A 57,671-nucleotide genomic window follows, 5' to 3' on the forward strand; every position below is an offset into this window, starting at 1 on the left:
TAATCGTATTTTCTGGATTATCAGGTAAATATGAGGATTGGGGTCCTCTAAGCATTGTAAGTTCTTCTCCCTGTAATGCTGTTTCAAACATTTCGGCACTAGAGGCTGATTTATTTGAATAATAAGCCTGGCTTTCATTAAAGCCAGCATCTGGATCAAAATCTCTTAGAAAATAACCGTTTTCAAAAATGCTCAACTTTATTGGAGCATAGGTATCTCCTTTAGGTAGAATAGAATCTATTTCATAAATAGTATTGCCATCTTCGTCAAAATCACTTGCATAACTAAAATAAGGGATGGTAACTACAACAGAATCAATTGTAGTATCATCACCAAAATCTGGATCGTAAAAATCTGGCGACAGCTGTGCAACAAAACTAGAAGTCGTTCTGCCATATAAGTCATCATAAAGACCTAAGGTACTTATTTCTAAATCATTTGTTTGTACCGGCCCTAATGCTTTGGTATAAGCTATGATATCGTGCTGCTCTGATAAAATATCAAAATTTGTGGCAACATCATCATTAATTACATCAGACTCTAAGGTTGCATAATCATCGTCGCATGCAATAAACGAAATAACGATTAAACCAAATGTTAAGATTTGTAAGGCAATTTTATTTTTTTTCATAAGTAATATTAGCTGTTCAGTACAGTATTGTTGTAAAAATCTGTATATGGATCTGCAAATTCTTCAATAGAATAATAATCTAAAACAGGTTTTGATAGGTCGTTTATATAAGTATCTAATTCTTCTGGTAATTCTTCTGAACCTCTAATGATGGCATCAGAATTATCTATAGCAACTTTCATTAAATTAATATAATTAGGCTCTTCTAAAGGTTTTGTAGTTTCGGCATCTAAGCCATCAAAACTCACTTTGTTAAGCATGTCTTTATCTAACGTACCTTCAAAAGTTTGATTGTATACAGAGGTAACAATTTTACTTTCTGTAAATAAAGGTTCTGTTTTATAAAACTCTTTTAGGTATAAAGGTAAAAGCGATGCTAACCACCCATTAACATGGATAATATCTGGAGCCCAGTTCAGTTTTTTAACCGTTTCTATCACACCTTTAGCGAAGAAAATAGCACGCTCATCATTGTCTGAAAATAATTTTCCGTTTTCATCGGTTAAAGTCGCTTTCCTTTTAAAGTAGTCTTCGTTGTCTATGAAATAAACTTGAATACGTTCTTTAGGGATAGAAGCCACTTTAATGATCAAAGGCATATCTAAATCATTAATGACTAGGTTGATTCCAGAAAGTCGAATAACTTCGTGTAGCTGATGCCGTCGTTCATTAATATTTCCAAAGCGAGGCATAAATATTCTAATCTGGCCTCCTTGTTTGTTTACCATTCTAGGTGCTTCAAAGGACATTGAAGAGATTTCAGTTTCTGGTAAATATGGGACAACTTCTGAGGACACATACAATATTCGTTTATCTTTCATAAATCTGGTGCTTTTGAAATTAGTAGTAAAAAACATGCAAAATTACAAAAATTTGTGCAGATTGCCAGTATTATATTATGTTTGCATGCGTTAAACTTTTGTTACACCATTGAAGAACTTTCAGAATAAAACCGAACTATCAAATTTTATAGGAACATTAAAAGCCAATGGAAATACCATTGGGTTTGTTCCAACAATGGGAGCATTACACAATGGTCACTTGTCGCTTGTCCGTAAAGGGCTGGTTGATAACGATATAGTTGTTGTTAGTGTCTTTGTGAATCCTACCCAATTTGATAATAAAGAAGATTTAAACACCTATCCCAGGACTTTAGAGGCCGATATAGCATTGTTGAAAACTCTAAGTAACGACCAGATTATTATTTATGCACCTACAGAGGATGATATTTACGGCAATCAGGTAGAATCACAACATTTTTCATTTGAAGGCTTAGAGCATGAAATGGAAGGGGCTTTTAGAGATGGGCATTTTGATGGTGTGGGCACTATTGTAAAGCGTTTGTTTGAGATTGTAACGCCTGATAGGGCTTATTTTGGGGAAAAAGATTTTCAGCAATTACAAATTATTAGAAAGTTAGTTGAATTGTATAGTTTGTCTGTAGAAGTGATTGGATGCCCAATTCATAGAGCAGAAGATGGTTTAGCAATGAGTTCTAGAAATGAAAGGTTAACACCAGTGCATCGTAACATAGCGCCATTTATTTATGAAACTTTAACGACTGCCAAACTCAAGTTTGGCACAGAAAGTGCTAAAGATGTTACGGAATGGGTTTATGAGCAATTTAAAAAGCAACCATTATTAAAGTTGGAGTATTTTAATATTGCAGATATAGCGACCTTAAAACCAATAAAACAAACAGCTTCCGATAATTTTCGGGATAATAAGTCATATAGAGCGTTTATAGCTGTATATGCAGGTGATATAAGATTAATAGATAATATCGCTTTAAATTAATTACCTTTGTAGCATGCAAATTCAAGTCGTAAAATCAAAAATTCATCGCGTAAAAGTTACAGGTGCAGACCTTAACTACATTGGAAGTATAACCATAGATGAAGATTTAATGGAAGCCGCTAATATTATTCAAGGTGAAAAAGTTCAGATTGTTAACAATGACAATGGTGAGCGTTTGGAAACGTATTGTATTCCTGGACCTAGAAATAGTGGTGAAATAACGCTTAACGGCGCTGCAGCACGGAAAGTTGCTGTTGGTGACACTCTAATTCTTATCACTTATGCGCTAATGGATATAGAGAAAGCAAAAGTATTTAAGCCAAGTTTAGTATTCCCCGATGAAGCGACCAATCTTCTAAAATAATTCCATTTTAACCTATAATGGAATATGAAGTTGAATAAACCAAAATCCATCCTAAAAATAGTACTGCCTTTACTCTTAGGTGTAGGACTTGTTTGGTATTCTTTGTCTAAAATTTCCATTCCGGTATTAGTACAGTATTTTAAAGATGCTGATTATAGTTGGATAATATTTGGTGTTTTTTTAGGAGTGCTGAGTCATGTTTCTAGAGCCTATCGTTGGTTGTATATGGCAGAGCCCTTAGGTTTTAAGCCTAAATTTGCCAATAGTCTTATGGCGGTTTATGCGGCCTATCTTATAAATTTCACAATCCCTAGAGCAGGAGAAATAGCACGTGCGTCTATTTTAACCAACTATGAAAACATACCTTTTGATAAGGGGTTTGGAACCATTGTTGCAGAACGCATCGCAGACACGCTAATGTTACTTTTAATAATTGCAATTGCATTTATTTTAGAGTTTGAATTTATATATGAGTTTTTTGCTTCAAAATTTAATCCTTCAACATTACTAATCGCGGGATCAGCTTTATTGCTTTTGGCGTTGATTTTATTTCTTTTTATAAAAAAGAGTAATTCTCAGTTCGCTTTAAAGGTAAAGGGATTTGTTTTTGGACTTACAGAAGGCGCGTTGAGTATTTTCAAAATGAAAAATAAATGGGCTTTTATAGGGCATACCTTTTTTATATGGCTCATGTATGTGCTTATGTTTTATGTTACCACCTATGCTTTACCAGAATTACAACATATTTCTATTGCCGCTGTACTCATTGGTTTTATACTGGCTAGTTTTAGTATAGCGGCAACCAATGGTGGTATCGGTTCATATCCAGAAGCTATTGTTATTGCCTTTTCATTATTTGCCATGGCAGAAGATCCAAGCAGAGCTTTTGGTTGGATTATCTGGTCTACCCAAACCTTGGTTATTATTATGTTAGGTGGCTTATCGTTATTATACTTACCTATTTACAACAGAAAGAAAACAACTGTATAGAAATATTTTTTACCTTGCCTTAAATTTTTATTTAGATATGAAGAATCTTTACGTACTTCTGATTGCTTTTTTTAGTGTGTTAAACATGCAGGCTCAAGCGATATATAAAACTATTGACTCTGAAAAGCTTGGCGAAGCTAGAGACTTAAAAATTCAATTACCAAGAAATTATAATCCCGAAGAAAAACGAACTTACCCATTAATCATAGCCTTAGACGGTGATTATTTATTTGAGCCTATTACGGGGAATATTGATTATCAATCTTATTGGGAGGATATTCCAGATTGTATTGTTGTGGGGGTTAATCAGTCAAGTACAAGGGAAGATGATTTTTTCTATCATGAAGACACCCACTTTCCTATAGGAACAGGTGCTGAATTCTATGAGTTTTTAGCGGCAGAGCTATTACCTTATATAGAAAATAACTATAATGCCTCTAATTTCAGAATTATTTTCGGTCATGATTTAAGTGCGAACTTTATTAACTATTATCTTTTTAAAGATGAACCTATTTTTAGAGCTTATGTGGCTTTTAGTCCTGAGTTTGCACCAGAAATGGTTGCTCGTTTAGAGCAGCGATTGGCAATATTAACCCAAGAAACCTTTTATTACTTAGCTACTGCAGATGCTGATATTAAGGCCTTACGAACTTCAGCACTAGAGGCAGATGCAACACTTTCAACAATAACGAACGAAAAATTAATTTATAAGTTTGATGATTTTGAGGATGCTAATCATTACGGACTTGTAGGTAGGGGAATTCCAAGAGCATTAAGTGAGATTTTTGGACTTTACAAACCGATTAATTCTAAAGAATATAACGAAAAAGTACTCACCTTTGAAGGCTCTCCTTATGATTATTTGATAAAAAAATATGATGATATTGAATATTTTTATGGTTTTGAAAAAAACTTAATAGAAAACGATATCAGGGCAATTGCAGCAGCTAGCAACAAAAAAGATGATTTAGATTCTTTAGAAGATTTAGCCAAATTAGTGAAGAAAAAATTCCCTGAGTCCATGTTAAGTTCATACTATTTAGGGATGTACTACGAGAAAATTGGTAATCTAAAAAAAGCTTTATTGCAGTATAAAGCCGGTTTACTTTTACAGCCTTCGCAGTTTGTTGATAAAGAAATTATTCTCGAAAAAATGTACGATACACAAGAAGCTTTAAACGATTAAGTGTATTTCATCGAAAAAAATTGACAGCTTAGCGATAATTTAGTATGTTTGGAGTCCCAAATCTAAATATACTTAATTATGAGAAAAACTATTCTATTAGTTCTTGCTTGTATTACCTACGTTTCATCGTTTTCGCAAGTTACTTATAAAGAAATTTCTTCATCACGTCTCAGTTCAGAGCGTAAATTGAAAATAAAGTTGCCTAAAGATTATGATTCTAACGGCGAAGAAAAATACCCAGTAATTGTTGTTTTTGATGGTGACTACCTATTTGAGCCTGTTGCAGGTCAGGTAGATTTTCAAACTTATTTTGATAATATGCCAAGCTCTATCGTAGTAGGTGTAATGCAAGGTGAAAATCGTTTTTACGATGCGTATTTTGATCCTGTTACTGGTTTGCCTACAGAATCTGGACTTCGATTTCACGATTTTGTTTCCGAGGAATTATTACCGTATATAGATGATAATTATAAAACAAGTCGGTTTAGAATCGCTGTAGCTCATGATCAAATGGGTAATTTTATTAATTCTTATTTGTTTAAAAAAGAACTTGATTTTCAGGCGTATGTCTGTATTAGCCCAGATTTTACAGGGTCGTTAAACAATTTTATATCTAAACGATTGTCACTTTTTAAAGATGATATTTTTTATTACATGGCAACCTCAGAAAAAGATATTCCACAAGTACGTCAACATATTCTAACAACAGATGCTCAACTTAAAGATGTTGATAATCATAATGTCACCTATTATTTTGATGATTTTGAAAACGAAACCCATTACACATTAGTAACAGCAGCAATTTCAAGTTCGTTTGAAAAGATTTTTGATATCTACAATCCTCTAAGAGAAAAGGAGCTTGAAGAAAAAGTATTGCCATACGAAGGAACTTTAGATCGTTATTTAACAGATCGCTACGATCGTATTGAAAAATTATTCGGGATTAAAAAGGAAATTAGTGAAGATGAAATAGAGAAAGTGGCACAAATTGCTGAGCAACGTGAAGATTTAAAGTCACTAACTAAATTAGGCGATTTAGCAAACAAACTTCATCCAGAATCTTTATTGGGAACCTATTATTTAGCACAATCAGCAGAAGGCTTTGGTAAAACTAAGAAAGCAAAAAAGCTCTATGAATCTGCCTTAACTTTAAATGATGTGAGCCATATTAATAGAGAGTATATTTTCTCTAAAATAGATGAATTAACTGTGGTAGATTTAGATGAAGAAATAGAAGATGAAGATGATGGCGAAGAATAGAAAATACAGACTATCTACAGATCATTTATTTGAAGCGTTATATCATAAAACAAAATTGTATCTGTTTTATAATTGGCATTCAAAACTGGCAACACTTAAAATTTTGGCAATTATAAGTTGTTTTAAAGACATCCATTAAAATTGTTTTAATTTTGTCATATTTATAATTAAAGAGATTTCCGTCTTATCGGAAAATAAATATGGCTAAAGTAAAAACAACCTTTTTTTGTCAGAATTGTGGCAGTCAATATGCCAAATGGCAAGGACAATGTACCTCTTGTAAAGAATGGAACACTATTGCCGAAGAAGTCATTCAAAAACCAGAAAAAAGCGATTGGAAAACGCCAACTAAAACGTCTAAACGGGTGTCAAAACCCTTATTGATTAATGATATTGATACGTCTCAAGAAGCGCGTCTCGATATGCGCGATGGGGAGTTTAATCGTGTGCTTGGTGGCGGCATGGTTCATGGCTCACTCACACTTTTAGGAGGAGAACCAGGTATAGGTAAGAGTACACTTTTGCTGCAGGTGGCCTTAAATTTAGCATATAAAACACTTTATGTGTCTGGTGAGGAAAGTCAGAAACAAATTAAAATGCGTGCCGAACGTATTAATCCAAGCAACAGCAATTGCTATATTCTTACCGAAACTAAAACTCAAAATATATTCAAGCAAATAGAAGCTTTAGAGCCAGATATTGTGGTCATAGATTCTATTCAGACTTTACATAGTGATTATATAGAATCTTCAGCTGGCAGTATTTCTCAGATTAAAGAATGCACCACTGAACTTATAAAATTTGCGAAAGAAACCTCTACGCCAGTTTTACTAATTGGTCATATTACCAAAGACGGCACTATTGCTGGGCCAAAAATTTTAGAACACATGGTTGATACGGTTTTGCAATTTGAGGGCGACCGAAACCATGTATTCAGAATTCTTAGAGCTAATAAAAACAGATTTGGGTCAACTAATGAATTGGGTATTTATGAAATGCAAGGTTCAGGTTTACGCGAAGTATCTAACCCTTCTGAAATACTAATTTCAGAAAAGGACGAAGAGCTTTCGGGAAATGCAATTGCTGCGACTTTAGAAGGGTTACGTCCTTTAATGATTGAAGTACAGGCTTTAGTAAGTACGGCGGTTTATGGAACTCCACAGCGCTCTGCTACCGGTTTTAATGCTAAACGTTTAAACATGTTATTGGCGGTTTTAGAAAAACGCGCCGGTTTCCGCTTGGGATCTAAGGATGTATTCTTAAATATCACAGGCGGTATTACCGTTGATGATCCAGCTATAGATTTAGCTGTAGTGGCAGCCATTTTGTCTTCAAACGAAGATGTCGCTTTACAAAGTGATTATTGTTTTGCTGCAGAAGTTGGTTTGTCCGGAGAAATTCGTCCGGTGCAACGTGTAGAACAACGTATTTTAGAAGCTGAAAAATTAGGGTTTAGTACCATTTTTGTTTCAAAATATAATAAAATAGCCTTGAAGAATACGGTTATTAAAATTCAATTGATTTCTAAGATTGAAGATTTGGTTGGTTTTTTGGTGTAATTTTCATTTATACCTTCAAACGATAAAAACAGCACTTAATCGTAAAAAAACAGCACTTAATCGTGTTTATTGCTGTTTTTTTAACTATGTTTGATTCAAATAAATATTGATTTTATCTAATTGTTTAATAATCAATATGCAACGAGAATCACTATGTTTAAAAAAAATAATTGGAAACTATTTTTTGTAATAAATTGTATTTCCTTTGGGGTATTTGCACAGAATTCTACTTCGTCTGAAAATAGGGAAACAATAGTTAAAAATGAATTTATTAATACACAGAGTTATTATGCTGTTGCTAATAATGCTAACCCTATTGGAATCGCAGTATTAGAGTCAGACGATAATTGGGGTTTTACAGCAACTGTTAATAATGGTGCCGTAATTTATTCAAATGAAAAGTATGGTGCTTCTTCTAAGAGTTTGAGTATTGTAGATTATTATACGTATACCGATTTCGTAGAATTTAATGAAGTTAATATTTCTAATAAAACTGATGTGCAATTTTCTTTGGCTTATGCAACCAATAATAAATTGAAATCTGGTGATAAAGTAAATCTAGTTTATTATATAGATGGTGTAGCCACCACGGTTATTTTAGTTCAGGGAGGAAGTGGAGAAGTAGATTTTGGTTCACCGAATAACAATGGAACTTCTTATAATAATCCTTTTATTTTAAATGTGCCAGATGTTGCAACTACTTTTAAATTTAAATTAGAATTGGAAGCTAACTCATCAGGAGGACAAGAAATAATCTATATAGATGATGTGTATTTAACCTCTAGTTTAAGTGAAGATGTAGTAGGTTATGATTATTGTGAAGTTGAAGATGTCGCCGGTTATAATGAGTACTATATTACTAATGTTAATTTTGGAGGAATAAACAACACAACAGGTATAGACGATGCAGAAACTGGAAATGAAACCGATTATGTTAATATTGCGGTAGCAGAGCAAGGGGAACTGGTAAATGGAGAGGTTACCGTTCAGCTTAATGATTATGAGAGTCCAGAGAGTAATAATGGACAGTTAGCTATTTGGGTGGATTTTAATCAAGACGGAGATTTTGATGATCAAGAAGAAGTCTTTATTCATGATTTTATGGGCAGTACTAATGGTGATTTATTAACAATCCCTATAAGTATTACAGTACCAGAAATGGCAACCACAGGTAACACGGTAATTAGATTTGGTTTAATAAATACAACGGTTTATGAAAATTACACATCTTGTAATTTTAATAATATTCCTGGTGAAGTTGAGAATTATACATTTGTTGTTAGTGAGTCAGTAGTATTAACCTATTGTGAACCAGAATCTATAATTAATTATTGGACTTATTATATTTCTAATGTTGATTTTGGGACTATCAATAAGAGTTCAAGCGGATCAACAGGAGGCTACTATAATTATTCTTCAACCGAGTCAACAAATTTGTCTAGCGGAAATGTTGAAAATGGAATGGTAACTGTTGAGCTAAATTCTTGGAATACTTCAGCCGATTTACATGAAATCATTGTATGGGTAGATTTTAATCAAAATGGTAGTTTAGATGATTCTGGAGAGAAATTTGTTTTTCCTTTTCAAAATTATGGTGCAACCAGTGTCAATGTTCCCATAAGTTTTACGGTTCCATCTAGTGCAGAAGCTGGAAATACAAGAATGCGGATTGGGTTGCGTGATATTACTGAAGGAGAGGAATTTACGTCTTGCGATTATGTTTATAATAGTGGGGAAGTAGAAGATTACACAGTCGTAATAGGAGAAGGTAGTCAGAATCCAGAAATCGCTATTTACGGTAATGATAACCCTATCTCCAATGGAGCAACGACAACATTAGCCTCTAATTACACCAATTTTGGAGTTTTTGACATAGGTTCTGGTGCTTTAGAAAGAACTTTTGTAATTATTAATGAAGGTAATTTAGATTTGAACTTAAGCTCTCCTTATATTTCTTTAAGTGGCTCTACAGAATTTACTGTAATTACTCAACCTTCAGAAACGGTAATAGGAGCAGGAGAATCTACTTCTTTTGTTATAGGTTTTGACCCATCAATAGATGAGAATATTTCTGCTATTGTTTCTGTCAATTCAGATGCTTTAGAAGCCCCATTTACCTTTACTATTGAAGGAGAAGGAAGCTATCTTTTTGCAGATACGGATGGCGATGGTGTTTCAGATGTAGTAGATCTCGATGATGATAACGATGGTATTTTAGATGTAGATGAAAGCGGTCGTTGTAATGATAGTGCTTCATCAACTACCACAGATTTATTGTTTTTTTATGAAGATTTTGGTTCTGGTACAAATCGTATAGAGATAGATGGAATTAATTCAGGAGCTACAACTACTTATTGTTTTGAGGATGGTTCTGGTAGTAACTGTTATTCACAATATAATCCTACAAGCGTAAATGATGGTGAATATACCGTGAATTATTCAGCAAATAATGTAGCTGATTGGGCAGACGGTTACTGGTACAGAGGTGAAGATCATACTCCAGATGATACTACTGGACGTATGGCGATATTTAATGTAGATGAAGAGCCGGGTGTATTTTATAGTCAATATATTACCGGAGTAAATCCTAATGTTCCAATTCAATTTGGTTTTTATGCGCTAAACTTAGATCGAAATGATGCTGGTGGTAATAGAGTAAAGCCAAATGTTAAAATAACGATTTATGAACCCAACGGAGGTGTTATTGAGTCAGTAACTTCAGGAGAATTAAACCCAACAAGTCCAGCGGGAGATTGGGTAGAGGTTACGTCAAGTTTTACGTCATCTTATTCGCAGTTTACAGTGGAGTTAAGTAATGTTAGTTATGGCGGTTTAGGTAACGATTTAGCTATCGATGATATTTATGTAAAGCAAATACTTTGCGACTCAGATGCCGATGGTGTTCCTGATACTTTAGATATAGATGATGATAATGATGGGGTGCCTAATGTAGTAGAACTAGGTTTAATAGGCAGAGATATTAATCAAAATGCTACAGTATACGATTCTCAAACTTGGGTCGATGAAAATAAAAATGGCGTTCATGATGATTACGAGGATGGATTAACCTTAATAGACATGGATAACGATGATGTACCAGACTATTTAGATTTAGATAGTGATAATGATGGTGTTTTTGACAGTCTAGAATATGATGGATTTGGAGATGTAGATGTTTCAGGTAATGGCGTTGGTGACGGTACAGATAATGTAAATCCGTTTACATCTGTTGCCAATAGTGATTTAGATGGTGATGGTTTATTAGCTCTAGTAGATAATAATATTGGTCATGGTACTGACGGTTACGTATTACCTGTTGATTCTGATAATGATGGCACTCCAGATTATTTAGATACATATAATGATGTTTTAAATACTAATAATATTTCAAATACTATTTATGCTTCTTTAGATGCTGATGTCGATGGTGTTATTGATGACACAACAGATGCCGATGGAGACGGTATTTCAGATTCTAGAGATGGAGACGACACTGTGTTTGGATCACCTAGAAATTTAAATAATTCCTACAGTTTATATTTTGATGGCCGTAATGATTATGTGGAGGAAGATACAGTGTTAAGTGAAACAGATGCTACTATTATGGCTTTTGTGAAAAAGGATACTGGTTTAAATATTGAAGAAACACATCAACAAGTTGTTGGTCAAAATAAATTCTATATAAGAATAAATGACAATGGAAAAATTAGAGTTAAGATTAATGGTGAAAACTTAACAGGAGATGAGATTGTTGATGATATATGGACACATATTGCGGCAACAACAACTGCTGGTAACACAATACTTTATGTTAATGGAGTAAAAATAGATTCTCTTGATTCTGGAAGAGTTATTAATGATGGCACTAAATTTAGAATTGGAGCACGTGCAAATAACACAAATTATTTTAAAGGAGAAATAGATGAGGTACGTGTTTTTGATCGAGCGTTAAGTGAGCAAGAAATACAGCGTATGGTTTATCAAGAGCTCGATGAAAATGAAAGTTTTAATCAAGGGAAAATTATTCCAAAGGTAATTTCAGACGATATCAATGGTAGTTTAGTTCGTTATTATAAAATGGATGGCTTTCAAGATGATGTTTTAGATAACAAAAAAACAGATCCAGACAATCGAGATACTGCAGGAATACGATTATATAATATTAAGAAAATCAACCCACAAACGGCACCTTTACCTTATATAACAAAGGCAGCTGGTGAGTGGACAGAACAAGCTACTTGGCTAAATGGTTCAGTTTGGGATATTACAACTAAAGCAGACCAAATAGATAATATTGCTATTATACATGTTAAACACAATTTAAATGTAGCAACATCACAAGGAACTCTAGGGCTTCTTGTAGATGCTGAAAAAGAGTTTTCTATTCAAGGCGACAGTGGGTTATTCAACAGTTGGTATTTAAAATTAGATGGTAGTATTGATTTAGAAGGTGAATCTCAATTAATTCAAACAAAAGGCAGTGAATTATACGTTTCTAATACTGCAAAATTAGAACGAGACCAACAAGGAACGGCTAATTTATATGCTTATAATTATTGGTCATCTCCGGTACACTCAAGTAATGCTGCTAGTAATGCTCCTGTAGATTTAACAGCGAGTTTTAGCGTTCAAGAGGTTTTATATGATGGTACTGATTCTGATAACCCTGCTAATATTGCATTTGTTTCGGGTTATGATGGCGGAATATCACCTATGCAAATTGCTAAGCGTTGGATGTATAAATATGAAAATTTACCTGCAAATACATACTCAGATTGGCAACAAATAACACCGAGTCAAGAACTAAGTGTCGGTCTGGGTTATACCATGAAAGGTACAAGTGCTAATTCGCAAACAAGTAATCAAAATTATGTGTTTAGCGGAAAACCCAATAATGGAGAAATTGAACGTGATTTATTTTCAGGAAATGAATATTTAATAGGAAACCCATATCCTTCTGCAATTGACGGTTATCAATTTATTTTAGATAATGAAAACGTCATTACAGGTACGCTTTATTTTTGGGAACATTACGATGGGGATTCTCATTACTCAAGCGAATATGAAGGTGGATATGGTTTATATAATCTTTCTGGCTCTACACCACCTTTAGTTGGAAATGACACAGCCTCAAGAACACCAAAACAATATATACCTATCGCACAGGGGTTCTTTGTAGAAGCTCAAAATGGAGGAACGGTAACATTTAATAATGGGCAACGTGGCTTTGTGAAAGAAGACGTGGGAATTAACTCCATGTTTTTGAGGTTTGATTCTGAAATTGTTGAGGCACAAGCATTAGAAGATACACGTCCAAAATTTAGAATTGGCTACAAATCGCCTAATAATTATAAACGTCAATTATTATTAACAGTCGATGAAAACGCGACTTCAGGCATAGATTGGGGTTTTGATGGCGAATTAAATGAAGATAATATTGAAGATATGTTCTGGAAGATAGAAGACGAAAGCTATCTTATTCAAGGTGTAGACGCCATTTTAAACACGACAATTTTACCTTTATCTGTGAAAACTAGCCAAGGTGGAATCATTGAGATTAGTATTGATACATTAGAAAATGTTCCTACCGATAGAGATATTTATTTGAAGGATAATGATAGTTATCACAATTTAAGAGCGGGGAATTATTTAGCAACTGTAGATCCAGGTGTTATTAATAATCGTTTTGAAATTGTTTTTGAAACACCAGAAGCACTTTCTATAAATGAAAATACTTTAGAAAATGACTTGTTAATGTATTATGATGACAATCTTAAGACTTTCGTTATCTCTAATAATGGAAATAGATTCATCAAAAACATAAGAATTTATAGCGTATTAGGTCAGAATATAAACACTTTAAAAGTAGATTCTGATATAAGCAGAATAGTGCAGCCCGTAAACCTACAAACAGGTATTTACCTTTTTGAAGTAGAAACAAGAAACACAAAAACCACTAAAAAAATCTTGATTCCTTAAGTTGTAAATTGTTATCAATATAAATAATTTTTAGTACGGACCTCACAGGTTTTTAAAGCCTCTGAGGTCTTGTTATCTTTACCAATTATTATCTTATAATATTTCCACAAAATTCTGTAATTTCGCACCTCGAAAAGAAAACAGAATAATGAGCACAAAGTTCCCTGAATACAAAGGACTTAACTTGCCAAACGTTGCAGATGAAATCGGTAACTATTGGGAAGCTAATAATATCTTCGATAAAAGTGTAACCACAAGAGAAGGAAAACCTCCTTTTGTGTTTTTTGAAGGACCGCCTTCAGCTAACGGTTTGCCTGGTGTACACCACGTTTTAGCACGTGCGATTAAAGATATTTTTCCACGTTACAAAACCATGAAAGGGTTTCAAGTAAAACGTAAAGCCGGTTGGGACACACACGGTTTACCAGTTGAGCTTGGTGTAGAAAAAGAACTGGGGATTACCAAAGAAGATATTGGTAAAAAAATCACCGTAGAAGAATATAACGAAGCCTGTAAAAAAGCGGTGATGCGTTATACCGATATCTGGAACGACCTCACACAAAAAATGGGCTATTGGGTAGATATGGACGATCCGTACATTACCTACAAATCAAAATACATGGAAAGTGTATGGTGGTTGCTCAAACAGATTTACGAAAAAAACTTAATATATAAAGGCTATACCATTCAGCCGTATTCACCAAAAGCAGGTACAGGTTTAAGTTCGCACGAGTTAAATCAACCGGGAACTTACCAAGATGTTACCGATACAACGATTGTTGCACAGTTTAAAGCCAATGCAGAGTCGCTACCAGAATTTCTTCAAGATGAAGGTGATATTTTCTTTTTAGCTTGGACAACAACACCTTGGACACTTCCAAGTAACACGGCATTAACAGTTGGACCTAAAATAGACTATGTTTTAGTTGAAGCTTACAACCAATACACATTTAAACCTATGAATGTTGTTTTGGCTAAAAATTTAGTCAATAAACAATTTGATGGGAAATTTAAACGCGTAGAAACCAAATCAGAATTAATAGACTACAAAGAAGGCGATAAAAAGATTCCTTATTACGTGGTTAAAGACTTCGTTGGAAAAGATTTAGTAGGCATTACTTACGAGCAATTATTACCATACGCTTTGCCAAACGATAATCCTGAAAATGCGTTTAGAATCATCTCTGGAGATTTCGTAACGGTTGAAGATGGAACAGGAATTGTACATACAGCACCAACCTTTGGAGCAGATGATGCCTTGGTAGCCAAACAAGCTTCACCAGAAATTCCACCACTTCTCGTAAAAGATACCAATGATAATTTAGTGCCATTGGTAGATTTACAAGGGAAGTTTAGACCAGAAATGGGCGAATATGCTGGGAAGTATGTGAAGAACGAATATTATAATGACGGCGAAGCACCAGAGAAATCTGTAGATGTTGAACTCGCTATTCAGTTAAAGACAGCAAACCGAGCGTTTAAAGTTGAAAAGTATAAGCACAGTTATCCAAATTGTTGGAGAACAGATAAGCCAATTTTATACTATCCCTTAGATTCTTGGTTTATTAAAGTGACCGATGTTAAAGGTAGAATGCACGAGTTAAATACCTCTATTAACTGGAAGCCAAAATCAACCGGAGAAGGACGTTTTGGTAATTGGTTAGCAAATGCTAATGACTGGAATTTATCGCGATCTCGTTTTTGGGGAATTCCATTACCGATTTGGAGAACAGAAGATGGAAAAGAACAAATTTGTATCGGTTCTGTTGCAGAATTAAAATCTGAAATCGCTAAATCTGTGGAAGCAGGTGTAATGTCTGAAGATATTTTTGCTGAATTTGAAGTCGGTAACATGTCAGAAGAAAATTATGAGACAATTGACCTACATAAAAATGTAGTCGATAAAATCATATTAGTTTCTGCAAACGGACAACCGATGAAGCGTGAAAGCGATTTAATTGATGTATGGTTCGATTCGGGGTCTATGCCTTATGCACAATGGCATTATCCTTTTGAAAATAAAAATTTAATTGACAATAACGAAGCATTTCCTGCAGATTTCATCGCAGAAGGTGTTGATCAAACACGTGGATGGTTCTATACGCTTCATGCCATTGGAACTATGGTTTTTGATTCCGTAGCCTACAAAAACGTCGTATCTAACGGCTTGGTTTTAGATAAGAATGGCCAAAAAATGTCTAAGCGTTTAGGTAATGCCGTAGATCCTTTTGAAACCTTATCTAAATACGGAGCAGATGCGACGCGTTGGTACATGATTAGTAACGCCAATCCTTGGGATAACTTAAAATTTGATAGCGACGGTATTGCTGAGGTGAGTCGTAAGTTCTTTGGCACACTTTATAATACCTATTCATTCTTCACCTTATATACCAATATTGATGGATTTAATTATAGTGAAGCTGATATTCCTTTAGAGGAACGTCCGGAAATTGACCGTTGGGTACTTTCAGAATTAAATACTTTAATTCAGCGTGTTGATGAATATTATGCGGCTTATGAGCCAACTAGAGCAGCACGAGCTATTTCAGACTTTACACAAGATCATTTAAGTAACTGGTATGTGCGTTTAAGTAGAAGGCGTTTCTGGAAAGGGGATTACCAAACCGATAAAATTTCGGCCTACCAAACCCTTTATACCTGTATGGAAACCATTGCAAAGCTTGGTGCTCCAATTGCACCATTCTTTATGGACCGTTTGTATTTAGATTTAAATGCTGTCACTAAAAAAGAAACCTTTGAAAGTGTGCATTTAGCAGATTTTCCTGCTGCAGATACGAGTATTATAGACGAAGTTTTAGAACGTAAAATGTATAATGCACAAACCATTTGTTCATTAGTATTATCGTTAAGAGCTAAAGAAAAAATTAAAGTACGTCAGCCACTTCAAAAAATAATGATTCCTATTCAGAATCAACAACAAAAAGAAGAGATAGAAGCTGTTTCTGAGTTAATTAAACATGAAGTTAACATTAAGGAAATTGAGCTTTTAGAAGATGCATCAGACATTTTAGTAAAGCAGATAAAACCTAATTTTAAGACTTTAGGACCTAAATTTGGTAAGGATATGAAGCTGATTGCCAATACGGTAAGGGGTTTTGGTGCTGAAGATATTAAGAATGTTGAGCAAAATGGGACTATAGACGTTGAGATTAACGGAAAAAATATTACTTTGGGTCTCGAAGATGTGGAGATTACTTCGCAAGATATTGAAGGATGGTTAGTAGCTAATGAAGGTGCTTTAACAGTGGCTTTAGATGTTACAATCAATGAAGATTTACGTGAAGAAGGTATTGCTAGGGAGTTAGTAAACCGTATTCAAAACCTACGTAAAGATTCCGGATTTGAGCTTACTGACAGAATTGACGTACAAATTTTAAAAGATGAACAAATCGTTAAGGCTATTTCTTCAAATGAAGCGTATATTAAATCTGAAACATTAACAGAAGATTTACAAATTATAGACACTTTAAACAATGGTATAGAAATTGTATTTGATGAGGTCAATACCAAATTGTTTATTAAAAAACATTAAAACTATGGCAACAGAAACCAATCTAAGATATTCAGATAATGATTTAGCGGAATTTAAAGCGTTACTTCAAGATAAAATTGATAAAGCTGAGCACGATTTAGAGCTTATAAAAAGTGCGTATATGAACAACCATAACAATGGTACAGATGATACGTCACCAACATTTAAAGCTTTTGAAGAAGGTAGCGAAACGATGAGTAAGGAAGCAAACTCGGCGTTGGCAATTCGTCAGGAGAAGTTTATTCGCGATTTAAAAAATGCGATTATTCGTATTGAAAATAAAACTTACGGTGTTTGTCGTGTTACAGGTAAATTAATCAATAAAGAGCGTTTAAAATTAGTCCCACATGCTACGTTGAGCATTGAAGCTAAGAACATGCAGTAACATTCCTGCGATTTGTGCTGAACTTGTTTCAGTAAAGCAGGAATCTCATTAAATTGAGAATCTATTTTGATAAAAAACAAAATCATAAAGCCATGGACTATTAATTTCATGGCTTTTTTTGTGCTTTTTAGTTTGAGTATAACAACTCTAGAATCTCAGAATATTATAGAAAAGACAATACAATCAGATGATATTTCATCCATTTCTATTAACGGAAATGATATTTTTAATATTTCCGTTACAACCTCTGCAACAGATGAAATTAAGATTACGTCAACTTTAGATGGTGAGTACCAAAACGATTTTCAGATTGTTCTAAAGGAAGAGAAATCAACATTAAATCTAAGCTTAGAGCTCTTGTCCTTAGAAGAAATACCAGATGATAAACGTAACGCACACAAAGTTATTGCAGCCACTTTACAACTTAAAATCCCTGAACAGCTCAAATTGCATATTATTAGCGATATCGCTTCAGTAGATTTAAATGGTGATTTTAATTCACTGTATATTGAATTATGGCGTGGTAAATGCAATGTTATTGGCAATGCAAATTCATCGACTATAAATACTATAGATGGTGATATTAACGTTATGACCAAAAATGCAACAATTGAAGCCAATTCTAATCATGGTGAAATTAACATTGACGACTTTGCCTATTCAGAGGAATTTTGGAAATTGAAATCCATTAATGGAGCTATTACCGTTGTAAAGCTCAATTAAACACTTATTTTTACTCAAAATCATTACATGTCCTTAAAAAAAGCCTCGATTCTCATTTTAACAATTCTGCTGATTGATCAAATTAGTAAAATTTACATTAAAACCCATTTTCAACTGGGAGAAGATGTAACTGTGTTTTCTTGGTTTAAGATTGCTTTTATAGAGAATGATGGTATGGCTTGGGGAACAAAATTAAGTGATTTTACAAATTTAATTTCAGACCGTTCTGCTAAACTAGCTTTAACCTTATTTAGAATTGTTGCAGTAGCAGCTATAGCTTATTGGCTGCTCGATGTGATTAAAAAGAAGAAATCGAAAATATTAATATTTGCAATCTCAATTATATTTGCTGGTGCATTAGGTAATATTATAGATTCTGTTTTTTATGGGGTTTTATTTAGTGATAGTGTGATGCAAGTCGCTACCTTTTTACCTGAAGGAGGTGGTTATGAGAGTGTGTTTCACGGTAATGTGGTCGATATGCTTTATTTCCCTATTTGGAGTGGTTTAGTTCCAGAAAACTGGCCTTTAATTGGCGGTAAATATTTTTCGTTTTTTGATCCTGTTTTCAATGTAGCTGATATGGCGATAAGTTCTGGTATTGGAATTTTGATTGTTTTTAATAAGAAAGCTTTTGAAGCGTAATTCTTTTTAGTTATCTTGTTTAGCCTTAATTTAACTTGCCCTGTGAAGCAGTTTAGCCTTTTTATATTCGTTTTTTGTACGCACCTTTTATTTTGTCAAAATGAATCTAATATCTGGTATTTTGGTAGGCATGCGGGTGTAGATTTTAATTCGGGTTCCCCTGAGATTTTATTAGACGGTGCACTAGATACCAACGAAGGTTGTGCTACCATATCAGACAGCAACGGTGATCTTCTCTTTTATACAGATGGTGTTACTGTTTATGATAGGTCGCATAACATTATGCCCAATGGAACAAATCTTAATGGGGATTTTTCAAGTACACAGTCGGCCATAGCTATCCCTTTTCCTAATAATGCTTCAAAATATCTAATTTTTACAGTTGATTCAGCTTGGAACAACCCAGAGACAGAAGGTTTGCAATATTCTGAAATAGATATGACGCTTAATAATGGTTTTGGTGATGTTACAGAAATAAAAAATGTTTTATTAGAGCAAATTGTTAATGAAAAAGTGACGGCCGTTTTAAATGCAGATGAAGATGGTTATTGGGTGTTAAGTCACCGACACAGTAGTGATGAATTTATTGCTTATGAAGTTACAGCCTCAGGTGTTAATATGACGCCAGTGGTGAGTGCAGTGGGGACGGAAACGGGAGTTTTTAATTTAGGAGGACAAATTAAGGTGTCTCCAAATGGTGAAAAGGTGGCTGTGGCAAGAGGCGGTGGAGGTGTGCAGATATTCGATTTTGATGATTCTACAGGTGTAATAAGTAATCCTATAACAATCGACGTTTCTGTTAATACGTATGGCATTGAGTTTTCACCAAATAATACAGTACTATATGTGTCATTTTACGGCGGAATTTATCAATATAATTTGATATCCGACAATGAATCGGATATTGTAGCTTCAGAAGTCACCTTAATTGATGCACCTGGTTATGGCTATACATCAATACAACTGGGACCCGACCAAAAAATATATGTTGCACGAACACTTGATTATTATTTAGGTGTTATTAATAATCCTAATATAGTTGGTCTAGGATGCAACTATGATAACGAAGGCTTATACCTAGGAGGCCGGCAGTCAACCTTGGGGCTTCCAGCATTTATGCAGTCTTTTTTTAATGTAGGATTCCAGTTTAGTGATAATTGTGCTGGATATCCAATAGAATTTGTACCTAATATTTCAGAGGCCTATGATTCCCTTATTTGGGATTTTGGCGATGGTAATACCTCTACAGAAGATAACCCGACATATACCTATGCTAACGCGGGTAATTATGAGGTGTCCTTGTCAGTGACTTTAAATTCTGAGAGTTATGAGGATTCAAAAATAATTAGCATTTATGAGTTGCCAACAGTAACACCAATAGTGGTGTTAAGGCAATGTGATGATGATATAGATGGGTTTAGTAGTTTTAACCTTAATGAAGCTAATGCAGAAATTTCGGTTAATTATTTAGAGGAAACCATTACTTATTATGAGTCGGAATTAGATGCTGAAAATGCTAATAATCCGATAGCAAATGTAATGTCGTACACTAATCAAACGGTTAGTACAGATAGGGTTTGGGCACGCGTAGAAAACAGTAATGGTTGTTTTGATGTTGCCCCAATTGATTTAGTGGTGTCTACCACACAACTTCCTGAAACATTTATGAAGGATTTCTACCAATGCGATGATGGTGAAGATATTGTAGATGGTGTGTCTACCTTCGATTTTAGTTCGGTAACGCCAGAAATTGAAGCTTTATTTCCTGTGGGACAACAATTAGAGATCAATTATTACAGTACCCTTTCAGAGGCTTTATCAGAAACAAATGCGATTGAAAATATTAGTCAATATCAGAATATAGGATCTCCTAATCATCAAGATATTTATGTCAGAGTTGCCAATGGGTTAAATAACGATTGTTTGGCACTTGGGCATCATATTACACTACATGTAAATCCTGTGCCTTTAATAACAGGCCCTGTAATTTTAGAACAGTGTGATGAAGGTAATGATGGTGAAGAGTACTTTGATACTTCTGGTATTGAAGCCGAGCTTTTAGAGGGGCAAACAGCACCTATAGTTATTAGCTATAGTGATGAATTTGGAAATACATATCCAAGTCCATTACCAAATCCAATGGTAAGTAATGTGCCTATTTTAAATATTTTTGCGACCCTCTCCATTGAAGATGAAACAAGTCCTTCAGGTAGTTGTAGTGTGCAAACTACTATTAGTTTTGGGATTTCTAGTGGTGTTACTGCACATCCTGTAAGTACTCTTAGTGTCTGTGATACTGATGGTGATGGTTTGTATGCCTTTGACACTTCTACTATTGCAAGCACTGTTTTAAACGGTCAGGAGGATGTAGTCCTTAATTTTTATGAAGCAGATGGTACATTGTTGCCAAATCCACTTCCCAATCCTTACACAATTACATCTAAATCTATTGTAGCAAGGGTTGAAAGTACAGTGAGTTCGTTTTGTTTTGATGAAACTATCATAGAATTTCAAGTTAATGCTGTTCCTGTTGCACATGCCATTTCCAATGATTTTGTTTGTGACGATGTGTCTAATGATGGTGAACATGTATTTACACTTTCTGATTATGATAATCAAATATTAGGAGGACAATCTGATACGAATTTTGAGGTGTTCTATTTTGATAATTTAGAAAATGCTGAGCAGCATATAAATCCTTTACAAAATAACTTTGTTGTAACTGCAGAAAGTGTCACTGTTTATGCAAAAATTCAAAATGTTAATGAAGCGGGTTGTTATGATATAGTGTCATTTCAGCTCGGCGTTAATTACTTTCCTATAGTGCAGCAGCTACAAAACATTAGTGTTTGTGATGATCCTATTAACGATGGATTTACAGAGTTGGATTTAACTAATTTTGATGCTGAAATTTTAGGAGACTTAAACCCTTCTGGTTTTAATGTAAGCTATTATTTAAGTTTAAGTGACGCTATTGAAAGTCATAATCAAATTGCTTATGATTATACAAATACAACAAATCCTCAAACAATTTATGCGCGTTTAGAAAATGCAAATTCACCACAATGTTTCACTACCACTTCAGTAGAAATAACGATTAAAGAACAACCTGTTTTACAGATGGATGAATTTTGGGCATTGTGTGCAGGTCATTCCGTTGAGATTATTGCAGACTTTGGTTATGATTATTACAATTGGTCTACTGGTCAAACCACAAGAGCAATTGTTGTGAGTGAGCCTGGAGACTACACGGTTGTTGTATCAAATGATTATGGTGACTTAAGGTGTAGTACCGAAAAAACAGTTTCTGTAAGCTTATCTGATGTTGCTGTAATTACAGCTGTTGAAACCGTAGATTGGTCCCAAAGCGCTAATGTGATTTCTGTGTTTGTTGAAGGCATTGGTGATTATGAATACTCATTAGATGGTATAAGTTATCAAGATGCACCTATATTTGAAGCGTTACCAATTGGCGATTATGATGTCTATGTTAGAGATAAAAATGGTTGCGGAGTCATAGTAGAAGAGGTGTATTTGCTTAATTATCCTAGATACTTTACGCCTAATGGCGATGGCACAAATGAATTTTGGCAGATTAAAAATGCTATTAATGAACCATTGAATAAGGTTTATATTTATGACCGTTATGGTAAGTTAATTACGGAATTAAAACCTAATGATTCAGGTTGGGACGGTACCTTAAATGGAAACAGATTACCTAGTAGTGATTATTGGTTTGTTTTAGAGCGTCAAAATGGAAAAACCTATACAGGGCACTTTGCTTTAAAGCGTTAAACTTCAATTTAGAACGTTATAATATTATTTGGAGTTACACAATAATCTAGTGTAATATCATTTTCAGAAGCTTCAAAACTTTCTTCATCAACATCAAAAAAAGATAAACCAACTTTTAAAGCTTCAGGTTTGCAATTTGCCAAAAAGCGATCGTAAAAGCCTTTGCCATAACCCACTCTGTTTCCTAGTCTATCATAAGCTAAAAGTGGAATGAAAACCACATCTAATTGTGAGGCTTTAATTTCTATACCGTCTACGGGCTCCGGAATATTATAGCTGTTTTTTTTGATGGCCGTACTATCGGTTAACAGAAAATGCGTCATACTACAATCTTCAAAATTACTTTTAGAAATAACGACATGCTTGTCTTTTCCGGCTAAAATATTGAGGATATAATCGGTATTAATCTCCTTTTGTTCTTCAATGGTTAAAAAAATATGATAAAAGGAATGGTCCCAGATTGAAAGGCTTAACAATTGATTGGCAATGGCGAGACTGTAGTCTTCCACTTCAATTCCTGAAAGCTGTTGTCTTAAAGCTTTGTATTTAGTTCTTAATGCTTTTTTAGTCACGATTTTACTTTTGTAGAGATATGAAAAATAGCATCACCTTGATACGTAATTGGTGATTCGTTGATATTAAAAATATAGCCGTCATTAGGCGCTTTTACAAAGTGGTTAAAACTACCATAAGGGTCTGTAATATTACCGAGGTCATCGCCTTTTTTTACTTCAGTATTAACAGTGACAGTCGCTTTAAACATACCAGAATACTTGGCTCTTATCCATTTGCTTCCTGCAAGATAAATACATGGTTTCTTAGGTTCAGAAACTTTAAATTTCCGGTTTAACATGCCTAAGTGATGGAGTACACGTTTGGTGCCATTTACTGCTGTGTTGGTAATGTTATTGTCGATATGAAAGGATTTTCCACCTTCAAAAAGAAGAATAGGAATACCCGATTTATAGCAGGTTTTTCTAAACGATTTACTCAAGTTTTTAGAATATAAAATAAAAGGCGCTCCAAATGCATTGGCTAATACATCTAGTTTGGGGTCTCCTTTAACAATCCGAATTTGCGCCGCATTAAAACGGTCAGCGCCACCGGTGTGGAAATCGAGTACTAAATCTGCATGAGGCAAAATTTCGGTAACCAATTTAAAAGCAACTCTACTAGCTAAAGAGCCACTTCGTGTTCCTGGAAATACACGGTTGAGGTCACGACCATCAGGAAATTCACGATCCATATGAATAAATCCAAAAACATTAATCACAGGAATACAGATAATTGTGCCTTTTTTAGGTTTATTAATCCCTTTTGAAATAATTTGACGTACAATTTCTACACCATTCACTTCATCGCCATGGATGCCTGCAGTAATTAAAACCGTTGGTCCTGGTTTTTTTGAGCGTTCAATAATTACAGGGACATCAATTGTGTTTTGCGTATGAAGTTTGGCAACGTTAAAACTCACTTGTGCACTTTCTCCTAAGGCAACTTTTGTACCTAATATGTGCATAATGTCTTTTTCAGCCACAGTGGTGTTTTTTGTAATTTTCGGAATAGATGGCTCTTGAGTAGTACTCATTTAGAATTATTTTTTATTGCGCTCAATAAATGTGATAATAGCTTTCGCTATGTTTTTATGGGTTGCTTTTTCAATACCTTCTAATCCTGGCGTTGAGTTGACTTCTAGTAATAATGGCCCGCGTTCAGATTGTAGCATATCGACACCACAAACTGGTAATTTTAATACTTTGGCAGCATTCATTGCTAATTTTAATTCGTCGGGGTCTAGCTTTATAATATTAGCAGAACCACCACGATGCAAGTTAGATCTAAATTCACCTTCCTTACCTTGGCGTTTCATAGCACCTACTACTTGCCCATCCACAACTAAAGCTCTCAAATCAGCACCTTTAGCTTCCTTAATAAACTCTTGAACAATGACTCGGGCTTGTAAACCATTAAAAGCTTCTAAAACCGATTCAGCAGCATTTTTTGTTTCTGCTAAAACAACACCAAGCCCTTGTGTACCTTCTAATAATTTGATGATTACGGGAGTACCACCAACATAGTCAATAACTTCTACAACATCTCTAGAATAATTGGTAAAAACAGTTTTAGGCATGCCAATACCAGCTTTACTTAAGCGTTGTAAACTTCTCAACTTATCACGCGAACGGATTATAGCATCTGATGAAGCAATAGTAAAAATTCCCATTTCTTCAAACTGTCTGACTACGGCACAGCCATAAAAGGTTACCGAAGCCCCAATTCTAGGAATTATAGCATCTACATAATCTAAATACCGATCCCTATAATAAATGGTAGGTTTTTCTTTTTCGATTATAATATCGCATTTTAAAGGGTCAATAATTTCCATTTGATGACCTCTTTTTTCACCTTCTTCTATAAGTCGTTTAGTAGAATAAAGTTCAGGATTTCTCGAAAGAATAACTATGTTCATTTAATTAGGGTTTGTTTAAAGGATTGATTTTCTATATCGACATCGACTAGAAATTTATGTTTTAAAAATTGTCGCCCAATAAGTACCGGAAATTTCATATCGTCTCTTGTGCTTAAAGTTAAGTTGATTTTATACGTTTTTCCAAAGAAAACAACGGTTGTTTTAATTTTGTAACGGTTTTCTCTATGGCCATTACTACTCTTAACATCCGTATAAGTGTAAGTATCAAAAGCGACTTCTTCACTTTTAAAATTAGGATGCCCTTTACTTTCAAAAATGCAGTAGAGTTTATTATCCGCTTCTCTAATGTTAGAGCAATGGATGGCAGAAGTGTAAGCTCCTGTGTCTATTTTAACATCAATGTTGTTTAATTTTAATTCAGGAAAATTGACTTTATCAACACGTCCTAAAATTTTTTTTGTCATAAATTAATTCTATAAAATAAGGGGTGAAAGATATGATAACTTTGAGTACTTGTATCTCTAAACTTATAACTTTTATATATCTTTGATTATATGCCAGAATCGACCTTAGATATACAGATAAAAACCCTGCCCCATGAACCTGGTGTCTATCAATATTTTGATGCGGATGAACGTTTAATCTACGTCGGAAAAGCTAAAGATATAAAAAAACGTGTTAGTAGTTATTTTAATAAGCATCACGATTACGGCAAAACACGTGTTTTAGTAAAAAACATTGTTTCGGTAAAACACATTGTAGTTGAGACTGAAAATGATGCGTTACTACTAGAAAACAATCTTATTAAAAAATACAAGCCAAAGTATAACGTTCTATTGAAAGATGATAAATCGTACCCTTGGATTTGTATTAAAAAAGAACGTTTCCCTAGGGTGTTTCCAACACGACGTGTCATTAAAGATGGCTCGGAATATTTTGGACCTTACACCAGCATGAAAACCGTAAAAACCCTTTTAGGTCTAATTAAAGGGTTATATCAACTGCGAACGTGTAATTACGATTTGTCTGAGTCTAAAATTGAAGCCGGAAAATATAAAGTCTGTTTAGAATATCATTTAGGCAATTGTAAAGGTCCTTGTGAAGGTTATGAAACGGAAGAAGAATATCAAGCTAATATTGTAGCTATTAGAGAAATTCTAAAAGGAAATTTTAAAGATTCATTGCAGCAGTTTAGAATTCAAATGCGGCAACATGCGGAAGCCATGCAGTTTGAGGATGCCCAAAAAATTAAAGAAAAACTTGAAATTTTAGAAAACTACCAAGCCAAATCAACCATTGTAAATCCAAAGATTAATAATGTAGATGTGTTTTCAATAGTTAGTGATGAAACGTATGCTTATATCAATTTCTTACAACTAAGTTATGGTTCTATAATTAGGTCGCACACCTTAGAGCTAAAAAAGAAGTTACAAGAAACGGATTTGCAATTGTTAGAATTGGCAATTACAGAAATTAGACAACGTTTCAATTCAAATTCTAAGGAGATTTACGTCCCTTTTAAAGTGAATTTAGGCGATGAAATAAAAATCACCATACCAAAATTAGGCGATAAAAAAGCGATTCTAGAGTTATCGATACGTAATGCCAAGTATTACCGTATGGATAAATTAAAGCAGATAAAAATTGTGGACCCCGATCGGCATGCTAACCGCATAATGGCGCAGATGAAAGCCGATTTACGTTTGTCTGAAGAGCCAAGGCATATAGAATGTTTTGATAATTCTAATATTCAAGGTACAAATCCGGTAGCAGCTTGTGTGGTTTTTAAAAATGGAAAGCCGAGTAAAAAGGATTACCGTCATTTTAATATAAAAACGGTTGAAGGTCCTGATGATTTTGCGTCCATGGAAGAAGTGGTCTATAGGCGTTACAAGCGTTTAGTTGAAGAAGAGCAGCCATTGCCACAACTTATTATAATTGATGGCGGAAAAGGGCAATTGTCTTCAGCGTTAAAAAGTCTGGATGTCTTAGGATTACGAAATGAAATCGCTATTATTGGTATTGCAAAACGTTTAGAAGAATTATTTTATCCAGATGATCCTATTCCCTTATATTTAGATAAAAAAAGTGAAACCTTAAAAATAATTCAACAACTTAGAAATGAAGCCCATCGTTTTGGAATAGAACATCATCGAAATAGAAGGAGTAAAGGGGCTTTAACGACGGAGTTAGAAAATATTTCGGGTGTTGGTGAGCAAACCATTATAGATTTAATGAAGCAATTTAAAACCGTAAAACGAATTGCAAATGCCAAGTTAGATGAGTTAGAAGCCGTTGTAGGTGTGTCTAGAGCGAATAAAGTTTATAATTATTATCATAAAGAATAACATAGTAAAAACATAAAAACAGCATTCCTGGGTGGTGAAAAACCAAATAAATATAGGATTGTATGAACACAAAAATCCTCATATCGCTATTACTTTTTGTAACGCTCTTTTCACTAAAGGCACAAAATGATACGTCCCAACCAGAACCAAAAGTAGGTTTAGTGTTAAGTGGAGGTGGTGCCAAAGGATTTGCTCATATTGGTGTACTAAAAGTTATTGACAGTCTAGGCATAAAAATAGATTATGTTGCAGGCACAAGTATGGGAGCCATTATAGGATCTTTATATGCCACAGGTTATTCGGGTGAGCAGTTAGAGGAGATGTTTAAAGCTCAAGATTTTGATGAGTTGATTAATGATAATTTCCCCAGACGTTCAAAGTCATTTTATGAACGCGAAAATGCCGAAAAATACGCCGTTACTCTACCTTTTGATAAATTTAAAATCGCTTTACCTTCAGCCTTATCTCGCGGACAGAATGTTTATAATTTACTCTATCAACTGATGCTTCCTGTTAATCATATTAATGATTTTAGCCAGTTGCCCATACCATTTTTCTGTGTTACAACCAATGTTGAAACAGGAGAATCTTTAATTATGGATAAAGGTAGTCTGCCTGAAGCTGTAAGTGCAAGTGGTGCTTTGCCGTCCTTATTTCAACCGGTAATTATAGATGGTAATATCTTAATTGATGGTGGTGTAACTAATAATTTTCCTGTTGAAGAATTGCGTGCTAAGGGTATGGATATTATAATAGGAGTTGATGTTCAAGATGCTTTAAAGGATCGCGAATCGCTTAAATCTGCTCCGGATATTCTTATGCAGATTAATAATTTTCGTACAATTAACGCTATGAAAAGTAAGTCGGAATTAACCGATATTTATATTAAACCAGATATAGAGGATTTTTCTGTTATTTCATTTGATCAAGGAAGTGATATTATTGCTAGTGGCCAATTAGCTGCAGTGTCTCAATTATCAGAATTAATAAACGTAAAAAATCAACAGCCAAATATTACTAAACGTACGAATTGTACAATATTAGATAGCCTTAAAATTAAGGATATTAAAATAAAAGGTAACGAACGCTATACGAGGTCGTATCTTTTGGGTAAATTAAAATTAAAAGGCGAAGAGAGAATAAGTTATTCCCACTTTAGAGAAGGGATAAATAACCTGATTGCGACTAATAATTTTGATACCTTTAGATATCAATTAGAGCCAACCGAAAATGCTTCTGAATACAATTTGATAGGTAATGTAACAGAAACTGAAACGAGTACTTTTTTAAGATTGGGTATCCACTATGATGACCTTTATAAAAGTGCTATTCTAGCAAATATTACCAAAAAAAAATTACTATTTAATAATGATATTGCTTCCTTGGATTTAATTTTAGGTGACCACTCAAGGTATAATTTCGATTATTTTGTTGACAAAGGGTACTATATTAGTGTAGGATTAAAATCAGGCTATAATCAATTTAATAAAAACATTAATCCTTTATTAGCCATAGAGGAAAATTCACCTTTGCTATCTGGTATAAATAGATTAGATGCTGAAGTTTCAGATTTTACTAATCAGGTGTATTTACAGACTATTTTTAGAAAGGATTTTGCATTACGACTTGGCGCTGAACATCGTCGTTTTAAAATTACTTCAGAAACAATTTTAGATGACAGTCAAAGTGACGAAATCACTTTTGATAATACTAATTACTACAGTGTTTTTGGGAATTTAAAATTCGATGATTATGATGATATTCACTTTCCTAAACGCGGCTTTTATTTTAATGGAGACTTACATTTATATTTAGCAGCAACCGGTTTTAATGCTGATTTTAAAGAGTTTTCAATTGCCAAAGCCGACGTGGGTCATGCTTTTAGTTTTACGGATAAATTGGCTTTAAAATCAGAGGCGAGCGCAGGCTTTAAATTAGGGAATAAGTCTATAAATACTTTAGTTTTCTCTGTTGGAGGTTATGGGGCTAACTTTATGGAAAACTTCTATTCATTTTATGGTTATGATTATATTGCCATAACAGGGGATAGTTTTATAAAAACAACCTTCACCTTAGATTACGAATTTCATAAAAATCACCACCTATTAGTGGCAGCAAACTATGCTAATATTGACAATGGTGTTTATGAGTCTGGTGAATTCTTTTCTATACCAGATTACAGTGGTTATGCCTTTGGGTATTCTTTAGAAACGTTTTTGGGGCCATTGGAAGCTAAATATACGTTCTCACCAGATACTGGTGATAGCTATTGGTTTTTTAATTTGGGCTATTGGTTTTAACACCACTTGTTTTGTAATGCTGAACTTGTTTCAGCATCTATATTACCTCTGATACATTGCGCGAATGCAATAAAATTATTTAAAATGGATGAGTAATGAAGGAATCTTAGCGTTGAATATGACAATTTATACTGTTACAGCGAACACCGTCGAGGATGTTAAAATTTAAAGCTTATAACTCACCTTAAACATCACAATCCGTGGTAAAATAAATGTTCTACTATCGCTAATTACAAAAGTATTAAATGAATTTTGCTGTTTAAAACGCGTATCAAAAAGATTAGTAGCATTTACTTCAAATCCCCAAGGACGATCTTCTACTTGGTAAAATAACGAGGCATTGGCGGTATCAAAAGTGGTTTTAGTATCTAGACTTTTATTAGTGTAATTATTATAGGTGTAATCTGCTTTAAAGATAAAATTCTTTAAAAAATCGTATTCTAAGATGACTTCTAATTGGTCATTTTCAAAATTAGAAACGTTATTTAAGGCTTTGTAATTATTAAAGTCTTTGGTGTAATTGATTTCTACGTTAGGATGGTTTTTAAAAGATGTTTCTATGCCAATCGTTGAAGCAATAGATTTTGAAACATTAAGATTAGTTTCGTTATTCAAAATTTGATAGAAATCATTATAACTAAAACGACTACTCAGATTATAACGGATCTTATTAATTTTTTTTGAAACGCGTCCACTTACCATCCAATTATGTTCTGGTTGGTTAAACATTAAGGCTGTATTAAAAGATTCTATTCCATTAAGTTCCGAAACTGTTTTTATACTTTCTATACGTTTATTAAAACTGGTATTGAAGTTGAGGTTTAAATTTTTAAACAAACTAAACTTATAATAACTCAAGGTTGCGGAATGGTACAATTGGTTTTCTAACTGATTGTTTCCTCTGTAAACACTATTAAAATTTGAAAGTATAAAATTATTAGCCAATTGATTAATGCCAGGAAACCGCGCGTTCAGTTTGTATTTAAAGTTTAATTTTTCACTGTTATTAAATTCCACTTTAGTGGTGAATTGCGGTAATAGCAAATTTTTAGAAAACGTTTCAGCATCATCAAATTGTTCAGTCCGCCATAAATACCCATGATAAAAAACAGCAGGTTTAAACGTAGCAATGCCAATTTGAAATTTATACTCTAATCCCAAATAGGTGTCTATAAAACTGTAGCCAAAATCATTACCAAAACCAGCCGAACTAAAATTATTAATACGGCCATCATTAAGCAATTGTACATCTTCATTGTAGAAACCATTAAAAGAGGTGTTGATGCCAACACTTGTATAAAGATGATTAAAATTATTAATTACCCAATAATCTTTTATGATGGCATTAAAATTATGCGACGTTGATTTTTTAATTTGAAGTATATTATACACATCGGCATCTTCCAAAGGAATTAAACCTTGTAAAATCTGTTGATTAGTGAGCCATTCTGTAATCGGTTTATCATTCTGAAAATTATAAGTCGCTTCTAAAGTGGCTGTATGTGCTTTAGACAATTTACGACTGTAAGTAATATTTTGTTTTAGATTAAGTGCTGTAACATCGGTTAATGTCGTAATACTATTATTTTGATCTGGGTTAATTGTATTTACAAAACCATGACTATCATTATTGGTCACTTTTACAAAAGCATTATAAGCAAAATCTTCTTTATAACTTGGTTCGTAGTCAACGGTGAGCTTGCCAATAGTAAAAAAGTTATTGAGGTCATTAGTAACCGTTCTGTCTTCTGTGAAAGGGTCTTCTGTATTTTGGTAAGCATTTAAGGTGTTACTTGCGGTATGCGTTTTAGAGTTAGACGTAATTAAATACCCACTAACATCGGTATGTTTAGAAACTGATTGCCTAATGTTGAGGGCGCCAAACTGGTTGATGTTATCTGTAAAATCTTGGTTATTGAGGTATTTTGCAAAATCACTATTAAAGAGACTAAAGTAACTACTTGCATCATCTAGCAGTTTACCAAAACCACCTTCAAACTCTAAGTAATCTTGAAAACTAAAACTCTTTATTCCTTGGTTGTTAAGGTCGCCTATAAAATTAATATTGGTTTTTGGACTGTAATAAAACAGATTAGGATGTAATAAGTAACGATCCTTTATGCCAGCACCAACCTCAATATCACCAAAGACAAATTTCTTTTTGTCTTCTTTTAATAAAATATTCATAGCCATATCCTCAGAATCTTGCAAGCCTTTTAGCATGGCAACCTCATTATAGTTATCTAAAACCTCAACTTTTTCAACCGCATCTGCAGGTATATTGTTTACGGCGAGTTTACTATTGCCTGTAAAAAACATTTTATTCTCTACTAAGACTTTGGTGACTTTTTTACCATTGACATTCACGTTACCTTCTCTATCGACTTCTACGCCAGGTAATTTTTTTAAAGCATCGCGTAGTTTGCGTTCTTCGCCCGTTACAAATTTTGTGACGTCATAGGTTATGGTGTCTTTTTTAACGGTAATTGGTGGCGTGTATTTTATGTTGACCTCATCTAGTTGGTCTGGGTTTTCTTTGAGGACGAAGTTTTTGGTAATGTCTTGCTCTGTTGTGGTTATCGTAATTGTTTGTGGTTTATAGCCTAAATAACTTACTGTGAGTTCGTAGGTTTGGTTTTTGGATAGACCTAGTTTAAAGCTACCGTTGTTTTCTGTTATGGCGAATTTCATTTCTTGGTCATCTGTTTCAGGTATGGCTAAGATGTTGGCGTAGGGTAAAGGTTTTTGTAGCGAGTCTGTTATTTGGCCTTGAACTTGAACTTGTTGTGCGTTACAATATGATTTTAAGATAAAAATATAAAAGATTACAAAAAAATACTTCAGCATAACAACTTTCTGGTCCATAGGTATAACATTTAGTCCTTCTCATTTCCACTGTCAATCAAACCTTCAATGAAACTATCAAACTCTGTTTCAGTCATTCTTTTTTTATTTTTAGGTAACTCAATGATTACATCTTTATCTGTAAAATTAATTTTTTTTAGTCGCGTAGTAACTTTATCAATTTTGAGTTCAACAATTATACCTGGTAATCCTGCAAAACCATCAGGACCAACAGGAAGACAAATTTCAGGCGCGTACCATGCTGTTACAGGTTTTGTAAAATCACCACGTCTGCCTTTAATCTTTATTGTGGAAGTTGCTTTATAGCAAACTAGAGAATCAATTATCATGATGTCATCAGTTAAAATCCAGTTATAATCATCAAAGGCTTTCTCAATTAAATATTTCCCCTGTTCTTTAACAGCTTTCTTTTGTTTTATTTAGTAGAAAAAAGGACCATTATATCCTGAGTGTGAAATAACAATGGCATCAAATGAATCATCTTTGTTTAATTTTTCATAAACAGCTAAGGAATCATTAAATTTTATTAAAAATTCAATTTCTGATATTGAACTATCAATTGTCTTATTTGGTTCTTTTGAGTTTGTAGAAACACCTATTCCTCCAGTTTTATAATTAGAAACTTTATTGTAATAGGCGTTACCACTAATTTGTGAAAAACTTAGTTGAAAAAGGGTGATTAAAACAATTGTAAAAATTTGTTTATAAATCATTACTTATATTTTCTTCGATTAGTGGTTGATTTTTTTACCAATTCATTAAAATCATCTTCCAGTATTTCTTTTCCCTTATGCGGTAAGTCTATTTTGTTTTTTTTATCTAAAAACTCAATTCTTTTTAAAGTTGTAACAAAATTGCCTTTTTCTAACTGAATAATTAGTCCAGGTAACCCGCCAAAACCATCAGGACCTGCAGATATATTTATATCCGAAGTATACCAAGCGGTTATAGGAATTTCCTCCGTGCCTCCTCTGCCTTCAACCGTAATTGAAGTTATTGCTTTGTAGCACGTTAAGTTGTTAAGCACTAATTTTTCTTTTTTTAAAACCCATTCTAGAGCAGATATGTCTCTTTCAACCAAATAGAGTTCATTGAACAAATCTTTTTCAAAAATCACTTTCCTGTTTTTAAAATCAAAATAAGATGGCCCAACGTAACCAGATAATATTTTAGCCAATTCTATGGATTTATTATTATCAGTTGACATTTGTTCAACTTCTTTATAAAGGGCAGTATCTTCATTAAAAGATAAAACAAACTCTAAGTTTTTTGTGGATTTCTCTAAAGATTTAATTGGGTTCCCTGGTATATTAGATAGCGAGTCTAATTTTTTTTCAAACGCTGTATTAATGTCTTTAATATAGTAGGCCTTTCCATTAGCTTGCCCGAAGCACAGGCCTAAATAAAAAACTGATGTAATTAAGAAGATAATTTTACTCATAATAATGTCTGATTAAAGTAATGTGGACATGGCATGGGATGTCCACATTATTATTATTGTAGCTACCGTCTTTTTCTGTAATAGCAAATTTAACGTCTTGATCATCTGTTTGGGGTATTGCTAAGATATTGGCGTAGGATAATGGGCTTTGCATGCTGTCCATAACTTTCCCATGAATTTTAGTCATTTGAGCATGAAATTGAGAGTGAAATCCTAAAACAAATATTATAAATACTAATTTATTTATTGACTGTTTGATAGTATTAGTTTTTCCCGTAGTATTTTTCTCTATTTTCAACTAAATCCTTCATCAAAATGGCATACTCTTGCTCCGTCATTTTTTTTCCTTTCGTAGGAATATCAATGTCAATTTTCTTTTCTAAAAATTTAATTTTTTGCAGAGTTGTAATTACCTTATCAACCTCTAATTGTATAATTAACCCTGGAAGACCACTAAAACCATCAGGACCGACTTGTAGATTAATATCCGTAGTGTACCACGCAATTACAGGTTTTAATATTTCTCCTCTTCTACCTTGCTGTTTTAATATCGTTGTTGCCTTATAACAGGTAAGACTATCTATCATCATCTTCTCCTTTGTCAAAGTCCAATCATAATCTTCAAAGTCTTTTTCAATTATATATTTCCCTTGTTCTCTCAAGGACTGTCTTGTTTTTAAATTAAAATAATAGGGGCCACTGTATCCTGAAAATGCTGTAGCTAAATTCATTGATGAACTTTGTGAGTCAGAATTCAATTTTTTTAGCTTTCTATATGAAGCCAATGAATCGTTAAACATCAGTTCAAATTCCATTTCATCAATAGTATTATTAACGGATTTAAAAGCCGACTTTGCTTTTGTGTTATTGTCTAATTCCTTTATATTACTAAAATTGTGCTTGGATTGTTTTTTATAGAATGCTTTTCCACTATTTTGACTTAGACAAAACGAAGAAAATAGTAATAGTATTAGTGTGCTAAAAATAAAAATGCTTTTAGAGTTCATAACCCTTGATATATTTAAAAGGGATAAAATATTACATAAAATTTCTAAAATTGGAATATAATTTTTTACCCCTAAGATTTATAATTACTTAAATGTTTATTGATTTAGGCATTTCTCATAAAGGTAAACAAACACATGATACTCTTGCTCATGCGTCCATCCTTGTTCAAAACCATTGATTGTTGCTGTTGAGTCTGCCCATTCAAAACAAGTTAAAAACACATCTTCCGATATATCAGCGTTACTTATTGCATTTACATTGAGAGTACTACCTACAAATAAAACCACAGCCATAAGGCTAAATATTCTTTTCTTCATAATTTAAGATTTTAAACCCATCACTTTTTTAGGATAGGTTGGTTAATAAATAATAGCTAGAATAAGCTAACGAGGGATTTACTAACGAGTAACGAAGAATAAAATAAACCTGCACAGGTTTTTAGTTAACTAATGTCGCTAACTGCAATATAATGCCTCGTTAAAACACACATTTTCAGTTGCTGACAAACCAAAGCTAAGAAAAAAAACGGAAACCAACTTAAAAAAAAAAGCACCTTTAATGTTAAGGAAATGTTAACTGCGGAAAAACCGTAATTGAAACTATAAAATAATTAAAACTTTAACAATTTTGTGTTTGGGTTTTAGCACTAAGTTTTTGTATAAGAATACGTTATTGTGGTATGTAGAATGAAATTAATCGTTAAATATTAGGGATTTCAAAAAATCATTAACCGCATAATCTACAAACCTCGAAATCATATGCTGTTGTAATTTTTGAGAATTCAAATGCAGCCAGTTCCTCAATCAAAATATCAAAAGAACTATAGGTTGTTTCAGTGGTATTTAAAGTTTTCCCGAAGCCAAACGAACTCAAAATAAATGCAAAAAATATAGTGATATGGGATTTCATCTTTGCTCATTTTTCGGAATTCTTATAAATATAGTAAAAATTTATTGATATTTGTAAGAACGAAGTTGTTTCGGGTTTGTCATCTTTAAGAATGATTAATCGAGGCAATGAACGTTGTTAAAAGATAATTTATAGACACTTGAAACTATTCTGGCCAAACATGAAAATCTATCTTCATTTCCTTATTAAAAGGAAACCAGAATGACATTTTTATCATACAGAACTCATTTGTGCAGAACTTGTTTCGGTATTTCAGTATCTATGCCATTCCTGCGCATTCAGGAATCTCCACAAATTTTGTACCTTTAAAAAGAACAATCAGTCAATGTTCAACTGAGGTCAACAGTAAGTAAAACATTGAATTTTTAATCTTGAACCTAAAACTTAAAGAATGCCATTCTATCATAAATTAGGAAAAATTCCACCAAAACGCCACACGCAGTTTAAAAAACCAAATGGCGATTTTTATTACGAGCAATTGTTTGGTACCATTGGTTTCGATGGCATGTCTACCAACAGCTATCACGAGCAACGCCCAACACAAGTCAAGGAAATTAAAAAGCAATACAGCGTTGCGCCTAAAGTGGCGAAGGAAAACAACATGCAATCCTATCGGTTTAGAGGCTTTCAAGTGCCACCAGAAAACGATTATTTAGAGAGTCGTAAAATTGTATTGACTAATAGCGATTGTAATATCATATTAGCAGCACCTAAACAATCAACCAAAGATTATTTCTATAAAAATACCGATGCCGACGAATTAATTTTCATCCATAAAGGCACCGGAAAATTAAGGACTCATCTCGGGAATTTAGATTTTAAATACGGCGATTATTTGTTAGTGCCAAGAGGTGTTATTTATAAGCTCGATTTTGACACGGAAGACAACCGATTATTTATCGTAGAATCGCGACGACCAATTTACACGCCAAAACGTTACCGTAATTATTTTGGACAATTATTAGAACATTCCCCATTTTGTGAGCGCGATTTGCGTCAGCCACAAGAACTAGAAACGTATAATGAGTCGAGTGAGTTTTTAATTAAAATAAAAAAGAACGACGACATTTTTGATATGGTTTACGCCTCGCATCCTTTTGATGTGGTAGGTTATGATGGTTATAATTATCCGTATGCCTTTTCAATTCACGATTTTGAACCTATTACAGGTCGTGTGCATCAGCCGCCTCCAGTACATCAAACTTTTGAAACCGATGCCTTTGTAGTGTGTAGTTTTGTGCCGCGTTTGTACGATTATCATCCAATCGCTGTTCCTGCGCCCTACAATCATAGTAATATAGATAGTGATGAGGTGTTATATTACGTCGATGGCGATTTTATGAGTCGTAATGATATTGCAGCAGGTCATATCTCGTTGCACCCCGCAGGTATTCCGCATGGACCACATCCAGGAACCATGGAAAAAAGTATTGGTAAGACTAAAACCGAAGAATTAGCGGTTATGGTAGATACCTTTAAACCTTTAAAAGTAACTGAAGAGGCTTTAAAAATTGCCGATGAAGATTATTTTAAATCTTGGTTAGAACACTAAATAATAATAAACATTCATAAATGAATCAAAATAAATTACCTGCAGATCCATTATCATTAATTTTAGGAATATTAGCACTAGTTATTGGTATCGCTGGCTGCTGTTGTTATGGGGTTACCGCCATTGTTCCATTGATTTTAGCCATAATTGGATTGGTGTCGGCAAACAGAAGTTTACGTGAATATGGCGAAAACCCAGAAGCTTACAATCCACAAACACGAAGTAATGTCAACACGGCTAAGATTATAAATATTATAGCCATTGTAATTAACGGTTTTGTGTTTTTAATAGCACTTGGTGTACTGGCGTTTTATGGCACATTAATGTCTTCAGCTATTTTAGATGGCCTAGAAAATGGAAATTTTGAAAGTGATGACTATTATTATGAGTCTGAATACGAAACGACTATAGAGCCAGAAAGTTATGAGGATTGGGATGATGACACTTATCGTATTGAGGACGTAGAAGAAGAGGTGTTAAATGAGACGCAAGAGATTGAATTAGATAGCTTGGAAAACGAGTAAATACAGAACGCAAGTCAGAATTTGATTTGAAAAAGTTATTAAATTAAGAAACTTCATTTTTTGGAATTTGAATTTTGAAAAGTGAAGTTTAAATAAATTTTTATTTTATGGCAAAAGAAGTAGAAAATGTAAACTACGGTTTAGAAAAAATATTTGAAGGCGCACAAGATTTTTTACCCCTTTTAGGAACGGATTACGTGGAGTTTTATGTGGGTAATGCCAAACAAGCGGCTCACTTTTATAAGACAGCATTTGGTTTTCAATCCTATGCTTATAAAGGCTTAGAAACAGGATCTAAGGATTCGGTGAGTTATGTGTTAAAACAAGATAAAATTCGCTTGGTGTTAACAACCCCTTTAAATAGTAAATCTGAAATCAATAAGCACATTGTAAAACATGGCGACGGTGTAAAAGTCGTCGCGTTATGGGTAGAAGATGCACGTAAATCTTACGAAGAAACCACCAAACGAGGCGCAAAATCTTATATGGAGCCAACGGTTGAAAAAGATGAGTTTGGTGAAGTGGTAAGCGCCGGAATTTATACCTATGGTGAAACCGTACATATGTTTGTAGAGCGTAAAAACTATTCAGGAACATTTATGCCAGGTTTTGTGGAATGGAACAGTGATTACAATCCAGAACCAACAGGCTTAAAATACATCGATCACATGGTTGGTAATGTAGGTTGGGGCGAAATGAATACTTGGGTAAAATGGTACGAAGATGTGATGGGTTTTGTGAATTTCTTATCCTTTGATGACAAACAAATCCACACCGAATATTCGGCACTTATGAGTAAGGTAATGAGCAATGGAAATGGTCGCATTAAATTTCCAATTAACGAACCCGCTGAAGCCGCTAAAAAATCGCAAATCGAAGAGTATTTAGATTTTTACGAAGGTTCAGGAGTGCAACATATCGCGGTAGCTACAGACGATATCATTTCAACCGTATCACAACTAAAATCTAGAGGTGTTGAGTTTTTGTCTACGCCACCAGAGGAATATTACAGAGCCGTTCCAGGACGATTAGAAGAGCACAGTCACGCGCTAAGAGAAGATATTGAAACGCTTAAAAGCTTAGGTATTATGATAGATGCCGATGAGGAAGGCTATTTACTTCAAATATTCACAAAACCTGTAGAAGACCGACCAACCTTATTCTTTGAAATCATACAACGCATGGGGGCTCGTGGTTTTGGTGCCGGAAACTTTAAAGCCTTGTTTGAGTCTATAGAACGAGAGCAAGAGAAAAGAGGAACACTTTAAAAGTAAAGATGCGTTTAGTTTTTAAGCTAAACGCATCTTTATTTATGTTAAATCTTATTGCTGTTGAACACCAGTTGCGATTTAGTAAAAGGTTGGTAATTTGTTCAAATACTATAACTTTAGTGTTAATTATAGGTGATTTTAGATGTCCTTTTACATTTGGAACAGTAATTGTATTTATGATAATTGTAACAAAATTATGCGTCACATTATTTATATTTACAAACTAGAGATTATAAACCGAGCAAGGTAAAAACGATAGCGCTCTACGAAATGATTAATAGCGAACATATGTGACCGTAAATAACAATAAATACACATGAAACATTTATTTGCAATTATAGTATTCTTTGTAGGATTTCAAGCCTCTAATGTAGAGAAGCAGTCCGCTTTTCAAGATGGGGAGTGGTTTAAATTTGAAATGAGTTATAGTGGCTTTTTTAAAGCAGGAAATGCGACTTTGGCTGTAAATGAAACCAGTTTACGAGGCAAATCCGTTTATCATGTTATTGGCAAAGGTTGGACTACAGGTGCTATAAAATGGTTTTTTAAAGTTAAAGACCGCTACGAAAGTTATTTTGATAAAGTGACAGGAGTACCGTATAAATTTATCAGAAAAATTGATGAAGGTGGTCATACTAAAGACGTCGAAATTAACTTTGATCATGAATCCAGAAAAGCTGAAGTTAAAAACCATAAGAAAAATGAAATAAGCATTGTTTCTACTGAAGAAAATGTGCAAGACATGGTGTCTATGTACTATTATCTACGAAATGAAATTGATATTTCAACCCTAAAAGTAGGTGATGAAATAAAGACGAATATGTTTTTTGACGAAGAAAATTACGGGTTCAAATTAAAATACCTAGGAAAAGAAATCATTAAAACAGAATTTGGTAAGGTGAAAACCGTAAAATTTAGACCATACGTTATGGCTGGTCGTGTGTTTAAAGAAGAAGAAAGTCTAACCCTATGGGTAAGTGAAGATAGAAACAAAATTCCATTAAAGATTCAAGCAGATTTAGCTGTGGGTTCATTACGAGCAGATCTTGTAGCATTTAAAGGTTTAAAGCATCCGTTTGAAATCATTTACAAAGATTAATTTAAAATATGTCAGAGCAAAAAAAATACAATACAATTGTAAAAGCGCTTGAAGAAAAGTACGCCAAAATAGACCAAGATACCGACGACCATTTATATGGTCTTTTGTATAGTAAACCTATAACGTATTGGGATTATATTCAAACCGATGCCTTATTGAACCTTCAAATTCAACGTACCACATTGCCCGATGAAATGGTGTTTATTGCTTATCATCAAATTAATGAACTGCTTTTTAAAATGATTCTCTGGGAAATTTCTCAAGTCGCAGAGAAAGAAGATTTAGACGTAACGTTTTTTGAAACTAAATTGATGCGTATTAGTCGTTATTTTGATATGCTGTCCACGTCTTTCAATATTATGAGAGAAGGTATGGATGTGGAGCAGTATATGAAATTTAGATATACCTTAACGCCAGCCAGTGGTTTTCAAAGTGCACAATATAGACTAATAGAATTCGCTTCTACCGAATTAATTAATCTTATCGATTACAGATTTAGAAAAAATATAGATAGAAATACACCGTTCACACACGCTTTTGAACATTTATATTGGCAAGCCGCAGGAAAAGACCATAAAACAGGAAAAAAATCCACACTTTTAGTTAATTTTGAAAAACGTTACAAAGACGAATTTTTAAGGTTTATGGAAACCTATAATACCAAAAATCTTTGGACACGTTTTAAAGAGCTTCCTGAAAAAGACCAGAAAAATGATGAGCTTATAAAAGCCATGCGTCATTACGATTATACCGTAAATGTCTCTTGGGTAATGTGTCATTACAATGCAGCAAAACACTACATTGATAGCGGTATCGGTGATGGTGAAGCGACAGGAGGAAGCGATTGGAAAAAATACATGCACCCTAAATATCAGAAACGTATTTTCTTCCCAGAATTATGGAGTGCAGAAGAATTAGAAAATTGGGGAAATAATTTATAAGTAGTTAATGCAATTAAAAAATAGCCTAGCAATACTCATTATTGCAATTAGTGTATGGACGTGTAAAGAAGATAATTCTGCTGAAATCGCTAAAGTAAAAGAACAAGCTGAAGTTGTTGAAGAAGAAAAAATTCTAGAGTTTGGTTTCGATATCAATGAATACATCGTGCAACGCGACACCATTAAATCTGGCGATAGTTTTGGTGAGATTATGCAACGTAATAATATAGGTTATCCCAATATTTTTGAAATAGCTGAAGTCACTAAAGACACCTTCGATATTAGAAAACTACAAAAAGGAAAACCTTATACCTTATTATATTCAAAGGCATCCGAAAAAGATAGCTTACCGAGTCCTACGACGTTTATCTATCAGCCTAATCAAGAAGAATATGTAGTTATAGGTTTAAAAGATTCTATACATGCTTATACCAGTAGAAAGCCAATAACTTATGTTGAAAAAACCGCGACAGGTGTTATAGAAAGTAGTATTTCAAAAACGCTTGAAGATAAAGGCTTAAGTCAACGATTAGCCTATAAAATGGCAGATGATATTTATGCGTGGACTATAGATTTTAGACGTTTGCAAAAAGGGGACCGTTTTAAAGTGATTTATACCGATAAATATATTGACGACACGATTTATGCGGGAATTCATAATGTTAAAGCTGCTTATTTTGAGCATAACAAAGATTCGTTATATGCCTTTGAGTTTGAAACCGATTCTATAAAAGGTATTGTGGATTACTTTAATGAAGATGCAAAAAACCTAAGACGTGCCTTTTTAAAAGCACCTGTTCAATTTAGTAGAATTTCGTCGCGTTATAATCTCAAAAGACGAATAGCGTATTACGGAAATAGAATAAGACCACACAAGGGAACCGATTTTGCAGCGCCAATAGGAACACCAATTATGGCAACGGCCAACGGAACCGTAACCGAATCTACCAGAAGAGGTGGTAATGGGAAGTATGTTAAAATTAGACATAACGCTACTTACAGCACCCAGTATTTACACATGAAAGCTCAAAATGTAAAAAAGGGTGAATTTGTAAAACAAGGCGATATTATAGGTTGGATAGGTATGACCGGAAATACAGGTGGCCCACACGTCTGCTACCGTTTTTGGAAAAATGGTCGACAAGTGGATCCTTTTAAAGAAAAACTACCCGAAGCAGAACCTATTTCAGACAGTTTAAAGGTGAAATACTTAGAACATATAAAACCTATCAAACAACGTTTAGATAATATTTTCTTCCTTGAGGCAGAGCCAAAAGAAACTGAAAATACCATAACTGAAGATTTAAATTTAGATATACAATAATGGCACTAAAAGCAACGAACCCAACCACTACAAACGCTTGGAAAAAATTACAAGCACATTTTGAAACCATTAAATCGCAGCATTTAAAAGATTTATTTAGTGCTGATGCTGAAAGGGCGAATGACCTAACGGTAAAATGGGAGGATTTTTATGCCGATTTCTCTAAAAATAGAATCACTACAGAAACCTTAGATTTATTAGTAAACTTAGCTGATGAATTAGAGTTGAAAGATGCGATTTCAAAATATTTTGATGGCGATGTCATTAATGCTACCGAAGGAAGAGCGGTGTTGCATACGGCACTTAGAGCGCCTAAAGATGCAGAAGTTTTTGTTGATGGTGAAAACGTTATTCCAGAAGTGCATCAAGTAAAAAATAAAATTAAAGACTTTACAAATTTGGTCGTCAATGGAGACCATAAAGGTCATACGGGCAAAGCTATTACCGATGTGGTAAACATTGGAATTGGAGGGTCTGATTTGGGACCTGCTATGGTAGTGGATTCACTACAGTTTTACAAAAATCAATTAACCACTCATTTTGTAAGTAATGTAGATGGAGATCACCATAAAGAGATTATTAAAAATTTAGATCCGGAAACCACACTTTTCGTGATTGTGTCTAAAACATTTACAACACAAGAAACCTTATCCAATGCTAATTCCATTAGAGCATGGTTTTTAGAATCACTACCTAAAGAAGCTGTTTCTAAACATTTTGTTGCGGTATCTACTAATATTGAAAGTGTAAAAAACTTTGGGATTGCTGAAGCTAATATTTTCCCAATGAAAGATTGGGTTGGTGGACGTTTTTCATTGTGGAGCGCTGTAGGCTTATCTATTAGTTTAGCTTTAGGCTATGAACATTTTGAAAGCTTATTAGAAGGAGCGCACAAAATGGATGAGCATTTTAAAACTGCTGATTTTAAAGAAAACATACCTGTTATTTCTGCGTTATTAACCGTTTGGTATAATAACTTTTTTCAGTCTGAAAGTGAAGCTATAATCCCATATACCCAATACTTAAACCAGTTTGCGACCTATTTGCAACAAGGTATCATGGAAAGTAATGGTAAAAGTGTAGATAGAGATGGCAATAGAGTAAATTACCAAACTGGAACTTTAATTTGGGGAGAGCCAGGTACCAATTCACAACATGCTTTTTTTCAACTGATTCATCAAGGTACAAAGTTGATTCCAACCGATTTTATTGGTTATGTTGAATCGCTTTACGGAAACAAAGACCATCACAATAAATTGATGTCTAATTACTTTGCACAAACAGAAGCTTTAATGAATGGTAAAACCGAAGCTGAAGTTTTAGCGGAGTTTAAAGGTGGGGCTATGTCTGAAGAAGTCATTTCTAAATTAGTGCCTTTTAAAGTATTTGAAGGTAATAAACCAACCACTTCTTTGTTGATTCAAAAATTAACACCAGAGAGTTTAGGTAAGCTGATCGCTATGTATGAACATAAAATTTTTGTTCAAGGAATCATTTGGAACATTTATAGTTATGACCAATTTGGAGTAGAATTGGGGAAGCAATTAGCAAAATCTATTCTTGCTGAGCTTCAAGATGAAAAAACCAAGCAACATCATGATGCCTCAACTTCTAATTTGTTAGATTTTTACAAGGTTAATTGTTAAAAAATCTTAATTATTCGATATTTTTAAATTAATTTCTATTGATTTAATATTTATCTTTAGGCAGCTTTATTGTTAACACTAAGTTAATGTTTTCATTATTGTATTACGTAATTTTGCGCTATTAAAACAATAACTGAAAATTTTAATAATGAAAAAATTTAATCAATTTTTATTTTTTGCTGTGATGTTACTATGCACTACAGTAACATTTGCTCAAAGCACTATTACGGGTAGAATAATAGATGCTGAAACAAACTCACCACTTCCGGGAGCTAACGTTCTTCAAAGTGGGACAACTAACGGTGTTGATTCAGATTTTGATGGTAATTTTACATTGTCAACTAATGCTGCATCTGGTGAAATTGAAATCTCTTATGTTGGTTTCCAAACTAAGGTAGTTAAGTTTAGTGGTAGTGTAGATTTAGGAGACATTATCTTAAACACAGACAGTTCTTTAGACGAAGTTCTAATTGTTGGTTCTGGAGTGATAGATTTAGCAGGTAGTAGAGAGACTCCTGTGGCTGTTTCTACAATTAGTGGTAGAGACATAAAATTAAAATCTGCAGGTAACGTAGAATTTGGTGAAGCTATGAAAAACACACCATCTGTATATGTTTCTAACCAAGCAGGTGGATTTGGAGATAGCCAAATTTTCTTAAGAGGTTTTGATCAAACAAACACAGCTTACATGTTAAATGGTCAACCAATTAATGGTATGGAAGATGGTAGAATGTACTGGTCTAACTGGTCTGGTATGTCAGATGTTGCTAATGTGGTTCAAGTTCAAAGAGGGCTAGGGTCTTCTAAGTTAGCGATTTCTTCTGTAGGTGGTACTGTAAACATTGTGTCTAAAACGACTGAAAAACAACAAGGTGGTTTTGTAAGATTTTTAGGTGGTAATGATAGTTATGTAAAAAGTACATTAAGCTATGATTCAGGTATAAACGATAAAGGATGGGCTTTTTCAGTATTATTAGATCACTGGCAAGCACATAGAAAATATTCAATTGGTACTGCAGGTCAGGGGCAAAACTATATGTTCTCTGTAGGTTACCAACCAAATGACAAGCATACATTTAACTTATTATTGACAGGTGCTCCACAATGGCACGATCAACATTTTTCTCAAGATCTTGAGTTTTACGAAGCTTATGGAGAAAAAGCGAACAGTAATACTGGTTTTTATGAAGGTGAGCGTTATACGGAGCGTCGTAACTTTTACCATAAGCCAATTGCTAACTTAAACTGGGATTTTAATATCAATGATAAATTAGATTTATCTACCGTTTTATATGCATCATGGGGACGTGGTGGTGGAACCGGAAATGTTGGTAACGGAAGAGTAAGAGTTGGTGGTGATGGCTTAAACGCTGAGGAAATCGATTTTGATCAGATTGAGTTAAATAACATTGCTTCGGCTACAACAATTAATGGTGGTCAGTACGGAACTTATGGAGATTCTTATTTAAGACGTTCTTCTATGAACAACCATAACTGGTACGGTTTATTATCTAACTTAGAATACGATGCTAATGAAAACTGGTCAATGAATTTTGGTGTTGATGCTAGAACTTATAACGGAATTCACTTTAGACAGTTAGAAAACACATTAGGTTTAGACGGTTATAATGATAACTATTTAACAGGTCGTGACAGTGATTATGTAATTACAGAAACTTTTGATGCTGATCCTTGGGCAGCCTTATTTGATTTTGCTGATAATGATCAAAGATATGATTATAACTATGAAGAAGTAATTCAATACTTAGGTGCTTTCGGTCAAGCAGAATACTCTAATGATAATTTTTCAGCATTCGTTCAAGGTGCTGTTTCTACACAGTCTTACCAAAGAGAAGGTTTCTTTGAAGGAAGAGGAAATGGTTTAGGTAAATCTGATAAAGTAAGTAAAGAGGGTTACAATGTAAAAGGTGGTGCTGCTTATAAAATCAATACTGAGCATTCTTTCTTTGCAAATGCAGGTTTTTACTCACGTCAACCTTTCTTAGATAATATCTTTAGCGATATTAGATATGACAATGCACTTGCTGAACCAGACGTAGATAATGAAGAAATTACAGGTCTTGAAGCTGGTTACCGTTTTAAAAATAAAACGTTAAGAGTTAATGTTGATGTTTACAGTACACAATGGGGTAACAGATTCTTATCTATTAATGGTCCTGCTCAAGCTGGTGCCGATGGTAATCTTGGAACTGCTGATGATGAATTTAGTACTTATAGATTAACAGATGTTACACAAAGACACAATGGTGTTGAATTTGATATGGAATACCGTCCTTATGGTGGGTCTTGGTCATTTAGAACATTTGGTTCTGTTGGAAACTGGAAATATGATGGTGAAACACCATATACCTTACAAAATGATGATACTGGAGATTTCATTACTAGCGATGGTAACGTAGATTTAACAAATGTTAAAATTGGTAATGCACCTCAAACTTCTTTCGGTTTTGGTTTTAAAGCTGATATCGCAAAAGGACTTTCTGTAGATATGGATTATAACATTTATTCTGGTTTATATGAGTTTGTTGATCCTGCAGATGTTGCAGATACTGCATTATCTAATGGCGTATATGAGTCAATTAAATTACCAGCTTATACTTTAGCAGATGCTGGTGTAACTTATAGATTCTCTTTAGGAGCTAATCCATTAACATTTAGAGCTAACGTTTACAACTTATTCAATGAAGCTTATATTAACCAAAAGGATGCTTATGGTTACTATTTAGGTATTGGAAGAACGTTTAACGCAAGTTTACGTTATAACTTCTAAAACATTTAGAAGATAAAATTACAGATAAAGGCAGCCAAATGGCTGCCTTTTTTTTATGGAGTAAACTCATAACAGAATTGATGCCTGATTTATCGTAACTAGCCTAGCGGTTAAGTTTTAAATAGCTAGTCTTCAGGGGCGATTTGATTTAGAGTGGATAATTGGTATCTTTTTAAGATAATTATTGCGGTTTTATTAGTTTGTGTTAAAATGTTGTTAACAAAACAACTAGGCTTTGTGCTTAGGTCACTATTGGCGTAGGGTGCTATATTTTTCAAAATGTTATTTAATTGTTAATATTAAATTAATGTTAAAAGTGTTGTATTGTTTAGTTTTACATTGATTAATAAAAAAAACTAATTAACTTAAATTTTATATGAAAAAATTTAATCTTTTTTTATGTATAGTTGTTTTAACAAGTGTAACAACTTTTGCATATGCCCAGAGTACTATCAAGGGTATTATAATTGATAGTGACATGAACTCACCGCTTCCTGGTGCTAATGTTTTGGTAAAAGGAACGACAAATGGAGCTACCACAAATTTTGATGGTGAATTTAGTCTAAAAGCTAAAACCAATTCTGGAGAGGTAGTGGTTTCCTATGTAGGTTACGTTAGTCAAACCATTGCTTTTAATGGTAATACTAATTTAGGAACGATTACTTTAATACCAAGTGACGTAGGCTTACAAGAAGTTCAAGTTTTTGCTTCTATTGCCGTAGACAGAAAAACACCTGTAGCTGTTTCTACGGTTAGAGCTGCTGATATTGATTTAAAATTAGGAACTCAAGAATTTCCTGAAATTTTAAAATCCACACCTGGCGTATATGCTACGAAATCTGGTGGTGGTTTCGGTGATGGTCGAATTAACCTTAGAGGGTTTCAGTCAGAAAACGTTGCTGTTATGATTAATGGTGTGCCTGTTAACGATATGGAAAACGGAAGGGTGTATTGGAGCAACTGGGCAGGTCTTTCGGATGTAACAAGCTCAATGCAAGTGCAACGAGGTTTAGGGGCTTCTAGAGTCGCTGTGCCATCTATTGGTGGAACAATTAATATTTTATCTAAAACCACTGATGTTGAAGAAGGCGGAAAAGTGTCTACGTCGTTAGGTAATGATGGCTATACAAAATTCAGTGCGACTTATTCTACAGGTCTTATGGATAATGGTCTTGCGGTAACAGTATCGGCATCTAAAACAGATGGTGATGGTTATGTAGATGGTACAGAGTTTAATGCCGTGGCTTATTTTCTCAATGTTTCAAAAGAGCTTGGTAATAATCACAAATTATCATTAACAGCTTTTGGAGCGCAACAATTTCATGGACAAAGACAAAACTCGCAATTAATAGAGACGTATAGAAACAGTGATAGTGGTATTAAATACAACTCAGATTGGGGTTATAAAAATGGTCAGGTTACGTATGCAGAAGATAATTTTTATCACAAACCACAAATATCATTAAATCACTATTGGGATATAAGTGACAATATGGAGTTGTCAACTGCTGTTTATGCTGGTTTTGGTACTGGAGGTGGTGGAGGAACCGCTGGTGTTAATAAATTTGGCATCGGAACTAATGGCATGAGTGACTATAGAATTGGAACCTATGGACCAATTGATTTTGATAAAATTGTAGATGAAAACGTTGCTAATGGTGCTAATGGTTAAGAGACCATATTGAGAGCTTCCAATAACAACCACAATTGGTATGGTATTTTATCTTCGTTAACTATAGATTTATCTGATGATTTAGTATTATTAACGGGTATAGATTTAAGAGACTATAAAGGAATTCATTATAACGAAGTAAAAGATTTACTTGGAGGTCAATATTATGCAGATGATGGTAATGTAAATGATCCTGATGCATTAGCTAAAGTAGGCGATAAATACAGTTATTATAATGATGGCCTTGTAGGTTGGGCAGGTCTTTTTGGTCAATTAGAATATTCAAAAGATAAAACATCAGCATTCTTATCACTTGCTGGTTCTAACACCTCTTATAAACGTGTCGATTATTTTACCTATTTAGATAGCGACCCATTACAAGAGTCTGACCGATATAACTTTTTAGGCTATAGTGTTAAAGGTGGTGCAAACTATAATCTTGATGAAAATCATAATGTGTTTGCTAACGTTGGGTATTTTGAAAAAGCACCTGGTTTTGATGCTGTATTCCCTAACTTTAATAATCACGATACTAATGAAGATGCAGAAAACCAGAAAATATTAAGTTTTGAACTTGGTTATGGTTTTAGAAGTGAAAAATTAACAGCTAACGTTAACTTATATAGAACAACTTGGAGAGATAGAACAGAATCAATTGGTTTTCAACAACCAGATGATACCAGAGCATATGCCAATGTATTAGGTGTTAATGCACTTCACCAAGGTATTGAACTCGACTTTATATACAGAGCTTCAGATAAATTTACACTAACAGGCATGGCATCTTTAGGAGATTGGAGATGGGAAAACAATGTAACTGATGTAGATATTATTAATGAAGATCAAGAAGTAGTGAGAACCGTAGATCTTTATATCGAGGATTTACACGTAGGTGATGCTGCACAAACGACTTTAGCTTTAGGGACAACTTATAAATTAACAGATAAAACAAGACTTAGTGTAGATTATAATTATTTTGATAATTTATATGCTGATTTTGACCCAAGTAATAGAGGTGATGAAGACGCTCCAGATGCATGGAAAGCCCCAGCTTACGGTACTTTTGATGCAGTTATAAGTCATGGTTTTAAATTTGGTCCATTCGATGCTACTTTAATCGCGAGATTAAATAATGTTTTTGATGTGACTTATATCGCTGATGCTTTTGATGGTTCTGCTGTTGGAGAACCTGGTGATGCAGGATATATTCCACCATCTACCTATAAAACATCTAAAGTTTACTATGGTTTTGGAAGAACGTTTAGTCTTGGAGCAAAACTTAATTTTTAATAAAATTGAAATATGAAAAAAATAATTTTTTTACTTGCAATAGTAGGTATGGCCTTTATAGGTTGTGATCCACTAGAAGATATTAATAATGAAATTGATGCGCTAGAAAACCCTGTGGTTGGTGTAGAAGAATACACTTTAACCGATGAGGATTACGAAACTTTAGAATTAGAATACGGTAATTTTAACTCTGAAGAAGAAGCAAAAGAAATGTTGCCAGATTTTATTGCAGATATGTTTCCTAATTGGGGTAACGGGTCTTCTGTTACAGTAAATTATAACTTATACATTGGAGATGCTGAAGGCGTAAGTGATTACACCTCTGCAAGTACTTATGAGTTATCTACTGCTAATTACGCTTCTACAGGTAGTGATGTTAATGGTTTTTACCCAGATATAATGGCAACTGATGAAATCCCTACGTTTTTAGAAGAGGAATTTACCGAGCCTGAAGAAGGACAACTGGTTTTAGTAACTTATAATCATTATACAGAAGTGCCAGTTGTTGGAATTTCTGAAATAGAAACTTTTGGTTTTAATGGTTCACTAGATGGTTTTGAAAGCATTAATGTTACAGGTGATGGCCAAGTATGGGAAGCAGGTGCTTATGGTGGTGCAGAATATGCTATTATGAGCGGTTATGACGATGTGTCTTTTGATAATGAAGATTGGTTAATTTCTCCAGAAATTGATTTAGAAGATGAAAGCAGCGTAAGCCTGCAAATTAATCAAGCGATAAACTATGCTGATGATGTGTCGTTATTAAGTGTGCTTATATCTTCAGATTATAGTTCAGGAGATGATGTTACAGAGGCTACTTGGGAAATTGTAGATTTTGAACTTATTCCTTCAGGCGATAGTTGGGATTTTATTTTATCTGAAGATTATGACTTATCAGATTTTGAAGGTGAAACAGTTCATGTAGCACTAAGATATATTTCTACAGTTGATGACGCTTCAACTTGGGAAGTCGATCAGCTTTTAGTTAAGGCAATTGGTATCGCTGGAGATTATGATGTAAAAGGAGATTATTTTACTTATACTGATGGTTCTTGGGAGGCTGCTGAAGGTGTTTATTATTTAAGCTCAGCAGACTACAACGCTATGGGAGAAAGCTCTAATCAACCAGGACAATATGATAACTTTAGTAGTGCTGTTCCTCCTAGTGGTTATGTTCCTGCACTTTTAAGTATAAAACATCCTTATGCTCAAGAAGAAGATGAACTATTTGTTGTGTATAAATACTATTCTAGTGGAGAAACACAAATTAGAGGAGATTTATATACCTTTACTGATGGGGTGTGGGTTCCTTTTCAAACAACCATTGCTACAACATTACAGTTTGGTTTTGAAGATGGTGTTTGGGTGCCAGATAACACCATTAGATATACATTAACGAATCCGGATTATGAATATATTCATGATGCTTTTGTTAGTGACCCAGAGTATACTAATATCGTTGGTACGCTTTCTGAATATCATAACTATGATTACAACTGGACGTCAGGACAAGTAACTACAACTTTATTGTTTTTCTTAGATTATTTAGACCCTAATGCTGAAGAAGGACAGAAATATGCAATTACATATGTAATGTATGATTATGGAAGTAATGAATTAACTGAAACCTTTATCAAAGAAGGTGGCGAATGGATTGTAGATTAAGCAATCGATTAGTTTAATAAAAAAAATGCCTATCAGAAATGATAGGCATTTTTTATATGATTTTAAGTTTTAAAAACAGTTCTTATTTTACTCTTTCCACCGTACACTCTCCATAATACGCTTAATATCTTTCTTCAAATATTCTGAAGCCGGATAAATAGAATCATAATTAGGTTTAGCATAGAAATATAGTGAACCACTCAAAAAGTGATTAATGCTATCGGTAACATAAAATTGTGATTGTGATGCCGCATCGCCTCCAATTTCATAGAGCATGCCGTAAACTCTGTTTTCAGCGTTTAAAAATTCACCTTGTGAGATTTCAGCAGCCTTAAGCGTATGCTTTTGAGTTAGGTTTTGTGTGTCTCTCAATAGGCTATCTAAATTCCCATTTTTAACTTCTTTATAAGTCAAATAAATAGTGGCTTTTAAAGCAGGATATTTAACATCTACACCATTAGTGTTTGCTGAAGATTTTACGCTTGTTATTGGCGCTGCTAATTTATTTTTATCAAAAGAAAACGGTAAAGGAATCTCCGCTTTTTCGTAATCAGCTTTAGGGTATTCTAATCTTAAATAGCCTTTAGGTTTTGGTAGTGGGTCATCACCACAACTTAACATCAATAGGCTTAAAATGGGTAAAACAATTCGTTTCATACTTTTTTCAAGGAGTGTGGGAATCTTTTTAATTATTAGATTTCTATCTGTTTTACAATAAACAATCGCTTATAATAATACAGAAAGGGTTTACAAATCTAATAAAGTTAATTTAATTTGTTTAATACGTTTGCGCTCTAAAGCTTCTACAGTAAAAACGTATTTTTCATAATTTATTTTACTTCCTATTTTTGGAAATCCACCAGAAATCTCTAAAACAAAGCCTGCAAGTGTTTCGGCTTCACCTTTTTTCGCTTCAAAAAGTTCAATATCGTCTTCAATACCGACTATTTTATAGACATCTTTAAGCGGCGTTTTACCTTCAAAACTATAGTTGTAATCATCTAATTTGGTAAAAACCAAATCATCATCGTCATACTCATCACTTATATCACCTACAATTTCTTCAATAATATCTTCAAGTGAAACGAGTCCAGAGGTACCACCATATTCATCAACAACAACAGCTAGATGTACTTTTTTAGTCTGGAATTCTAACATTAAATCATCTAACTTTTTGTTTTCTGGCACAAAGAAAGGCTGACGTAAAATGCTAGTCCAATCAAACGTTTTCTTATTGAGATGCGGTAATAAATCTTTTACATAAAGCACGCCTTTTATAGTGTCAATGCTTTCTTCGTAAACAGGAATACGGGAGTAGCCATTCTCAATAATTTCTTTAATAATAGTTTCGTAGGGAGTATTTACACTTAGAGCAAACAAGTCCATACGTGGTCGCATTACTTGCTTGGTGTCTGTGTTTCCAAAAGAAACGATACCTTTTAGTAGTTTTTGTTCTTCTTGTGTGGTGTCTTCATCATTAGTAAGCTCTAGGGCTTGTGATAATTGATTAACACTTAAATTAGAACGCTGTTTTCCGAATTTATTATGAATTTGAATGGTTACAAAGCGCATCGGTAAACTTAATGGCGAAAAGATAACGTCTAAAACGCGTAAAGGTCTTGCCATAAACGAAGAAAATTCAACACTATTTCTACTGGCATAAATTTTAGGAATGATTTCTCCAAATAGCAAGATTAAAAAGGTTGCCGAAATAACTTCAAGCAAAAAACGTAAGAGGGTATTATTAATCGTACTGAAAAGTGTTTCTCCTATATAGGCAAATAACAAAACAATGGCGATATTAATAAAATTATTAGCAACTAATATGGTGGCTAATAATTTTTTTGGTCGCTCTAAAAGTGAGGCAATGATTTCCATTGCAGGTGTTTTGTTTTCTAGGCCTTTATCTAAGTCTGATTTAGTTAAAGAAAATAAAGCGACTTCAGCTCCGGAAATTAGTGCAGAGGACATTAATAATATAATAAGTATAACGATACTCGTTACAAATGGTGTATTAATTATTAATAAATGTAAAATTAAAACCGTGGGTTCAGGATCCAAGTTAAGATAATATTTTAGGGTTAAAATGGTAAATCATCATCGCTTTCCGGTGTTGCTTTGGGAGCCGTAGACGGTTGCGTTTTTGGAATAGCATTAGAAGGGGTTGATTGTTGTTGCTCACTTTTGGGGGTTAAAAAAGTGAACTCATCACATTGTATTTCTGTAGAATAGCGTTCCATGCCTTTGTCATCGGTCCATTTTCGGGTTTTTATACGCCCTTCTATATAAACTTTATCGCCTTTAGATAAGTATTTTTCACAAATTTCAGCCGCTTTGTTACGGACTACAATATTATGCCATTCGGTATTGGTAATACGTTCATTAGTTTGTTTGCTAGTGTAAGTCTCACTAGTAGCTATAGGAAAACGCCCAACACAGTTTTTATCATCAAAATAATGCATTTTCACTTCATCTCCTAAATTTCCAATTAACATTACTTTATTCAGTGTTCCAGCCATAATAATCTCGTTTTAAGTTGCAAAGTTACAGTTTTTGATAGCACTACTTTAAAAGTAATAAAAAAATGTGATTTTTTTAAGGTTCTAAATCATATATCAATTAAAGTTGAAGGCTTCAATAAAATCACTTATAAGTACAGGGGCTGGATATGTTGCTAAGGAATCAACCGTAATAGCATCTTTAGGAAGCTGCTCTACTTCAACAATCCAAAACTTTGTATAAAGGTGTTGATGCGAAAGTTTGTGTACAATGGGCTTGTCATTATATAGAGCATAATCAAAAGGCATTGTCTTTAAGAATGAGCCGTCTAAATTTAAAAGGTGAAATTCATCAGCGTTTAGGTTCTTTTTAGATTCAATTAAGGGGAACTGATAGAGGTTTTGCCATATTCCTTTATTCGTGCGCTTTTCAAACACTATTTTGTTGTGAGCGTCAATACAGACTAAGAAGTTGAAATACTTTGTAGTGACTTTGGTTTTCTTTAATTTAAGGGGCAGCGTGGCTACTTTATTTTTCTGAAGTGCAACACAGCTTTCTTTTAAAGGACACACTTCGCAATCAGGATTTTTTGGTTTGCATTGTAGCGCACCAAACTCCATAATAGCTTGATTATAGGTTGCAGGCTGTTCTTTATCTATTAAAGACGACGCTAATGTTTTAAATTCTTTGATTCCTTTTGTTGAGTTGATGGCGGTTTCAATACCGAAATAGCGCGATAAAACTCTATAAACATTACCGTCAACTACAGCAGCAACTTCGTTAAAGGCAATGGAAGCAATCGCACTGGCCGTATAATCGCCCACACCTTTTAATTTTAAGAGGTCTTTATAGTTATCTGGAAAATGTCCCTTAAGTTCGGTGGTTATGTGTTTTGCTGTCGTATGAAGATTTCTAGCTCTAGAATAATATCCTAAACCTTGCCACAATTTTAAAACTGAAGTTTCAGAAGCGCTAGCAAGATCAAAAACGGTAGGGTAATTGGCAACAAATTCTTCATAATATGGTAAACCTTGCTTAACTTGAGTTTGTTGTAAAATAATTTCTGAAAGCCAAATATGATAAGGGTTGCATGTTTCTCGCCAAGGTAATTCCCTCTTATTATTTGAATACCAGTTGATTAGTTTGTCTTTGAATTCCATGGGGCTTTTATATTGAAAAGCAAAATTAAATGTTTATTGTGTTAAATTTTAATTAATTACGTTTGAACTATTGAAATTAAATTACCTATATTTGCAATCCCTTAGAATTTATAGTAACCCTAAAACTAATAACAAATGACAAAAGCTGATTTGGTAGCAAAAATATCTGATAAGTTAGGTATTGAAAAAGGTGATGTTCAAGCAACAGTAGAAACCTTTATGGAAGAAGTAAAAACATCTTTAGAAAGCGGAGATAACGTGTATTTAAGAGGTTTTGGAAGTTTCATCATTAAAACAAGAGCTGAAAAAACAGGTCGTAATATTTCAAAAAATACTACAATAAAAATTCCTGCACACAACATACCAGCATTTAAACCTGCTAAAGTATTTTTAGAAGGTGTAAAGACTAATGTTGAGGTTAACTAAGAAAGCATTTAAACAAAATATTAATTAAAAAGAATTATTTATTATGCCAAGTGGTAAAAAAAGAAAAAGACACAAGGTAGCGACGCACAAGCGTAAAAAACGTAGACGCGCTAATCGTCATAAAAAGAAATAAATTGTTAAAAGTAGTTTTATAGCTACTTTTTTCAGTTTGGACTCTTATTGAATTTTTGTTTTTACGGAATCTCGATAACTATCGGGATAAAAACTTAAAGATTGTTAAGCTTAAAACGCTTTTCTAAAACCTAGTTTCTAGGTTAAAGGATTGATAATTAACTGTGAGGTTGAATGTTTTACCGTGAAATCAAAAAAAGTAAATTAGAGTTTATTAACGAAACGTTCTTTGATATAAAATTTAGTCAGTATTTAATAGAGTACTGTTAAATTTGCTGGATTCCCGAAAATATTCGGGACCTGTGTCAAATAATTGAATTGATTTGAGCTTTTTTATATCTAGCGAAAAATAGAAATTTTTAGTCTTTTTGTAATCTTTTTTAGTTGCTTTTAGCCGCTGAGAAGTTGAGGATTTTAAGTTTAGAAATAGCTGTTTTTTTAAAGATTAAAAAAGTTTAAATGAGTTCATTAAGTAAACATCCATCTAACTCAATGAAGAGCTAGATTTAAATTAACATTATGAACAAGGAATTAATCGTAAGATCGAGTTCAGATATTGTTGATTTTGCCTTATTAAAAGATGGAAAACTTATTGAATTACACAAAGACGAAGAGGATAACAACTTTGCTGTAGGTGATATTTTTATTGCCAAAATACGAAAAGTTATGCCTGGTTTAAATGCCGCGTTTGTTAACGTAGGCTATGAGAAAGATGGTTTTTTACACTATCATGATCTAGGACCGCAATTGCCTTCGCTTTTAAAATTCATTAAACGTGTAAGCACAGGAAAATTAAAAGACTATACTCTTAAAAATTTTCCAATGGAAAAGGATTTAGATAAAAATGGTAGCATTGCAAATGCTATTAAATCTAACCAATCCATTTTAGTACAAGTTGTAAAAGAACCAATCTCTACAAAGGGACCACGCATTAGTTCAGAATTGTCTATTGCAGGAAGATACATTGTCTTGGTACCTTTTTCAAATCGCATTTCAATATCACAAAAAATTGACTCGCAAGAAGAAAAAGACCGTTTAAAAAGACTCGTAAAAAGTATCACACCTAAAGGGTTTGGCGTTATAATTCGTACCGTCGCAGAAGGCAAAAAAGTTGCCGAACTCGACTCAGATTTACAAAATTTGCTGGATCGATGGACAGCAATGTGTAAAAAATTGTACAAAGCACATCACCCAACAAAAGTCTTGGGAGAAATGAACAAAGCATCCTCAATTTTAAGGGATATTTTTAATGATTCATTCTCAGGTATTGTTGTAGATGATGAAGAAATGTATGTACAAGTAAAAGATTACGTGCAACAGATTGCACCAAACAAAGAATCTATAGTAAAGTACTACAAAAATGGTGTTCCAATTTTTGAAAAATTTGGCATAGAACGTCAGATTAAAACATCATTTGGTAGAACGGTCTCTATGGCTAAAGGAGCGTACTTGGTAATAGAACATACTGAAGCACTACATGTGGTAGATGTTAACAGTGGTAACCGATCTA

The 57,671-nt window shown here is 33.7% G+C and carries 45 protein-coding genes (2 of these 45 running past the window's edge); 27 read left to right on the plus strand and 18 right to left on the minus strand.

What is annotated here, in order from left to right; all coding sequences use genetic code 11:
* Together HM982_RS09625 and HM982_RS09630 are read right to left on the minus strand one after the other, a co-directional pair.
* Positions 1-631, minus strand: the start of a protein-coding gene (locus HM982_RS09625; RefSeq protein WP_179352950.1) for a DUF4270 domain-containing protein. It extends 1,085 nt beyond the left edge of the window; only the first 631 of its 1,716 coding nucleotides appear in the window; the start codon lies at positions 629-631; the stop codon falls past the left edge of the window.
* Positions 632-639: 8 nt separating this feature from the next.
* Positions 640-1,452: a glycogen/starch synthase gene (locus HM982_RS09630; RefSeq protein WP_179352951.1), complete on the minus strand. Its 813-nt coding sequence runs from the start codon at positions 1,450-1,452 to the stop codon at positions 640-642.
* A 109-nt stretch (positions 1,453-1,561) separates the two neighbouring features.
* Here HM982_RS09630 and panC point away from each other — a divergent pair, with 109 nt between their 5' ends.
* The 12 genes from panC to HM982_RS09690 all read left to right on the plus strand — a co-directional run bounded on the left by panC (position 1,562) and on the right by HM982_RS09690 (position 22,867).
* On the plus strand, positions 1,562-2,428 hold the full coding sequence (gene panC, locus HM982_RS09635; RefSeq protein WP_179352952.1) for a pantoate--beta-alanine ligase: 867 nt from the start codon (positions 1,562-1,564) through the stop codon (positions 2,426-2,428).
* A gap of 13 nt (positions 2,429-2,441) precedes the next feature.
* Positions 2,442-2,792, plus strand: a complete 351-nt coding sequence (panD, locus tag HM982_RS09640) for an aspartate 1-decarboxylase (RefSeq protein WP_179352953.1) — start codon at positions 2,442-2,444, stop codon at positions 2,790-2,792.
* A 30-nt stretch (positions 2,793-2,822) separates the two neighbouring features.
* Complete coding sequence (locus tag HM982_RS09645) at positions 2,823-3,782, plus strand: lysylphosphatidylglycerol synthase transmembrane domain-containing protein (protein ID WP_394354352.1); 960 nt, start codon at positions 2,823-2,825, stop codon at positions 3,780-3,782.
* Positions 3,783-3,819: 37 nt separating this feature from the next.
* Positions 3,820-4,968 carry an alpha/beta hydrolase gene (locus HM982_RS09650; protein WP_179352955.1) on the plus strand — a complete coding sequence of 383 codons (1,149 nt, stop codon included), beginning with the start codon at positions 3,820-3,822 and terminating at the stop codon, positions 4,966-4,968.
* A 78-nt stretch (positions 4,969-5,046) separates the two neighbouring features.
* A complete protein-coding gene (locus HM982_RS09655; protein ID WP_179352956.1) occupies positions 5,047-6,228 on the plus strand; it encodes an alpha/beta hydrolase-fold protein in 1,182 nt (393 codons plus the stop codon).
* A 200-nt stretch (positions 6,229-6,428) separates the two neighbouring features.
* Positions 6,429-7,787 (plus strand): DNA repair protein RadA, encoded by a 1,359-nt coding sequence (gene radA / locus HM982_RS09660; protein ID WP_179352957.1) that lies wholly within the window; start codon positions 6,429-6,431, stop codon positions 7,785-7,787.
* A gap of 153 nt (positions 7,788-7,940) precedes the next feature.
* Positions 7,941-13,766, plus strand: coding sequence for a GEVED domain-containing protein (locus tag HM982_RS09665; protein ID WP_179352958.1), 5,826 nt, complete (start codon positions 7,941-7,943; stop codon positions 13,764-13,766).
* Positions 13,767-13,914: 148 nt separating this feature from the next.
* Positions 13,915-17,319: an isoleucine--tRNA ligase gene (ileS, locus tag HM982_RS09670; RefSeq protein ID WP_179352959.1), complete on the plus strand. Its 3,405-nt coding sequence runs from the start codon at positions 13,915-13,917 to the stop codon at positions 17,317-17,319.
* Positions 17,320-17,323: 4 nt separating this feature from the next.
* Positions 17,324-17,704 carry a TraR/DksA family transcriptional regulator gene (locus HM982_RS09675; RefSeq protein ID WP_179352960.1) on the plus strand — a complete coding sequence of 127 codons (381 nt, stop codon included), beginning with the start codon at positions 17,324-17,326 and terminating at the stop codon, positions 17,702-17,704.
* A gap of 66 nt (positions 17,705-17,770) precedes the next feature.
* Complete coding sequence (locus tag HM982_RS09680) at positions 17,771-18,427, plus strand: hypothetical protein (RefSeq protein WP_179352961.1); 657 nt, start codon at positions 17,771-17,773, stop codon at positions 18,425-18,427.
* 27 nt (positions 18,428-18,454) lie between these two features.
* Positions 18,455-19,072, plus strand: a complete 618-nt coding sequence (locus HM982_RS09685; protein WP_179352962.1) for a lipoprotein signal peptidase — start codon at positions 18,455-18,457, stop codon at positions 19,070-19,072.
* 42 nt (positions 19,073-19,114) lie between these two features.
* Complete coding sequence (locus HM982_RS09690) at positions 19,115-22,867, plus strand: T9SS type B sorting domain-containing protein (protein WP_179352963.1); 3,753 nt, start codon at positions 19,115-19,117, stop codon at positions 22,865-22,867.
* A gap of 8 nt (positions 22,868-22,875) precedes the next feature.
* On the opposite strand, the gene HM982_RS09695 is transcribed toward HM982_RS09690, so the two are convergent.
* Genes HM982_RS09695 through HM982_RS09710 form a run of 4 tightly spaced genes read right to left on the minus strand, consistent with a single transcriptional unit; the run spans position 22,876 to position 25,762 of the window.
* Positions 22,876-23,439: a 5-formyltetrahydrofolate cyclo-ligase gene (locus tag HM982_RS09695; RefSeq protein WP_179352964.1), complete on the minus strand. Its 564-nt coding sequence runs from the start codon at positions 23,437-23,439 to the stop codon at positions 22,876-22,878.
* Positions 23,436-24,455: a succinylglutamate desuccinylase/aspartoacylase family protein gene (locus tag HM982_RS09700; protein ID WP_179352965.1), complete on the minus strand. Its 1,020-nt coding sequence runs from the start codon at positions 24,453-24,455 to the stop codon at positions 23,436-23,438. Before HM982_RS09700 ends, HM982_RS09695 begins: the two co-directional genes overlap by 4 nt.
* Before the next feature lie 6 nt (positions 24,456-24,461).
* A complete protein-coding gene (rimK, locus tag HM982_RS09705) occupies positions 24,462-25,337 on the minus strand; it encodes a 30S ribosomal protein S6--L-glutamate ligase (RefSeq protein ID WP_179352966.1) in 876 nt (291 codons plus the stop codon).
* Positions 25,334-25,762: an ATP-dependent zinc protease family protein gene (locus HM982_RS09710; protein WP_179352967.1), complete on the minus strand. Its 429-nt coding sequence runs from the start codon at positions 25,760-25,762 to the stop codon at positions 25,334-25,336. Before HM982_RS09710 ends, rimK begins: the two co-directional genes overlap by 4 nt.
* 90 nt (positions 25,763-25,852) lie before the next feature.
* Here HM982_RS09710 and uvrC point away from each other — a divergent pair, with 90 nt between their 5' ends.
* Both uvrC and HM982_RS09720 read left to right on the plus strand, forming a co-directional pair.
* Positions 25,853-27,646, plus strand: coding sequence for an excinuclease ABC subunit UvrC (gene uvrC, locus HM982_RS09715; RefSeq protein ID WP_179352968.1), 1,794 nt, complete (start codon positions 25,853-25,855; stop codon positions 27,644-27,646).
* Between the two features lie 62 nt (positions 27,647-27,708).
* Positions 27,709-29,946 carry a patatin-like phospholipase family protein gene (locus HM982_RS09720; protein ID WP_179352969.1) on the plus strand — a complete coding sequence of 746 codons (2,238 nt, stop codon included), beginning with the start codon at positions 27,709-27,711 and terminating at the stop codon, positions 29,944-29,946.
* Between the two features lie 165 nt (positions 29,947-30,111).
* On the opposite strand, the gene HM982_RS09725 is transcribed toward HM982_RS09720, so the two are convergent.
* The 8 genes from HM982_RS09725 to HM982_RS09760 all read right to left on the minus strand — a co-directional run bounded on the left by HM982_RS09725 (position 30,112) and on the right by HM982_RS09760 (position 36,169).
* Positions 30,112-32,811: a carboxypeptidase-like regulatory domain-containing protein gene (locus HM982_RS09725; protein ID WP_246296703.1), complete on the minus strand. Its 2,700-nt coding sequence runs from the start codon at positions 32,809-32,811 to the stop codon at positions 30,112-30,114.
* A gap of 11 nt (positions 32,812-32,822) precedes the next feature.
* Positions 32,823-33,230 carry a GLPGLI family protein gene (locus tag HM982_RS09730; protein ID WP_179353115.1) on the minus strand — a complete coding sequence of 136 codons (408 nt, stop codon included), beginning with the start codon at positions 33,228-33,230 and terminating at the stop codon, positions 32,823-32,825.
* Complete coding sequence (locus HM982_RS09735) at positions 33,231-33,524, minus strand: hypothetical protein (RefSeq protein WP_179352970.1); 294 nt, start codon at positions 33,522-33,524, stop codon at positions 33,231-33,233.
* Positions 33,524-34,252, minus strand: coding sequence for a GLPGLI family protein (locus tag HM982_RS09740; RefSeq protein ID WP_179352971.1), 729 nt, complete (start codon positions 34,250-34,252; stop codon positions 33,524-33,526). The genes HM982_RS09735 and HM982_RS09740 overlap by 1 nt, the downstream gene beginning before the upstream one ends.
* Positions 34,245-34,415, minus strand: a complete 171-nt coding sequence (locus HM982_RS09745) for a hypothetical protein (protein ID WP_179352972.1) — start codon at positions 34,413-34,415, stop codon at positions 34,245-34,247. Before HM982_RS09745 ends, HM982_RS09740 begins: the two co-directional genes overlap by 8 nt.
* A 100-nt stretch (positions 34,416-34,515) precedes the next feature.
* The gene (locus tag HM982_RS09750; protein WP_179352973.1) at positions 34,516-35,259 is read right to left on the minus strand and encodes a GLPGLI family protein; all 744 of its coding nucleotides are present in this window, start codon (positions 35,257-35,259) and stop codon (positions 34,516-34,518) included.
* Positions 35,260-35,355: 96 nt separating this feature from the next.
* A complete protein-coding gene (locus HM982_RS09755) occupies positions 35,356-35,577 on the minus strand; it encodes a hypothetical protein (RefSeq protein ID WP_179352974.1) in 222 nt (73 codons plus the stop codon).
* A gap of 409 nt (positions 35,578-35,986) precedes the next feature.
* Positions 35,987-36,169, minus strand: coding sequence for a hypothetical protein (locus HM982_RS09760; protein ID WP_179352975.1), 183 nt, complete (start codon positions 36,167-36,169; stop codon positions 35,987-35,989).
* Between the two features lie 391 nt (positions 36,170-36,560).
* Between HM982_RS09760 and HM982_RS09765 the strand changes: the two genes are divergently transcribed.
* The 11 genes from HM982_RS09765 to HM982_RS09810 all read left to right on the plus strand — a co-directional run bounded on the left by HM982_RS09765 (position 36,561) and on the right by HM982_RS09810 (position 51,944).
* Positions 36,561-37,721 (plus strand): homogentisate 1,2-dioxygenase, encoded by a 1,161-nt coding sequence (locus HM982_RS09765; protein WP_179352976.1) that lies wholly within the window; start codon positions 36,561-36,563, stop codon positions 37,719-37,721.
* 20 nt (positions 37,722-37,741) lie between these two features.
* Complete coding sequence (locus tag HM982_RS09770) at positions 37,742-38,245, plus strand: CCC motif membrane protein (protein ID WP_179352977.1); 504 nt, start codon at positions 37,742-37,744, stop codon at positions 38,243-38,245.
* A gap of 107 nt (positions 38,246-38,352) precedes the next feature.
* A complete protein-coding gene (gene hppD, locus HM982_RS09775) occupies positions 38,353-39,513 on the plus strand; it encodes a 4-hydroxyphenylpyruvate dioxygenase (protein ID WP_179352978.1) in 1,161 nt (386 codons plus the stop codon).
* A 319-nt stretch (positions 39,514-39,832) separates the two neighbouring features.
* Complete coding sequence (locus tag HM982_RS09780) at positions 39,833-40,615, plus strand: DUF3108 domain-containing protein (RefSeq protein ID WP_179352979.1); 783 nt, start codon at positions 39,833-39,835, stop codon at positions 40,613-40,615.
* Between the two features lie 8 nt (positions 40,616-40,623).
* Positions 40,624-41,556 (plus strand): tryptophan 2,3-dioxygenase family protein, encoded by a 933-nt coding sequence (locus tag HM982_RS09785; RefSeq protein ID WP_179352980.1) that lies wholly within the window; start codon positions 40,624-40,626, stop codon positions 41,554-41,556.
* A gap of 7 nt (positions 41,557-41,563) precedes the next feature.
* Positions 41,564-42,880 carry a M23 family metallopeptidase gene (locus HM982_RS09790; protein WP_179352981.1) on the plus strand — a complete coding sequence of 439 codons (1,317 nt, stop codon included), beginning with the start codon at positions 41,564-41,566 and terminating at the stop codon, positions 42,878-42,880.
* Positions 42,880-44,526: a glucose-6-phosphate isomerase gene (gene pgi, locus HM982_RS09795; protein WP_179352982.1), complete on the plus strand. Its 1,647-nt coding sequence runs from the start codon at positions 42,880-42,882 to the stop codon at positions 44,524-44,526. The genes HM982_RS09790 and pgi overlap by 1 nt, the downstream gene beginning before the upstream one ends.
* Before the next feature lie 148 nt (positions 44,527-44,674).
* Positions 44,675-47,317, plus strand: coding sequence for a TonB-dependent receptor (locus HM982_RS09800; protein WP_179352983.1), 2,643 nt, complete (start codon positions 44,675-44,677; stop codon positions 47,315-47,317).
* Positions 47,318-47,693: 376 nt separating this feature from the next.
* On the plus strand, positions 47,694-48,989 hold the full coding sequence (locus tag HM982_RS18650) for a carboxypeptidase-like regulatory domain-containing protein (protein ID WP_317167424.1): 1,296 nt from the start codon (positions 47,694-47,696) through the stop codon (positions 48,987-48,989).
* Positions 48,990-48,998: 9 nt separating this feature from the next.
* Positions 48,999-50,279: a TonB-dependent receptor domain-containing protein gene (locus tag HM982_RS18655; protein ID WP_317167425.1), complete on the plus strand. Its 1,281-nt coding sequence runs from the start codon at positions 48,999-49,001 to the stop codon at positions 50,277-50,279.
* Positions 50,280-50,291: 12 nt separating this feature from the next.
* Positions 50,292-51,944 (plus strand): choice-of-anchor J domain-containing protein, encoded by a 1,653-nt coding sequence (locus tag HM982_RS09810; RefSeq protein WP_179352984.1) that lies wholly within the window; start codon positions 50,292-50,294, stop codon positions 51,942-51,944.
* A gap of 87 nt (positions 51,945-52,031) precedes the next feature.
* Here HM982_RS09810 and gldD read toward each other — a convergent pair whose 3' ends face one another.
* The 4 genes from gldD to mutY form a co-directional block, all read right to left on the minus strand.
* Positions 52,032-52,601: a gliding motility lipoprotein GldD gene (gene gldD, locus HM982_RS09815; RefSeq protein ID WP_179352985.1), complete on the minus strand. Its 570-nt coding sequence runs from the start codon at positions 52,599-52,601 to the stop codon at positions 52,032-52,034.
* Positions 52,602-52,691: 90 nt separating this feature from the next.
* A complete protein-coding gene (locus tag HM982_RS09820) occupies positions 52,692-54,005 on the minus strand; it encodes a gliding motility-associated protein GldE (protein ID WP_179352986.1) in 1,314 nt (437 codons plus the stop codon).
* 20 nt (positions 54,006-54,025) lie between these two features.
* Entirely contained in the window at positions 54,026-54,463 is a 438-nt protein-coding gene (locus HM982_RS09825; protein ID WP_179352987.1) for a single-stranded DNA-binding protein, read from the minus strand.
* Between the two features lie 96 nt (positions 54,464-54,559).
* Positions 54,560-55,603 carry an A/G-specific adenine glycosylase gene (mutY, locus tag HM982_RS09830; RefSeq protein WP_179352988.1) on the minus strand — a complete coding sequence of 348 codons (1,044 nt, stop codon included), beginning with the start codon at positions 55,601-55,603 and terminating at the stop codon, positions 54,560-54,562.
* A gap of 135 nt (positions 55,604-55,738) precedes the next feature.
* Between mutY and HM982_RS09835 the strand changes: the two genes are divergently transcribed.
* Both HM982_RS09835 and HM982_RS09840 read left to right on the plus strand, forming a co-directional pair.
* A complete protein-coding gene (locus tag HM982_RS09835; protein WP_110474016.1) occupies positions 55,739-56,029 on the plus strand; it encodes an HU family DNA-binding protein in 291 nt (96 codons plus the stop codon).
* A gap of 651 nt (positions 56,030-56,680) precedes the next feature.
* Positions 56,681-57,671 carry the 5' portion of an Rne/Rng family ribonuclease gene (locus HM982_RS09840; protein ID WP_179352989.1) on the plus strand. It continues 551 nt past the right edge of the window, so 991 of the gene's 1,542 nt are visible here — the first part of the coding sequence; the start codon lies at positions 56,681-56,683; its stop codon lies beyond the right edge, outside the window.

This window comes from Winogradskyella vidalii (genome assembly GCF_013403955.1).
Lineage (GTDB): Bacteria > Bacteroidota > Bacteroidia > Flavobacteriales > Flavobacteriaceae > Winogradskyella > Winogradskyella vidalii.

Excerpts from the sequence above, each read along its gene's own strand:
- HM982_RS09630 (WP_179352951.1), bottom strand. The coding sequence starts at position 1,452 with ATGAAAGATAAACGAATATTGTATGTGTCCTCAGAAGTTGTCCCATAT.
- HM982_RS09650 (WP_179352955.1), top strand. The coding sequence starts at position 3,820 with ATGAAGAATCTTTACGTACTTCTGATTGCTTTTTTTAGTGTGTTAAAC.
- HM982_RS09655 (WP_179352956.1), top strand. The coding sequence starts at position 5,047 with ATGAGAAAAACTATTCTATTAGTTCTTGCTTGTATTACCTACGTTTCA.
- pgi (WP_179352982.1), top strand. The coding sequence starts at position 42,880 with ATGGCACTAAAAGCAACGAACCCAACCACTACAAACGCTTGGAAAAAA.
- HM982_RS09745 (WP_179352972.1), bottom strand. The coding sequence starts at position 34,415 with ATGGACAGCATGCAAAGCCCATTATCCTACGCCAATATCTTAGCAATA.
- HM982_RS09700 (WP_179352965.1), bottom strand. The coding sequence starts at position 24,455 with ATGAGTACTACTCAAGAGCCATCTATTCCGAAAATTACAAAAAACACC.
- radA (WP_179352957.1), top strand. The coding sequence starts at position 6,429 with ATGGCTAAAGTAAAAACAACCTTTTTTTGTCAGAATTGTGGCAGTCAA.
- HM982_RS09790 (WP_179352981.1), top strand. The coding sequence starts at position 41,564 with ATGCAATTAAAAAATAGCCTAGCAATACTCATTATTGCAATTAGTGTA.
- HM982_RS09750 (WP_179352973.1), bottom strand. The coding sequence starts at position 35,259 with ATGAACTCTAAAAGCATTTTTATTTTTAGCACACTAATACTATTACTA.
- HM982_RS09725 (WP_246296703.1), bottom strand. The coding sequence starts at position 32,811 with ATGGACCAGAAAGTTGTTATGCTGAAGTATTTTTTTGTAATCTTTTAT.
- HM982_RS09800 (WP_179352983.1), top strand. The coding sequence starts at position 44,675 with ATGAAAAAATTTAATCAATTTTTATTTTTTGCTGTGATGTTACTATGC.
- HM982_RS09720 (WP_179352969.1), top strand. The coding sequence starts at position 27,709 with ATGAACACAAAAATCCTCATATCGCTATTACTTTTTGTAACGCTCTTT.
- gldD (WP_179352985.1), bottom strand. The coding sequence starts at position 52,601 with ATGAAACGAATTGTTTTACCCATTTTAAGCCTATTGATGTTAAGTTGT.
- HM982_RS09785 (WP_179352980.1), top strand. The coding sequence starts at position 40,624 with ATGTCAGAGCAAAAAAAATACAATACAATTGTAAAAGCGCTTGAAGAA.
- HM982_RS09710 (WP_179352967.1), bottom strand. The coding sequence starts at position 25,762 with ATGACAAAAAAAATTTTAGGACGTGTTGATAAAGTCAATTTTCCTGAA.
- HM982_RS09760 (WP_179352975.1), bottom strand. The coding sequence starts at position 36,169 with ATGAAATCCCATATCACTATATTTTTTGCATTTATTTTGAGTTCGTTT.
- HM982_RS09755 (WP_179352974.1), bottom strand. The coding sequence starts at position 35,577 with ATGAAGAAAAGAATATTTAGCCTTATGGCTGTGGTTTTATTTGTAGGT.
- rimK (WP_179352966.1), bottom strand. The coding sequence starts at position 25,337 with ATGAACATAGTTATTCTTTCGAGAAATCCTGAACTTTATTCTACTAAA.
- HM982_RS09740 (WP_179352971.1), bottom strand. The coding sequence starts at position 34,252 with ATGAGTAAAATTATCTTCTTAATTACATCAGTTTTTTATTTAGGCCTG.
- panD (WP_179352953.1), top strand. The coding sequence starts at position 2,442 with ATGCAAATTCAAGTCGTAAAATCAAAAATTCATCGCGTAAAAGTTACA.
- HM982_RS09685 (WP_179352962.1), top strand. The coding sequence starts at position 18,455 with ATGTCCTTAAAAAAAGCCTCGATTCTCATTTTAACAATTCTGCTGATT.
- HM982_RS18650 (WP_317167424.1), top strand. The coding sequence starts at position 47,694 with ATGAAAAAATTTAATCTTTTTTTATGTATAGTTGTTTTAACAAGTGTA.
- ileS (WP_179352959.1), top strand. The coding sequence starts at position 13,915 with ATGAGCACAAAGTTCCCTGAATACAAAGGACTTAACTTGCCAAACGTT.
- hppD (WP_179352978.1), top strand. The coding sequence starts at position 38,353 with ATGGCAAAAGAAGTAGAAAATGTAAACTACGGTTTAGAAAAAATATTT.
- HM982_RS09765 (WP_179352976.1), top strand. The coding sequence starts at position 36,561 with ATGCCATTCTATCATAAATTAGGAAAAATTCCACCAAAACGCCACACG.
- HM982_RS09780 (WP_179352979.1), top strand. The coding sequence starts at position 39,833 with ATGAAACATTTATTTGCAATTATAGTATTCTTTGTAGGATTTCAAGCC.
- HM982_RS09770 (WP_179352977.1), top strand. The coding sequence starts at position 37,742 with ATGAATCAAAATAAATTACCTGCAGATCCATTATCATTAATTTTAGGA.
- HM982_RS09835 (WP_110474016.1), top strand. The coding sequence starts at position 55,739 with ATGACAAAAGCTGATTTGGTAGCAAAAATATCTGATAAGTTAGGTATT.
- mutY (WP_179352988.1), bottom strand. The coding sequence starts at position 55,603 with ATGGAATTCAAAGACAAACTAATCAACTGGTATTCAAATAATAAGAGG.
- HM982_RS09825 (WP_179352987.1), bottom strand. The coding sequence starts at position 54,463 with ATGGCTGGAACACTGAATAAAGTAATGTTAATTGGAAATTTAGGAGAT.
- HM982_RS09810 (WP_179352984.1), top strand. The coding sequence starts at position 50,292 with ATGAAAAAAATAATTTTTTTACTTGCAATAGTAGGTATGGCCTTTATA.
- HM982_RS09665 (WP_179352958.1), top strand. The coding sequence starts at position 7,941 with ATGTTTAAAAAAAATAATTGGAAACTATTTTTTGTAATAAATTGTATT.
- HM982_RS09735 (WP_179352970.1), bottom strand. The coding sequence starts at position 33,524 with ATGATTTATAAACAAATTTTTACAATTGTTTTAATCACCCTTTTTCAA.
- uvrC (WP_179352968.1), top strand. The coding sequence starts at position 25,853 with ATGCCAGAATCGACCTTAGATATACAGATAAAAACCCTGCCCCATGAA.
- HM982_RS09675 (WP_179352960.1), top strand. The coding sequence starts at position 17,324 with ATGGCAACAGAAACCAATCTAAGATATTCAGATAATGATTTAGCGGAA.